We start from the raw sequence: 57,671 nt of genomic DNA on the forward strand, positions 1-57,671 counted from the left end.
CCGTGGTCTGTGTGGTGGCTTGAACACCAACCTGTTCAAGGCCCTGGTCAAGGACATGGCGGTAAACCGCGAAAACGGTGTCGAGATCGATCTGTGTGTTGTTGGTAGCAAGGGTGCGGCTTTCTTCCGCAACTTCGGCGGTAACGTCGTTGCAGCTATCAGCCACCTGGGTGAAGAGCCGTCGATCAATGATTTGATCGGCAGCGTCAAGGTGATGCTGGACGCCTACCTGGACGGCCGTATTGACCGCCTGTCCGTGGTGTCCAACAAGTTCGTCAACACCATGACGCAGCTGCCTACGGTGGAGCAATTGATTCCACTGGTGGCGACCCCGGAAAAGGAACTCAAGCACCACTGGGATTATCTGTACGAACCGGATGCCAAAGAGCTGCTTGACGGCTTGATGGTCCGCTACGTGGAGTCGCAGGTCTACCAGGCGGTGGTCGAGAACAACGCGGCTGAACAAGCTGCGCGGATGATCGCGATGAAGAACGCTACCGACAACGCCGGTGATTTGATCAGCGATTTGCAGCTGGTCTACAACAAGGCGCGTCAGGCTGCGATCACCCAAGAGATCTCGGAAATCGTCGGCGGCGCTGCCGCGGTTTAACGGTTCAAATATTCAGAGGATCCAGCTATGAGTAGCGGACGTATCGTTCAAATCATCGGCGCCGTTATCGACGTGGAATTTCCACGCGACAGCGTACCGAGCATCTACAACGCGCTGACTGTACAAAGCGCGGCCGGGACCACCCTGGAAGTTCAGCAACAGCTGGGCGACGGCGTGGTTCGTACCATTGCGATGGGTTCCACCGAAGGCTTGAAGCGCGGTCTGGACGTCATCGACTCCGGCGCAGCCATCTCCGTACCAGTCGGTAAAGCGACCCTGGGCCGGATCATGGACGTTCTGGGTAACCCGATCGACGAAGCTGGCCCGATCGACACCGAAGAGCGCTGGGGCATTCACCGTCCTGCGCCATCCTTCGCTGAACAAGCGGGCGGCAACGACCTGCTGGAAACCGGCATCAAGGTTATCGACCTGGTTTGCCCGTTCGCCAAGGGTGGTAAAGTCGGTCTGTTCGGTGGTGCCGGTGTAGGCAAAACCGTAAACATGATGGAACTGATCCGTAACATCGCCATCGAGCACAGCGGTTATTCCGTGTTCGCCGGTGTGGGTGAGCGTACTCGTGAGGGTAACGACTTCTACCACGAGATGAAGGATTCCAACGTTCTGGACAAAGTGGCACTGGTTTACGGTCAGATGAACGAGCCGCCGGGTAACCGTCTGCGCGTAGCACTGACCGGCCTGACCATGGCCGAGAAGTTCCGTGACGAAGGTAACGACGTTCTGCTGTTCGTCGACAACATCTATCGTTACACCCTGGCCGGTACTGAAGTATCCGCACTGCTGGGCCGTATGCCTTCGGCAGTAGGTTACCAGCCGACCCTGGCTGAAGAGATGGGCGTTCTGCAAGAACGTATCACTTCGACCAAGGAAGGTTCGATCACGTCGATCCAAGCGGTATACGTACCTGCGGATGACTTGACTGACCCGTCGCCAGCGACCACCTTCGCCCACTTGGACGCCACCGTCGTTCTGTCCCGTGACATCGCTTCCCTGGGTATCTACCCGGCGGTCGATCCACTCGACTCGACTTCGCGCCAGCTGGACCCGAACGTGATCGGCCAGGACCACTACGACACCGCTCGCGGCGTTCAGTACGTTCTGCAGCGTTACAAAGAACTGAAGGACATCATTGCGATCCTGGGTATGGACGAGCTGTCGGAAGCCGACAAGCAGTTGGTAAACCGTGCTCGTAAGATCCAGCGTTTCTTGTCGCAGCCGTTCTTCGTGGCTGAAGTCTTCACCGGTGCATCGGGTAAATACGTTTCCCTGAAAGACACCATTGCTGGCTTCAAAGGCATCCTCAACGGTGACTACGACCACCTGCCAGAACAAGCGTTCTACATGGTTGGCGGCATCGAAGAAGCGATCGAAAAAGCCAAGAAACTGTAATCCCGGCGCCCGGCAACGGGCGCTCATTTAGGTTGAGGCAATCAGATGGCTATGACAGTCCATTGCGATATCGTCAGCGCGGAAGGAGAAATCTTTTCCGGTCTGGTCGAGATGGTGATTGCGCACGGTGCACTGGGTGATCTTGGTATCGCCCTGGGTCACGCGCCGCTGATCACTAATCTGAAGCCAGGTCCGATCCGCCTGGTCAAGCAGGGCGGGGAAGAGGAGGTGTATTACATCTCCGGTGGTTTCCTCGAGGTTCAGCCGAACATGGTCAAGGTTCTTGCCGACACCGTGCAACGGGCTGCCGACCTGGATGAAGCCTCCGCTCAGGAAGCCGTCAAGGCTGCCGAGAAGGCCTTGCATGAGCGGGGCGCGGAATTCGATTACGGTTCTGCTGCCGCACGCCTGGCCGAGGCTGCAGCTCAGCTGCGCACCGTCCAGCAGATCCGCAAGAAGTTCGGCCACTAAAAGGCCATCGCTTGTTGCGCGATTGATTAAAAAGGGTAGCCTCGGCTACCCTTTTTTCTTTTCCGACATTCATCATTTGGTCGCATCCGCTGACCACCCAGGATTGGTAGCCAGTCATGTCTCTAGAAATCGTTATCCTCGCTGCCGGTCAAGGCACTCGCATGCGTTCGGCGTTGCCTAAAGTCCTGCATCCGATTGCCGGCAATTCGATGCTCGGCCACGTTATCCACAGCGCCCGGCAACTTGATCCCCAGCGCATCCACGTCGTGATCGGCCATGGCGCCGAAGCAGTGCGTGAACGGCTTGCCGCCGATGATCTGAATTTTGTCCTTCAGGACAAGCAGCTCGGCACCGGCCATGCCGTGGCACAGGCCGTACCCTTCATCGAATCCGACACTGTTCTGATTCTTTACGGTGACGTGCCGCTCATTGAAGTCGAAACACTTCAGCGCCTGCTCACAAAAGTAGCGCCTCAACAGTTGGGCTTGCTAACCGTTGAACTGGACGATCCTACCGGTTACGGCCGTATTGTCCGCGATGCCGCTGGCAAGGTGACGGCCATCGTCGAGCAGAAAGACGCCAACGAAGCCGAGCGATCGATCACCGAAGGCAACACCGGCATCCTGGCCCTGCCTTTTGCAAGACTGGGCGACTGGATGAGCCGTCTCTCGAATAACAATGCCCAGGGCGAGTACTACCTGACCGACGTGATCGCCATGGCGGTCAGCGATGGTCTCGTGGTGGCTACCGAGCAGCCTCACGATGCAATGGAAGTGCAGGGTGCCAACGATCGCAAGCAACTCTCCGAGCTTGAGCGCCATTATCAATTGCGCGCGGGTCGCCGCTTGATGGCTCAGGGTGTGACGCTGCGAGACCCGGCACGTTTCGATGTGCGTGGTGAAGTGACCGTCGGTCGCGACGTACTGATTGATATCAACGTGATCCTCGAAGGCAAGGTCGTCATCGAAGACGACGTCGTGATCGGTCCGAACTGCGTGATCAAGGACAGCACCCTGCGCAAAGGCGTGGTGATCAAGGCCAACAGCCATATCGAAGGCGCGATGCTCGGTGAAGGCAGCGATGCCGGTCCGTTCGCCCGTATTCGTCCAGGTACGGTACTGGAGGCCCGGGCACATGTGGGTAACTTTGTTGAGCTGAAAAATGCTCATCTGGGCGAAGGCGCCAAGGCAGGTCATTTGACTTACCTGGGTGATGCCGAGGTCGGTGCACGCACCAATATCGGCGCCGGCACCATTACCTGCAACTATGACGGCGCCAATAAGTGGAAGACCGTGTTGGGCGAGGATGTGTTCATCGGTTCCAATAACTCGTTGGTGGCGCCTGTGGATATCTCTTCCGGAGCAACCACAGCGGCCGGTTCGACCATTACGCAGGATGTGGATAACTCTCAGCTGGCTGTGGGTAGAGCGCGGCAGAAGAATATTGCGGGCTGGAAGCGGCCGGAGAAGATTAAGAAGAGCTAAGTTATCCCCAGCCCAAAAAATCGCCTTCGCGAGCAACCCTCGCTGCTACGGGGTCATAGTTATCCACATTGAGGTTATCCACATGTGTATGACTTGAACTGTAGGAGCGAGCGGTGCGACCATCCGTGTTGCCTGCGATGGATTTTTATCCACAGACCTTTTATCCACAGGTCTTTTATCGTTTCCCGCTTGACGAAGTTTCGACAATAGGTTTTGATTGCTTCCGATATCTTTCGAATCGAAACTTACCTAATCATGTCGAAACGCAATACTCCTCAACGCCGTCACAATATCCTCGCCTTGCTCAATGAGCAGGGCGAAGTCAGTGTGGATGAGCTGGCCAAGCGCTTCGAAACCTCGGAAGTTACGATTCGCAAGGATCTGGCAGCGCTTGAAAGCAACGGCTTGCTTCTGCGCCGTTATGGCGGCGCCGTCACCATGCCTCAGGAGTTGGTGGCCGATATCGGTCAACCGATTTCCAGATACAAGCAGGCAATCGCTCGCGCCGCCGTTGTGCGGATTCGCGAGCATGCGCGAATCATCATCGACAGCGGCAGCACGACGGCGGCGATGATCCCGGAGATCGGCCAACAACCGGGCCTGGTGGTGATGACCAACTCGCTGCATGTCGCCAATGCCTTGAGCGAACTCGAACACGAGCCGGTGCTGTTGATGACCGGTGGTACCTGGGACCCGCATTCCGAATCCTTTCAGGGGCAGGTTGCCGAACAGGTACTACGCTCTTACGACTTCGACCAGTTATTCATCGGGGCCGATGGCATTGACCTGGTGCGCGGCACGACCACCTTCAACGAGTTGCTGGGACTGAGCCGGGTCATGGCCGAGGTCGCCCGCGAAGTGGTGGTGATGGTGGAAGCCGACAAAATAGGCCGCAAAATTCCGAACCTGGAGCTGCCATGGAGCAGCATCCATACCCTAATTACCGATGATCGCTTGCCGCTCGAGGCAAGGGATCAGATTCAGGCCCGCGGCATCGCGTTGATTTGCGCGGCTGTCAGTCAGGAGAAATAGCATGTGTGGAATTGTTGGCGCAGTCGCAGAACGTAACATTACCGCCATTTTGCTCGAAGGCCTCAAACGCCTGGAATACCGCGGCTATGACAGCGCGGGCGTAGCGGTCTTCACTAACGACGAGACGCTTGAGCGTACGCGTCGTCCGGGTAAGGTCAGTGAGTTGGAACAGGCCCTGGAAAGCGAACCTCTGGTTGGCCGGCTGGGGATCGCCCACACTCGCTGGGCGACTCACGGTGCGCCTTGCGAACGTAACGCCCACCCGCATTTCTCCGGTGATCTGGCGGTGGTGCACAACGGCATCATCGAGAACCACGAAGCCCTGCGCGAACAACTCAAGGACTTGGGTTACGTCTTCACCTCGGACACCGACACCGAAGTCATCGCCCACCTGCTGGAACACAAGCTCAAGGATTTTGGCGATCTGACCGTGGCCCTCAAGGCGACTGTCAAAGAGCTGCACGGCGCTTATGGCCTGGCGGTGATCAGTGCCCGGCAACCGGATCGTCTGGTCGCAGCCCGTAGCGGCAGCCCATTGGTGATCGGTCTGGGCATGGGGGAAAACTTCCTGGCCTCCGACCAATTGGCGCTGCGTCAGGTCACAGATCGTTTCATGTACCTCGAAGAAGGTGATATCGCCGAAATTCGTCGCGAAACCGTGCAGATCTGGGACGTTGACGGCCAGCCCGTCGAGCGCGAATCCGTGCAATATCGTGACGGCGCGGAAGCCGCCGACAAGGGCGAATTCCGTCATTACATGCTCAAGGAAATCCATGAGCAACCGGCCGTGGTGCAACGCACCCTGGAAGGTCGCCTGAGCCAGAACCAGGTGTTGGTCCAAGCGTTTGGCCCACAGGCTGCCGAACTGTTCGCCAAAGTGCGTAACGTGCAGATCGTCGCGTGCGGCACCAGCTACCACGCCGGCATGGTTGCCCGTTACTGGCTCGAAGAACTGGCGGGTATCCCTTGCCAGGTCGAAGTCGCCAGCGAATTCCGCTATCGCAAGGTAGTGGTGCAGGCCGACACCCTGTTTGTGACCATTTCCCAGTCCGGTGAAACCGCCGACACGCTGGCCGCCCTGCGTAACGCCAAAGAGCTGGGCTATCTGGCAAGCCTGGCAATCTGCAACGTCGGTATCAGCTCGCTGGTACGTGAATCGGACCTGACGCTGTTGACCCAGGCCGGTCGCGAAATCGGCGTGGCCTCGACCAAGGCCTTCACCACTCAGTTGGTCGGCTTGCTGTTGCTGACGCTGTCCCTGGGCCAGGTTCGCGGCACGCTGGCCAGCGGTGTTGAAGCCACCCTGGTCGAAGAACTGCGTCGCCTGCCGAGTCGCCTGGGTGAAGCCCTGGCCATGGACAGCACTGTGGAAAAAATCGCCGAGCTGTTCGCGGAGAAGAATCACACGCTGTTCCTCGGTCGTGGCGCGCAGTTCCCGGTCGCGATGGAAGGCGCCCTCAAGCTCAAGGAAATTTCCTATATCCACGCCGAAGCCTATCCCGCTGGCGAACTGAAACACGGCCCGTTGGCGCTGGTGGATAACGACATGCCAGTGGTGACCGTGGCGCCAAACAACGAACTGCTGGAGAAGCTCAAGTCCAACCTCCAGGAAGTCCGCGCCCGTGGTGGCGAGCTGATCGTCTTCGCAGACGAGCAGGCAGGCATGACCAATGGCGAAGGCACTCACGTGGTGCAGATGCCGCACATTCACGACATCCTGTCGCCGATCCTCTACACCATTCCGCTGCAGTTGCTCTCCTACTACGTGGCTGTGTTGAAAGGCACTGACGTCGACCAGCCGCGCAACCTGGCGAAGTCGGTGACGGTGGAATAAGTTATCCACAGGTCACGCTAGCGCCAAAAAAATCGCACCCTTCGCAGCGCCCACAGGAAACATACTGTAGGCGCTGCCGAAGGCTGCGATTTTTTGATTTTGAAAAGGACATGCCCCTATGGACCGATTCCAGGAAATGCAGGTCTTCGCCGCCGTCGCCCAGGACCAGGGCTTCTCCGCGGCGGCGCGGCGTTTGGGCATGTCGGCCGCCAGCGTCACCCGAGCGGTGGCGGCGCTGGAGAAGCGCATTGGCACGTTGTTGCTCACCCGCACGACTCGCAGCGTGCATTTGAGCGAGGCCGGTCAGCGATATCTGGAAGACTGTCGCAGGATTCTCGCCGAGGTGCAGGAAGCCGAGGACTCGGCTGCAGGCAGCCACGCCCAGCCCCGCGGGCAATTGACGATCACCGCGCCCGTGTTGTTTGGCGAGCTGTTTGTCACGCCAGTGATGGTGCAATACCTCACCCGCTTTCCTGAAGTCAGCATCAATGGTTTGCTGGTCGACCGGGTGGTGAGCATGGTCGAGGAGGGCGTTGATATCGCCGTGCGCATCGGTGAGTTGCCCGACAGTAATCAGCACGCGATTCGCGTGGGTGAAGTGCGGCGGGTGATTTGCGGATCGCCAGGGTTTCTGAAGGCCCAGGGTCGACCTCGACATCCTCAGGATCTGGCCCAAGCGCCGGTCATTGGCACGTCCGCGATCGGTCAGGTGAGAAGCTGGCCTTTTCTTGACACAGGTGAACCGCTGAGTGTTCGTCCTGAACCCCGATTGGTGGTGACGGCGAATCAGGCGGCCATCACTGCGGCGTGCCTGGGGCTGGGGTTCACCCGGGTCCTGTCTTATCAGGTTGCAAACAAAGTCGCCGCTGGTGAGTTGGAAATCGTGTTGGCCGACTTCGAATTGCCGCCATTGCCCATCCATGTGGTGTATCAGGGCGGGCGCAACGCCCCCGCGCGAGTTCGAAGTTTTGTCGATTTTGCCGTGGAAGCGCTTCGGGAGCACCCGGCTTTGCAGGGATGAGCGACTATTGCTCTGGCTGAAACAATGGATTGCGTTTGCTGGTGATTCTATTGTTTTGGTTGCGGGTGGAAGATAGCGGACATCGGTGCTGATCTCTCCCGAACAGCGCCACCCACCCTGCGGAGTCGACCATGCAAGCGATCAAACTCTACAACTTCCCCCGTTCCGGCCATGCTCACCGTGTGGAGTTGATGCTATCCCTGCTGCAACTGCCGACCGAGTTGATCTTCGTCGACCTGGCCAGGGGCGCGCACAAGCAGCCGGAGTTCCTGGCGCTCAATGCTTTCGGTCAGGTTCCGGTCATTGATGACCAGGGTGTGGTCCTGGCTGACTCCAACGCAATTCTGGTTTATCTGGCGCAAAAGTACGGCAACGGTCGCTGGCTGCCCGCCGACCCGGTCGGTGCCGCCAAGGTACAGCGCTGGTTGTCGGTGGCAGCCGGGCCGATCGCGTTCGGCCCTGCCAGGGCGAGGTTGATCACAGTATTTGGTGCGCCTCACAACGCTGAAGAAGCGATTGCCCGTTCCCATGACGTGCTCAAAGTGATCGATCAGGAACTGGGTCGTACGACTTTTCTGGCGGGTAACGAGCCCACCATTGCCGACGTCGCGGCGTATAGCTACATCGCCCATGCCCCCGAAGGCAATGTTTCCCTTGAAGACTACGCCAACGTGCGGGCCTGGCTCACGCGCATCGAAGCCTTGCCCGGTTTTGTCGGCATGCCGCGTACCGTCGCCGGCCTGCAAAAAATCGCCTGATGCTGGCGGCCCGATACGAAAGGGTCGTTCATGCTGCGTCGATGGCGCAGGGGAGAAGCCGTTATGGACCGTTCGCCTTGGCACGCTGGCGAGAAACAGTTGCAGGCTCACGTGGGTATTGCCGAGCGAATGGAGGCGTTCGGTCGTAGGGTCATTCGCACCGAGATGCCGGACCAGCACCGCACGTTTTATCAGCAATTGCCGTTCATGCTGTACGGCGCGGTGGATGCCGATGGCAAACCATGGGCCAGCATTATCGAGGGTGAGCCGGGCTTCGCTTACTCGCCCGAGCCGGGTGTGCTGCACTTTCGCAGCCTGCCCAGTGCCGATGATCCTGCGCAATTGAGCGATGGCGCGGCAATTGGCCTGTTGGGGATCGAGCTGCATACACGGCGGCGCAATCGTATCAACGGTCGCATCAACACATTATCGGCGAGCGGCTTCGGGGTGACTGTGGAACAGTCCTTCGGCAATTGCCCGCAATACATTCAATTGCGGCAGTTTCGCTCGGTGCCGCTGGCGGCCCCGTCGACTCGTATTGCCCAGCATCTCGATGCACTGGATGATGCGGCCCGAGCCATGATCACCGGTGCCGATACCTTTTTCGTCGCCAGTTATGTGGAGGTCGATGGTCAGCGTTCGGTGGATGTTTCGCACCGCGGCGGTCAGTCCGGGTTCGTACAGGTGGAAGGTAATCGCCTGACCATTCCCGATTTCGCCGGCAATCTGTTCTTCAACACCTTGGGCAACCTGCTGCTCAACCCTCGTGCCGGTTTGCTGTTTATCGATTTCAATTCCGGTGATCTGCTGCAGCTCAGCGGGCGCACCGAAATCATCCTTGAAGGGCCGCAAGTCGAAGCCTTTCAAGGAGCCGAGCGGCTCTGGACATTCGACGTGGAAAACCTCGTCCGTCGCCCGGCAGCACTGGCTTTGCGCTGGCGCTTCGATGGCGTTTCACCCACCAGTTTGCTGACTGGCACCTGGGAACAAGCCCGGGCTCGTCTGCAAGCCCGCGCTCTGGGCGATCAATGGCGGCCGCTGCGGGTGGTGCGGATCGAAGCGGAAAGTCACACCATTCGCTCGATCTATCTGCAGCCCGCCGATGACGCCGGATTCCCGATATTCCAGGCCGGGCAGCATTTGCCGCTGCGATTCACTATTGCTGGCGAGGTGCATATCCGCACCTACAGTCTGTCGAGCGCGCCGTCCGATGATTTTTTGCGCATCAGCGTGAAGCGCGAAGGCTTGGTTTCGTCGTTTTTGCATGACCAGGTTCATGTGGGTGATCTGCTGGAGGCCCGCGCGCCTCAAGGGCATTTCACCGTGGCGCCCCATGAACGCCGGCCGCTGGTGTTGCTGGCGGCGGGGGTCGGTATCACACCGCTGCTGTCGATGCTGCGCGAGGTGGTTTACCAAGGCCTGCGCACCCGTCACATTCGACCGACCTGGTTTTTCCAGAGTTCGCGCACCTTGGCAAATCAACCGTTTCGGCCGGAGCTGGATCACTTGCTCGACGGTGCAGGTGACGCAGTGAGGGTATTGCGCCTGCTCAGTCAGCCCGAACCCGAGGCGCGTGAGGGCAGGGACTTTGATCTGAGCGGACGAATCGACACCGCGTTGCTCAAGACGATCCTGGAAGTGGAGGACTACGATCAGCTGGATTTCGTTCTCTGCGGTCCGGGCAGTTTTACCCAAGGGCTGTACGACAGCCTGCGGGAACTGGACATCCGTGATGCCAGGATTCACGCGGAAACCTTCGGTCCCTCGACCTTGCGTCGCAAGCCGGATCCTGACGCGGTGGTCATCGATCAGCCACCAGCGGCCACTACGTCGGTACCGGTGGTGTTCCAGCGCTCGGCCAAAGAAGCCCGTTGGCACCCCGATGGCGGCAGTTTGCTGGAGCTGGCGGAAAGCCGTGGGCTGCGTCCGGAATTCAGTTGTCGCGGCGGGTCCTGCGGAACGTGCAAGACTCGCTTGATCAGCGGCCAGGTCCATTATCCACAGGCGCCGGCAGACGTGCCGGACGAAGGGCAGGTACTGATTTGTTGCGCAATTCCTGCCCAGGGTTCGCAACCTTTGGTGTTAGATATCTGATGAGCCCCTGTCAGTGAACATTTGCCCATCAGCCGGGGCCTCAGTAGGGTAGGGGGCAAGAACGACAAGGGGCCATGAACGGCCCTTTTCGCATTTCAGAGATAAGGCTGTTAATGGTTTTTTTGACTCGGTTGATCGTGTTGCTGGCGGCGATGGGATTGCTCAACGGTTGCGAACGACAGGACGCACCGCCACTGGACCAGCAACTCTACGTCTGGCAACGACAATGGACCCCGGCACATGAAGCCGCCCTCAAGGAGAGCCGTGCTGACTTTTCGACCCTGCGGGTGCTGGCCTTGCAAGCGTTCCCGCAGGCGGGTTGGAGCCGGGCGCGCATTGATCCGGCGTTGCTCAAAGATGACGGCAGACCATTGATAGCGGTGGTTCGTCTCGATGGTCAGCTCAAGTCGCTGGATCAGCACGAAGTTAGCGAGCAGATTCTGCGGGTGCTCGACGAGTGGCAAGGGAAGGGACTGAACCTCTCCGGCGTTGAAATCGACCACGATGCAGGCAATGCCCGATTACCGGCCTATCGGGAGTTTCTTCTGCATTTACGCTCGGTTCTGCCAGCGTCACTGCCATTGAGCATCACTGCCTTACCTTCCTGGCTCGACAGTTCCGAGTTGCCGGCGCTCTTATCCACAGTCGACAGCAGCGTGTTGCAGGTGCACGCGGTCAGCGATCCACGCAGTGGCTTGTTTGACCCGGACCAGGCCAAAAAATGGGCCAAGGCCTGGAGCCGCATCACATCGAAACCTTTTTATCTGGCGCTGCCGGCCTATGGCGTAGCGTTGTTGCCGGGGGACAACGGCACACCGCTCGTGGAAAGCGAAGTGGCCCTCGAGCGAGGCGGAACGCGTCGGGAATTGTTGGCCGAGCCGCAGCAACTGAACCAGCTCGGCAGACAACTACGCCACGATCCTCCGGCTCATCTGGCGGGCCTGGTCTGGTTTCGCCTGCCGCTGGCCAACGACCGCAGGGCATGGAGCCTGACCACCTTGCGCGCGGTGGCGCGCGGCGATGCGCTCGACAGTCGCCTGACGCTGAAGCTCTCGGCGAAAGAAGGCCTTTATGACATCAGCCTCGGTAATCAGGGCAACCTCGACACCGCCTGGCCCGAACGCCTGACACTGGCGGTACAGGGCTGTGACGGCGCCGACGCCCTGTCCGGCTATGCATTGCAACAGAGCCCGGATCTGCTTACCTTCACGCGCCTGCATGACGGTCGAATAGCGGCCGGCGGACAGCGCGCCATCGGTTGGGCGCGCTGCGCAAACATTGATCAAGGAGCTTCGAATGTTCACCCGTAACTGGCCCCGTCACTTGCTGTGCCTGAGTCTCGGCTTGCCGCTGGGTTCGGCGCTGGCCTGCGGGCCGGACTTCCCGATGCGCCTGCTGGACGACCGTGGCCAGTCGCTGGCGGAGCTGCCGGAAGGTAACTTCAACTTCGAGATCAATCGCCTCGGGCATGCGCTCGCCAGGCTCAAGAACGTCACGGCTGCCACTTACAATCCGAATGTTGGCTATGGTGATGTGCCCGATCATGCCGAACAGCGGGACAATGCCGAGCAGGCTGGTTTGACGGCAGAGCAGCAGGCACGGGTGAAACAGCTGCGCAGCCTGACCGATGCCCGTCAGGTCGAGATACAAGGCGCGGATCTGCCGGCCGAGCTCAAGCTCTATCTGGCAGGTGCCGTAGCGTTCAATGCGAACGACCCTGGGTTGGCGGTCGAGTATTTCCGCAAGGTCCTGGCATTGCCGGCTGACCACAGAACGATGCGTAGCACTTGGGCGGCTTATTCATCCGGCAGGGCGCTGTTTGCCATGAGCGCCGAAGCGGATGCTGGTCCTGAGCTGCTGGATCAGTCGCGAAAGGCTTTCGAGCACACTCGTCAGCTCAGCATCGAAGGCTTCAGCGACCCGCTGGAACTGGGTGTCGCCAGCCTCGGTGAAGAAGCCCGCGTAGCCCGCAGCGCTGGTGACTGGAATCGCGCCATCGAACTCTATGCCACGCAAAACCTCCACGGTTCGGCGGTGGGTTACACCTCGCTGAAACTGTTGATGAACGATCTGGCGGCGATGCCTGAAGATCAGCTGGCTCCGTTGCTCAAGGGCAAAGCGGTGCAGCAACTGGTAACGGCATCGCTGATCAGTCGGATGGGCTGGTCATTCGGCGAACAGCCACCGAACGAATTGAAGCTGATCAAGCTGTTGCAAAACAGCACTCGGGGTAGCCTGGAAAACGCTGATCGTCTGGCGGCGGTCAACTATCGGCAGGGTGACTACGCCAGTGCCAAGGCATTTCTTGAACACGCGGGCGATGGCGGTCTAGCCTGGTGGCTGCGGGCGAAACTGGCCATGCGCGATGGCGATAAAACTGCGGCCGCTGCGGCCTATGCCAAGGCTGCCCAAGCCTTCCCACAGAATGAGTCCTGGGGCGAACGACGCACCCCGGATTGGGATTACGAAACCCTGCAGCCAAAATGCCGGGTCGAGGGCGAAAGCGCGATCCTGGCGCTGCAACGCGGGGATTACCTGCAAGCATTCGATCAGCTCTATCGCAGCCAAGACATTTATTGGTTCGACGCGGCAACGGTTGCCGAGCGGGTGTTGACCCTCGATGAGCTCAAGCAATACGTCGATACCCAAGTGCCGGCGCCACCTGCGCTGACCCGGCAGGAGCGCGACAACTATGTGCCGTTGCCGGTGGCGGCCAAATTGCGCAATGTGCTGGGGCGGCGGTTGCTGCGTGAAGAGCGCTACGACGAAGCGCCAGCGTACTTTGATAACGCCGAGTTGCAGGCCAAGGCAAAGTGGTATGGGGCATTGCGCCACGATGCTGAATCGAAATGGTGGCCTGGCAAACGGGCATTCGCGTACTACCATGCCGCGACACTGGCCCGCTTCGATGGCATGGCGCTGCTGGGTTACGAAATGGCACCGGATTATGCGACCTTCGGTGGCAACTACCGTCTCGAAAGCAGCGAACTCAAGGTCGGTCCGTTAGTGGCTGAAGAGGAAGTCAGACGCCAGCAGGCCAGCGCTGCCCAACCCGATCAGCGTTATCACTATCGTTATGTCGCCAATGAATTTGCCAGTCGCGCCGCCGATAACTTGCCCCATACCAGCCAGGCATTTGCCGCGGTGCTGTGCGCGGTGGCGGGCTGGAATACCGGTGCCGAAGAAAAATCTGCCTTCTATCAACGCTACGTCAAAGAAGGCCCCTATGTGCCCTGGGCCATATTCTTTGGTGAAAACTGCCCTTACCCGGATTTTCAGAACGCCGACAAACGCTACGTGACCCAGGCTGTGGCGCCCGTCCGTTCGGCTCTACGGCCCTATAAAAAATGGCTGCAAGTGGGCGGTGTGGTGATGTTTACAGCGATCGCCCTGGTGCTGATCAATCGTCGCAAGCGCAAAGCGCTGACCTGATCAGGCCTGTTGCACGAACGTCAACCGCACTGCGAATCCGATCAGCAGGCTCCCGAATAGCCACTGCTGTAAACGCTGGGCCGATGGACTGCGTTGCAGCCAGCGACCCAGCGCGGCGCCCGTCAGAGCGTAAGCGCTGTCGAACAATAAGCCGACGCCGACCAGTACTACGCCCAAGGTCGCAAACTGTGCGAGTACCGGGCCTGCATCAGGATTGATGAATTGCGGCAACAGGACCGAGCAGAACAGCAGCGCTTTGGGATTAAGCAGATTGGTGAGCAAGCCGCGCTGGATAGCTGCGCGCCAACGAGGTTTTTCGCAGGTGTGGTCTGTATCGTTCGGGTCGGGCAGCATGGTGGTTCGCAGGCACTGAATGCCGAGCCATAGCAAATACGCAGCACCGGCCAGACGGACGATATCGAACGTCCAGGGTGCCGCTTTAAACAGCGTCGCCAGCCCGAGCGCCGCCAATGCCACATGGCAACCCCGGGCAATGCCCAAGCCGACCGCCGTTGCCAGCGCGGCACCTTTACCCTGACGGGCACCCGTCTGCAGAAGCAGGATCATGTCCGGGCCCGGCAACAGGTAGACCACCGTCAGTGCCATGAAAAACAGCCAGAGTCCTGCCACCTTGCACCGCCTTTTGTCGTTGATTCGGAACGCTCAGTCTAGGGCGGAGGAGCAGGGCAGGTGGTTGCGTAGTTTGCTTCTAAATCGTATTCCGCTGGCATAACCTGCTACTAAATCAAGAGCGAACCATCGGGATCTGCCAAACATGAAACTTGACGCCTACGACCGCAAGATTCTCGCCGCGCTGCAACGGGATGGTCGCCTGAGCAATGTGCAACTGGCTGACGAGATCGGACTGTCCGCATCGCCCTGTTTGCGCCGGGTGCGAATGCTCGAAGAAGCCGGGGTGATTCGCAGCTACCAGGCCAATCTTGATCGCGATGAAGTCGGGCTGGGGCTGACGGTATTTGTCGGGGTCAAGGTCGAACGCCACAACGATGAACAGGCGGAGTCCTTTCGCCTGGCGGTGACGGCATTGCCCGAGGTGATTTCGGCATTTCTGGTATCAGGTGAATCGGACTTTCTGCTGCAAGTGGTAGTGCCGGATTTGCGCGCCTATGACCGGTTTCTCACCGGGCGGTTATTGAAGTTGCCAGGCGTAAGTGACATCCGCAGTAACTTTGCTATTCACACGGTGAAGACCCCGGGTGCGTTACCGCTGGGCCATTTACCTGACTGAACTGTTACAGATCGTCGCGTGCCGCAGTTCCAGCGTCACCCGTATGTCGAAACAATACAAAAAATTCACCCATTTCGTTATATCGTAACGTACTGATGTGAGCAAAGTTGAACACTGGGGTGGTATGCAAGTCGATCTGGATGATGATGGAGCTGAGGTAGCCGGGCTGTCGCGCTTTCAGCAGGCAGTGTTTCAAGGCCGGCGCTTGCGACAGCTCGCCATCGGCCTGGGAGCATTGGCGACTATAGGGCTGGTACTGGCGTTTTTTGTCGGGCTGTTCGCGCCGCAGTCTCTTTGGGCGGCAGTACTGACCCATCAAAGCGCCGGTTTGCTGGTGCTGGTTGCCGGGCTTCAGTCGGCCTGGTGGGTGACGCAGTGGCGCGCCCAAGCGATGAGTCCGTCTGTGCCGGCGGCGGTTATTGAACAAGCGATTTGCCCAAACGGATGGTACGAACGGCTGCTGGATCGTATTCATCAGCATTGGCTGAAAATGCTGATGCAGATTGGCGCGCCGACGTTGTGGCTGGGCGGGTGGGCGCTGTTGACACTGTTGAGCATTGAACAGGCTTGGAACCTTGCGTTGCCACCAGCCGCTCTCGGCTTCTCGGCCAGTGTCGGTGCTGCACTGTCATTATTGCTGGCCTTCGGTTTGCTGGTGCTGGAGCGTCAACTGGCTCAGGAAAACCTGGCCCAGTGGCCCGAAGCAGGGTCATTGGCTCAGCTGACGCGTGTAGCAATCATCTGTCTGGTGCTGAGTGCCCTGTGCCTGTTGTTCGCCAGCGAGACTTCGGTCTGGCCGTTGCGGCTGGCCGTCCTGATCGGCCTGTTGCCGGGCCTGGTCGCGCTGGAAATGCTGTTACGCGCCGTATTGTCGTTATTCAGCCCCCGGCGTGAACGACTCGAACCGGCGATGCTGGCGCGAAGCTTCATTGCCGACATGCTGCGTTGGCCACCACAGCCGTTGCTGGCGTTACAACACGAACTGCACAACCGCTTTGGTATAGACCTGCGGCAAATCTGGGCTTTCACCTACATGCGCCGGGCATTTTTGCCGGTGGTGGCAGTGGTCTCGATTGTGGGGTGGTCGCTCACCGGTGTTCACGAAATTCCCCTGCAAGGGCGAGGCATCTACGAGCGATTCGGCAAACCTGTGGAGGTATTCGGTCCTGGTTTGCACGCGGGTTTACCTTGGCCGTTAGGGCGAGTGCTGAACGTTGAAAACGGCGTGGTCCACGAGTTGGCGACCAGTATTGGCGAAGCAGCATCAGCCATCATCGCCGAACCCGCCGAAGGTCCGGCGCCGGCGATCGCCAATCGCTTGTGGGATGCGAGCCATGTGAATGATAAATCCCAGGTCATCGCCAGCAGCCGAGCCGACAAACAGAGCTTCCAGATCGTCAACATGGACGTGCGTTTCGTCTACCGCATCGGCCTGAGCGATCAGGCGGCGTTGGCTGCGACCTACAACAGTGCCGATGTACCCACTCTGATCCGCAGCACCGCCAGCCGGATTCTGGTTCACGACTTCGCGTCACGCACCCTCGACGGTTTGCTCGGCGAGGACCGGGTAGGGCTCGCCGAAGAGATTGGCCGGGCGGTGCAGGCTGATTTGCAGAAACTCAACAGTGGCGTGGAAATTCTCGCCACCGTGGTCGAGGCGATTCATCCGCCGGCGGGGGCAGCGAATGCCTATCACGGGGTGCAAGCGGCGCAAATTGCCGCTCAAGCATTGATCGCCCGTGAACGCGGTGCAGCGGCGCAGGCTACCCATCAGGCGCAGTTGCAGGCCAGCATGGCTCGCGACCAAGCGACGGCCAGTGCAAGTGAAATCAACGCCGCCGCGCAAGCGGCAGATTTGAAATTCGGCGCCGAACAAAAGGCTTATGCCAGCGCCGGCCAGGCCTTTGTGCTGGAACAGTACTTCAGCCAGCTCTCCCAGGGCTTGGCCCACGCCAGACTACTGGTGCTCGATCATCGTCTTGGCAGCAGCAATGCGCCGACCATCGACCTGCGTACTTTTGCCCCGCCGGCTGACCCTGCGCCGCCGAGTAAATCCGCTCAACCAGGAGTTGCCAATTGAGCCAGTCCCACTCTCACGATGACCATAGCGACCATGGTCACGATCACGGCCATGGCGGACATCACCACGGACATCACCATCATCACCACGGTGAGCAGCAGGAAACTGGCCCGTTTCCGTGGCGCCGCATGGGTTGGGCGGCGCTGCTAGTGGCGTTCGCCATCGCCGCCGCGAGCCTGGTGCAGGTGCGATCGGGGGAGGCTACGGTGATCACGCGTTTTGGTAATCCGTCGCGCGTGTTGCTGGAGCCGGGTCTGGGTTGGCGATGGCCGGCGCCCTTCGAAGCGGCAATCCCGGTCGATCTGCGGTTACGTACGACCTCCAGCGGTTTGCAGGATGTGGGCACGCGCGATGGTTTGCGCATTATCGTTCAGGCTTACGTGGCGTGGCAGGTGCAAGGCGATCCGGACAATGTTCAACGCTTCATGCGCGCCGTGCAGAATCAGCCGGACGAGGCGGCGCGGCAGATTCGCACCTTTGTCGGCTCGGCGCTGGAAACCACGGCCAGCAGTTTTGATCTGGCCAACCTGGTGAACACCGATGCGAACCAAGTGCGCATTGCTGACTTTGAAGCGCAGCTGCGTCAGCAAATCGATCAACAATTGCTGACGACGTATGGCGTGCGGGTTGTGCAAGTTGGCATTGAGCGTCTGACTTTACCATCGGTAACCCTCACTGCCACGGTCGATCGGATGCGCGCCGAGCGTGAAACTATTGCCACCGAACGCACAGCCATCGGTAAACGCGAAGCGGCGCAAATCCGTTCCGCTGCCGAACGTGATGCGCGAATCGTCCAGGCCGATGCCACAGTCAAGGCGGCTGAAATCGAAGCTCAATCCCGCGTCGAAGCTGCGCAGATTTACGGCCGTGCATACGCCGGTTCGCCGCAGCTCTATAACTTGCTGCGCTCCCTGGACACCCTGGGCACTATCGTCACACCCAATACCAAAATGATTTTGCGCACCGACGCCGCGCCATTTCGGGTACTGGTTGATGGTCCGCCGACGCTAGATAACAAGACCGGGTCGCAGCCATGAGTTTGGTTCCACGTGGAACAAATGAACTTAACAGCCCCTGGATTCAAGCTGGGCGAGTGGCCTTTCTTGCGCTGTATGCGGTAACGATACTCGCCGCACTGGCTTGGACGTTTTCCAACGTGCGCCAGATCGATCCGCAAAATCGGGCAGTGGTATTGCACTTCGGTGCGCTGGATCGCATCCAGAACGGCGGTTTGTTGTTGGCCTGGCCGCGGCCATTTGAGCAGGTGATTTTGTTGCCGGCTGCGGATCGAGTGATCGAGCGTCGAGTTGAAAATCTATTGCGCAGTGATGTCGCCATGCAGGCCGATCGAGTAGCCACGTTCGCCACACCGCTAAGTGATGCGCTGGCCGGCTCTGGTTATCTTTTGACCGGTGACGCAGGCGTGGTGCAACTGGATGTGCGGGTGTTCTATAAGGTCACCGAACCTTATGGCTTCGTCCTTCAGGGCGAGCATGTGATACCGGCATTGGACCGACTGGTCACTCGCAGCGCCGTGGCACTCACTGCCGCCCGAGACCTGGACACCATTCTGGTCGCGAGACCGGAACTGATCGGTGCCGACAACAAAGCAGCCGAAAGACGCGAGCGACTGCGTGGCGATCTGGTACAAGGCATCAATCAGCGCTTGGCGCAATTGACCACGACAGGACAGGGGCTTGGGATCGAAGTGACGCGCGTCGACGTGCAATCCAGTCTGCCAGGCCCGGCGGTCAATGCTTTCAACGCAGTGCTGACGGCCAGCCAGCAGGCCGACAAAGCGGTGGCGAATGCGCGCACGGAGGCCGAGAAATTGACCCAGACTGCAAACCAACAAGCCGATCGCACGCTTCAGGTGGCCCACGCTCAAGCCAGCGAGCGGTTGGCTAAAGCCTCCGCCGACACGGCGACTGTATTGAGTCTGGCCTCGGCACAACAGCGGGGCAGCGATCCACAAATGCTGCTGCGCATCTACCGCGAGCGGATGCCGAAAATTCTTGAGCAAGCTGGCTCAGTGACCACGGTCAATCCGAAAGACGATTCACACCTGATCATTCAGGGAGCCGCACAATGACCACTACAACAGCCGCAGCACCGAGCCTGTTGTCCTCGAATGAACAACGCAGCGCCGCCCGCCAATTGACCCTGGCGATGCTTGCTCTTGGCTTGTTGGCTCTCGGACTGATCTGGCGCTGGTTAATGCCGGAGCAGACTGGCGTCAGTCAATTGCTGTTGGGTTTTGCTTCGCTACTGGTAGCCGTGCCGGTGATGCGCTCGGCATGGTACAGCCTGCGTTACCCCAGTCTGCATGGGATCACCGATCAACTGATCGCCTTGGCCATGCTCGGTGCCTGGGCCACCGGCGATCTGCTCACTGCCGCATTGCTGCCGATCATCATGATCTTTGGCCATGTCCTGGAAGAGCGCAGCGTGATCGGTTCACAGGAGGCGATTCACGCGCTTGGCAAACTGACTCGCAGCCATGCGCGCAAGGTTCAGGCGGATGGCTCCATCGTCGAAGTCGACAACGCAACGCTCAAGAGCGCTGACATTGTCGAGGTTCGCGCCGGTGACAGGGTGCCGGCGGACGGTCGGGTGTTATCCGGTCAGGCAAGTCTCGATACGGCGTCCATCACCGGTGAGTCGGTGCCGATGGAAGCAGCGGTCGGCATGCTGGTGTTCGGTGGTGCAATCAACCTCGATGGTTTGTTACGCATCGAAGTGACCCGCACCGGCAATGAATCGACCCTTGGCAAAGTCATCGCGCTCATGCAAAACGCCGAGCGATCCAAGCCGCCGATCACCCGTTTGCTGGAGCGCTACGCCGGCAGCTACATGGTACTGGTGTTGCTGCTGGCCGCAGTGACATGGTTCGTCACCAACGATGCTCAGGCGATGCTCGCCGTGTTGGTGGCGGCCTGTCCTTGTGCGCTGGTGCTATCGGCGCCAGCCACGGCGATTGCCGGGGTGGCGGTAGCGGCTCGTCACGGGATTTTGATCCGCAGCTCGGCGTTTCTTGAAGAGTTGGCTGACCTGACTTCGCTGGTGGTCGACAAGACCGGAACCCTGACTTTTGGCACTTTGCGTTTGCAATCCATCGACAGCCCGCTCGAGGATCGCAGCCATGTTCTGAAACTTGCCGCCAGTCTTGGTTCCGCCAGCAGTCATCCGGTCAGCCGGGCGCTCGCCGGGTTGGTCACGCAGGAGCATTTTCTTTTGCTCTCGGACATTCGCGAACGTCAGGGCTTGGGTGTCGTGGCGATGACCGGGCAAGGCGAGGCGGCATTGGGTCGTCCGGAGCTGTTCGCCCAATTGGGCATCCCCACGTCAATGGTTCCCGACCACGATGGCCCGATCGCCGGTCTGGCACTTGACGGTGAATTCCTGGCCTGGCTGTTGCTGGCCGACAGCGTCAAACCCGAAGCGCGTTTTGCCTTGAGTGAATTGCGCGAACTCGGACTGGGACGCCAGTTATTGCTCACCGGTGATCGGCAGAGCGTCGCACACACGCTGGCTCGTGATGTTGGCATCAGTGATGTCGAAGCGCAGGCCTTGCCCGAGGACAAACTCAATCGTGTGTTGAAAGAAATCGGTGACGGTTTCAGGCCAATGGTGGTGGGCGACGGAATCAATGATTCGCTGGCGCTCAAGGCGGGTGTCGTCGGTGTTGCCATGGGCGCAGGCGGAGCGGACATTGCGCTGGCCTCGGCCGACATCGTGCTGATCGGCAGCGACTTGCGTCGGCTTGGCACTTGCGTGCGCTTGAGCCGCCAATGCCGGCAGACCCTGCAGGTCAATGTGATCATCGGTCTGGGCTGGACGCTCGCGATTGTCGTCTTCGCCGCATTCGGCTGGCTTGGCGCGGCGGGGGCGATGATTGCCGCGTTGTTGCACAACCTCAGCACCTTATTGGTGTTGGGTAATGCCGGTCGGCTCCTGCGATTTCAAGAGCCTTTGCTCAAGCTGAAGGACGAGATTTGAATGTACCGTTATGCAGGGCTATAAATAGGGAACGAACGGTGTTAGCAACTTTTAGAACTGTGTACCGAATTCGTAGTCATTTAGGTTGAGGGCATAGCACTTTATGTACTCTGGGCGGCTGGTTGGAGCGCCGTGAGTTATAGGAAACGGCTATTAAATCGATAGCCAGCTATTTTTCAAGGATGGTCTACCCTCTCATCAGACGTCTGAAACAAGGGGGATTATCCATGCTCGCGCAACTTCCACCGGCCTTACAGAATCTGCAGTTACCCTTACGCCTGCGACTCTGGGACGGCCATGAATTCAACCTGGGGCCGACGCCCAGCGTCACTATTGTGGTCAAGGACCCACAAATGGTTACCCAGTTCACCCACCCCAGTCTCGACGCGCTTGGAGCGGCGTTTGTCGAAGGCAAACTGGAGCTCGAAGGTTCCATCAGTGACGTGATCCGCATCTGCGATGAGTGGAGTCAGGCGTTATTGGATGAGGACGAAGACAGTCAGCCGGTTCGCACCGTTCACGACAAGGAAACCGACGCCAAGGCGATTTCCTACCATTACGACCTTTCCAATGCGTTTTATCAGCTGTGGCTCGACAGCGACATGGCGTATTCCTGCGCCTATTTCGAGACCGGTAGCGAGACCCTCGAACAAGCCCAGCAAGCCAAATTCCGCCACTTGTGTCGCAAATTGCGGCTGCAACCCGGGGAGTATCTGCTGGATGTCGGTTGCGGTTGGGGCGGGTTGGCGCGGTATGCGGCCCGGGAGTTCGGTGCGAAGGTGTTTGGCATTACGCTCAGTACGGAACAGTTGGCCCTGGCCCGTGAGCGGGTGAGTGCCGAAGGCCTGGATGATCTGATCGAATTGCAGCTGCTGGACTACCGCGATCTGCCTCAGGACGGGCGCTTCGACAAAGTGGTCAGCGTGGGCATGTTCGAGCATGTCGGTCACGCCAACCTGACCCAATACTGCAAAACCTTGTTCGGCGCGGTGAAGGAGGGCGGCCTGGTGATGAACCACGGGATCACCGCCAAGTACACCGATGGCCGTCCAGTGGGGCGCGGTGCCGGTGATTTCATTGGGAAGTACGTGTTCCCCAACGGAGAGCTGCCGCACTTGTCGATGATTTCTGCCGAGATCAGCGAAGCCGGGCTGGAGATCGTCGATGTCGAGAGTCTGCGCCTGCATTACGCGCGTACTCTTGACCATTGGAGCGAACGGCTCGAAGACAATCTGGAAGCCGCGGGCAAATTGGTACCTGAGCAGGCACTACGGATCTGGCGACTGTACCTGGCGGGATGCGCCTACGCGTTCGCCAGGGGCTGGATTAACTTGCACCAGATCCTGGCGGTGAAAGCCCACGCCGATGGCAGCCATGAACTGCCATGGACCCGCGATGACATTTACAACCCCTAGGGGGCGTTCTCAATTAGTTGAGAACGGCCCCCTAGAGTATGGGTGAGATCAGCCGGGCGATCCGCATGCCGACCTGTTGCAAGCGGTGGGTCTCCCGGCTTTCTTCTTTGGCGATTTCGTGGGCCAGGGCAAAGTCATCGTTGAGCATGTGTTCCACTTCCAGGGCAAAGGCGCTGTCCACCGTCAGCAGCATCACTTCAAAATTTAACCGGAAGGAACGGTTGTCCATATTCGCGCTGCCGACGGCGCTGATTTCACTGTCGATCAACACCACTTTCTGATGCAGGAAACCAGGCTCGTAGCGGAACACCCGCACACCGGCACGCACTGCTTCGAAGGCATAAAGGCTGGAGGCGGCGTAGACGATCCGGTGATCCGGACGCGACGGCAGCAGAATGCGCACATCCACGCCACGCAGCACCGCCAGACGCAATGCGGCGAATACTGCCTCGTCCGGGATGAAATAGGGACTGGTGATCCAGACCCGTTCCGTGGCCGCATGGATAGCTTCGACGAAGAATAACGAACAGGTTTCGTAGGCATCGGCCGGGCCGCTGGCGAGCAATTGGCAGAGCACGCCATCGTCCGGATAAACGTCGGGCAAGATCAGCGGTGGCAGGGAGCGGGCCGCCCAGAACCAGTCTTCAGCGAAGGATTCCTGCATGCAGGCCACCACGGGGCCGCGCACTTGCACATGGGTATCGCGCCACGGTGCCAGAGGCGGTTTTTCTCCCATGTATTCATCACCAACGTTGTGCCCGCCGACGAAGCCCAGAATGCCGTCAACGACTACTATCTTGCGGTGGTTGCGGAAGTTGACCTGGAAGCGGTTGAGCCAGCCACTGCGAGTCGCAAACGCTTTGACCTCGACCCCGGCATCGCGCAATGGCTGCACGTAGCTGTGGGGCAGGGAGTGGCTGCCAATTCGATCGTACAGCAGATAGACCGCCACGCCTTCGGCAGCTTTTTTCAGCAGCAAGGCGTGCAGGCGTTGGCCGAGGCGGTCGTCGTGGATGATGAAAAACTGGATCAGCACGGCTTGCCGGGCGTGGCTGATGGCTTGAAAAACCGCGTCGAAGGTGACCTGTCCGTTGATCAGCAAGCGCACTTCATTGTTGGCCAGGCATGGCATGCGTCCCAGCTTCGGCATCGCCCTGAGTGACGCGTAGGCTTTGGAAGCGCGTGCGGTCAGCGCCTCTTCGACCCAGGGTCGCCAGTTCATCTCGGCAATGGCTTTGCGCATTTCCTCGTTGGCCTGACGCCGGGCCTTGATGTAGCCATCGAAGGTGCTACGGCCAAAGACCAGATACGGGACGAGCGTCAGGTAGGGAATGAACAGCAATGACAAGGCCCAGGCGATCGAGCCCTGGGCGGTCCGAACGGTCAATACGGCATGGATGGCGGCGATCATGCCTAACGAGTGCAGAAGGGCGATCAGATAACCGAAAACATGCGGTCCAAAATAATCCATGGGGCAGCCTTGCTCCTGAAGATTCAATACTTAAAAGACCATGTTCCGTGCAAAATGTCGCTAATTAATTGGCCCATGAACCGAAGCCCGTGGCTGACGTCTAATGGCCACTACTGATCAGGAGTTACTCGATGAACGTTCGTCTGCTGGGTTTGGCCGTAGCTTTTGGTTTGGCTCTTCCTGTGGCCGCTCAGGCGCAGATGCTGCAGCCGGGTTTGTGGGAATTAACCTCGAGCAACATGAAAGTCGATAACCAGAACCTGCCCGACCTGCAATTGATCCTTGGGCAGATACAGAGCCAGATGACCCCTGAACAGCGCGCGCAGCTGGAGAAGCAGGGCATTACCATGGGTGGAAAAGGGATACGGTCTTGTCTGACGCCTGAGCAGGTCAAGACAGACAACATCCCGCTGACGGATCCGCAATCGGGCTGCAAACAGGAAATTACCGAGCGTACGGGCAACCAGTGGAAATTCCGCTTCAGCTGTCCGAAAGCACAAGGTGCGGGTGTCGCTACATTCCTCAGTGATCGTGAGTTCACCACCAAGGTCAACGGCACGTTCAACGCCACCGGTATTCAGCAGCAGGGTAGTCTCGATACCCGCGCCGTGTGGTTGGGGCAGGATTGCGGAACGGTTAAACCCAGAGCCTAAAAGCTTCGCGAGCAGGCTCGCTCCCCCAAGGATCGGGTGGGAGTCTGCTCGCGGCGGCGTTCGCTCAGGCTCTGCCAAGCCCGGTAGACATCAACCATTCACAGACCCCCTCGACCGCCATCCTGCCGAAATCCTCCCCGGTACGGCTACGTACACTGACAAATCCGCCTTGCTTTTCTTTCTCGCCAATCACGACCAGATACGGCACGTGCTGACTGTGCTCGCGAATCTTGTGGCGTACCTTCTCATTGCGCAGATCCGCCCTGGCACGCACCCCACTTCGGCGCAATGCTTCGGTCACTGACTGGGCATAATCCAATTGGCGATCATCCATGCTGACGACAATCACATGCGGCGGTGTGCGCCAATGTTCAAGTTCCTGTTGGCACGACCAGCAGGTGCCGTATATCCGTTGTGGCGAAGTGCCGCTGATGTGGTCCAGGGCGAACGCCTGCAGCACCTTGGTTGCAGGAACATGCGGGCCCACAGTCACACATTCGAAATCCCCCAGCAGGTACGGCGATGGTGTTTCGACAGGTGTTGATTGCAATGATGGATTACGACGGCGGATCGGATGGTTGGTCGCCGCCAGCGTCTTCATGCGCGCTTCGATGTTGGCCAGGTCAACCAGGGATAAGGGGCGCTCGTAAAAAAACTCATAAAAGAAGCCATCGCCCAGCGCCGATCCAGTCTGTAACTGGGCACTCGGATAGAGCTGCTTGACCGCCATCGACAACATAAGCGCGCAGGAGCGGCGCAGGATCTCCAGTCCATCGGGCTCCTGCGGTGTGACAATACCGACTCGGGCATCCACTTCGATCATGAATGCACAGTCCACCAGAACACCGTCTACCCTACCCGCGACAGCGGCTTTGGCCAACCCACCGCCAATGCTCGCAGCAACCTCAGACACAGACAAAGGCTGGTCGTATTCACGCATTGAACCATCAGTCAAAGTGATCCGGATCATGGTCAGTGTCTCGAAGGTTTCGATCACATGCACTAGCGCATAAACGCTAGGCGCAAACCTGTGAACTGTCATTAAGACGTTGGTCGTGCCAGGCGATTTGCTTATCTAGGGGGCGTGCATTTTTCGCTGATAACCGCATTGCCAAAAATAATAGCGGTTTTATCAACGCAGGTAGATTTCGCGATTAGCGGTATCAAAAGGTCTCGTCCGGGTCATTCGGCGTCCCAGTTCCACCGGGTTTCGGCGACGGCGTCATGGGCGTGCAGGCTTTCAGCGTGGATGACCTGGATGTGAAACGCGTTAATGCCAGGCGAGCGTTTCAATGCCACATTCAAGCGTCGGGCGGCATCTTCACAGAACATCAGGTTCTGACCGTTGGCCAAAGCGAAGGCTTGTTCGTCGGCCCGTTTCACAGCGGTTTGTACGGCGGTGCCGAGCGCCGCTTCCACGTCATTGATGGCCGCGATCAGCGGTAGCTCGTCCAAATGGTCATCCAGACGAAGGCCCAATTTCGCAGAGCTGCGCTGGCTATGGGGTGTGGCAACGATGCCTTTGGTGGAGCCAAGCCATGCCAAAACATCGGCGTGTTGCAGTGTGTTGTTGGCGAAGTCATCAACGAATTGCTGCTGAATCAGCTGACGGGACAGGGCCGCCGAGCACGGGCAGGTCGAGGAATAGGCGACGTCGATTTTAAGTTCCACGTGGAACATCGCGTTTTTCAATCGTGCTTCAATACTGACCGGGTAGCTTTTCCAGCCCGACAGTGGGCTGACCAGAGCCGACCTCTTCAACAGCAAGTCAGTGTGAATCTTCAGATAGGCGCTGGTGGACAGTCCTTCATGACTGTTCAGAAAGCGCTGCAAGACTTGCCGCAGCAACCCAGGGGTAAGGTTCTCTCGTTCAAGCATTTCGAGCGCAAGGTACAGCCGCGACATATGGATGCCACGCGCCTCGCCATCATCGAGGCTCACGCCGGCATCGGCCTTTGCGCTAAGGCGTTGGCCATCGAATGAAACAGGAAGAGCTATGCCATGCATGCCCACCCATTCCAGGGGCAGGGCTTGGCGTGAGGCTTGCGCGGCAATATCCGGCAGAGTGAGCGCGTTCATGAGCGGGTCCATCGTGGAAGTCGATTCGCATGCTATGTTATGTTATTACATCAAGTGCGACCACGCCTTTTTCAAGCCCGGCGATTTGATCGGGTACGTCCTGTGAGGAATTCCAAATGCCCAACCGACTCCCCGTAACCGTCCTGTCCGGCTTTCTCGGTGCCGGCAAAAGTACATTGCTCAACTATGTGCTACGTAACCGCGACAACCTGCGGGTCGCCGTGATCGTCAACGACATGAGTGAAATCAACATCGATGGCAGCGAAGTCCAGCGCGACGTCATGCTCAATCGCGCTGAAGAAAAGCTCGTGGAAATGAGCAACGGCTGCATCTGCTGCACGTTGCGTGAGGACTTGTTGGTAGAGGTCGGCAAACTCGCCAGGGAGGGCCGGTTTGATTACTTGCTGATCGAGTCCACCGGTATTTCCGAGCCATTGCCAGTGGCGGAGACCTTCACTTTCCGCGACGAAGACGGGCAGAGCCTGGCTGACATCGCCCGGCTCGACACCATGGTCACGGTGGTCGATGGCATGAATTTCCTGCTCGACTTCCAGGCCGCCGAAAGCCTCGCTTCCCGTGGTGAAACATTGGGCGATGAGGACGAACGCTCGATCACTGATCTGTTGATCGAGCAGATCGAATTCGCCGACGTGATCCTGATCAGCAAGATCGACCTGATCAGCAGCCGCGAGCGCCAGGAGCTGATCGCGATCCTTGAGCGGCTCAACGCCCAGGCGCAAATCATCCCGATGGTGATGGGTGAAATCCCCTTGGAGAAGATACTCAACACCGGTCGCTTCGACTTCGAAAAGGCCGCCCAGGCGCCTGGCTGGTTGCAGGAACTGCGCGGCGAACACGTACCGGAAACCCAGGCCTACGGTATAGCCTCCAGCGTCTATCGAGCGCGTAGGCCCTTTCATCCACAGCGTTTCTTCAGCTTCATCGACCGGCCCTGGGTAAACGGCAAACTGCTGCGCTCCAAGGGCTTCTTCTGGCTGGCCAGCAAGCACATGGATGCCGGGAGCTGGTCCCAGGCCGGGGGCTTGATGCGCCACGGTTTCGCCGGACGCTGGTGGCGTTTCGTGCCGAAAACCCAGTGGCCGCAAGACACGCAAAGTACAGCCGCAATCATGGAAAACTGGACAGCCGCCGTCGGCGATTGCCGGCAGGAACTGGTGTTTATCGGCCAGAACATCGACTTCGCACAACTCACCGCTGATCTCGATGAATGCTTGCTGAACGATGATGAAATGGCGTTGGGCGTCGAGGGCTGGAGGCTGCTGGCCGATCCGTTCGGCCCTTGGCATGAAGAGGAGGCTGCGTGATGTTGGCGCTGAACCCTGTGGGAGCGAGCTTGCTCGCGAAGACGTCCTGTCGAACCCTGCATCAGCATCAGGGTGCCACCCCGCAGACCTTGATCAGAATCCTTGAAGACGATGTAAACCTCGCCGTATGGAATCGCCAGCTCCCGGCGCACATCGCCGATTTCGGCAACTTGCTGTTGTCCCTGAACGAACCGCTGGCGCAATCGCTTTCGTTTGAACTGGCTGACGATGACGCGCAACCGAGCCTTCAAGGATTGGCGTCGGGCTTCAGCGATCTTGAAGGCTACGAAGGCTTCATTGCCGACGTTTCGTGGCTGGTCAGCGCCTTTGCCTGCCTGTTGGGCGCCAAACGCATTGGTCTGCGCCTCAGAACCCTGGACAAGGCCATGTGCCCGCGTTTCCACGTGGATCATGTGCCGGTGCGGCTGATCACCACCTATGCTGGTATTGGCAGCCAGTGGCTGAAGGAAGGGGTGATGGATCGCCGCAAACTGGGCCAGCCTGAAGCCGAGCTTGACGTCGACTCGCAGATTCAGCAGATCGACTGCGGCGACGTGGCGCTGCTCAAGGGCGAGAAGTGGCATGGCAACGAAGGCTTCGGCCTGATTCATCGCTCACCACTGCCCCTGGCGGGTGAACGACGCTTGATCCTCACCCTCGACTGGCTGAGCTAGCGGCTTACGGCTTGAGCCAGGTCCCCTGGCTCTGGGCTTCGCAAAACGGCTGCAAGTACGCCGCATCGGTGGCCACGCCGTAATAGTGAATGTCCTGGCGGTAAGGCATATTGGCTACTTGGGCGTTGCTGCATACGCCGAAGGCACCGGTTGGGCATTGGTCGACGTACTGCACCTCGACTTTCTGTCCGGGCAGGTTTGGTTGACAGAATCCGTCGGCGAACAGTTGCTTGGGGATGGTGCGGTTCTGCTGGCAGACTTTGACGTCCAGGTGTTCAGCCGTACTATGTACCACACATGCTTGAGCCAACACTTCGCCTGAAGTGAGTACCAACAGCAACGACAATCCCATCAACCGCATTCTTTACCTCCCAGAAAATACCGACCATGTTGCAGAACATCCCGACCCACGTCATTGCCGGCCCATTGGGCGCCGGCAAGACCAGCCTGATCAAGCATCTGCTGGCGCAGCGGCCGCCGAACGAGCGTTGGGCGGTGCTGATCAACGAGTTCGGCCAGATCGGCCTCGACGCTGCACTGCTGACCAGCGACATCGAAGGTATAGCACTGGGTGAAGTGGCCGGGGGCTGTTTGTGTTGCGTGAATGGTGCACCGTTTCAGATCGGTCTCGGACGCTTGCTGCGCAAGGCACGGCCGGATCGGTTGTTCATCGAACCATCGGGGCTGGGGCACCCGGCGCAGTTGCTCAGGCAGTTGGGTGAAGCGCCATGGCAAGGGGTGCTGGCAGTTCAGCCTTGTGTACTGGTACTGGATGCCCAGGCGCTTGCGGTCGGTACACCGCTGCCCGCGACGCAACAGGAGACCCTGAACAGGGCCGGGTTGCTGCTGTTGAACAAGTCAGAAGATCTCGACGCCGGTGATCGGCAGCGTATCGCCGCGCAACTGCCGACGCGTCGGTTGTACTGGACGCAGCAAGCGGTGTTGCCATTGAGCGAATTACCCGGACTTGAAACCCAGGCAGTGGCGGGTGTGGATAACTTCAGCATACCCCAGGGACTGGCGCAGATGCCGGCGGTCTGGAGCGATCCTGCGTTACCGATTTGCCTGAGTCAGGAGCAGGAGGGCGGCTGGAGCATTGGCTGGCGTTGGCATCCGAGTCAGGCATTCGATGCGGCGCTTGTTGGCCGCTGGCTGGACAGCCTTGCCTGGCGGCGGGCGAAGCTGGTTATCCACAGCGTCGGTGGTTGGGTTTCAGCGAATGCGCTGGATCACTCGGTGCTGCAATGGCGGACTAGCGAATGGCGACGGGATTCGCGGATCGAGCTGATTTTCAGTGAGCCGCAGGATGTTGATTCGCTGCAGAGGGCTTTGGCGGGGTGCCGTACGAGTTGAAAATCAAAAGATCTTAAAATCAAAAGATCGCAGCCTGCGGTGATTGCATTTCAACATGCAGGAGCAGGCTGCGATTTTTTGATTTATGGGCGCCACTTGGTGTGTTCCTGTCGCCACTGGCTCAACTCGATGACCTCGGCACGCCGCTTCACTACGTCGACCACCTCAGGCGTATCGTCGAATGGCATGGGATAGGGTGCCAGTTCGATCTGTGCGCTGTGGGCCCCGAATTGAGTGATCGTACCGTTATGACGGGTTTCGCCGGTCACGGTGAATTCGAAGTTATACACACGGGCCAGACGCCGCCGACCGTTGGCGTCTTTGATGAAGGCGATTTTTTTCAACGCCACGTTGCCGTCCAGCAACTCGATTCCGAGCTTGCTGCAATGCTGCATGACCCGCTCCAGCGCGCGCTCACGCAAGCCATGGTTGTGCCATAGCCACGCGCCGCCGGCGGCGAGCAACATCAGCACGAAGATATTTCCGAGGGTCAGCATCAAAGGGGCTCCAACAAGATAGTGTCAGCTTAACTGCGTCGCCGGTCTGTCGTACAGGCTGTGTTTCGTCGCATACTGCGCGGCTTGAATTTCAATCGTTTTACGGAACTCACCGCATGAAACGTACGCCCCATCTGCTCGCCATCCAGTCCCACGTGGTGTTCGGCCATGCTGGCAACAGCGCCGCTGTGTTCCCTATGCAGCGGGTCGGGGTGAATGTCTGGCCGCTCAATACCGTGCAGTTCTCCAACCACACCCAATATGGCCAGTGGACCGGCGATGTGCTGGCCCCCCATCAGATTCCCGAGTTGGTGGAAGGGATCGCAGCGATTGGCGAACTGGGCAATTGCGATGCGGTGTTGTCGGGTTACCTCGGCAGCGCGGCCCAGGGCCGGGCCATCCTGACGGGAGTGGCGCGAATCAAATCGATGAATCCCAAGGCGCTGTATCTGTGCGATCCGGTGATGGGCCACCCGGAGAAGGGGTGCAGTGTGCCGGCGGAAGTGAGCGATTTCCTGCTGGAAGAAGCGGCCGCCGTGGCGGATTTCATGTGCCCGAACCAACTGGAACTGGACAGCTTCTCGGGGCGCAGGCCGCAATCGCTGTTCGATTGTCTGGCCATGGCGCGAGCGCTGCTGGCGCGTGGTCCGAAGGCGGTGCTGGTCAAGCATCTGGCCTATCCCGGCAAGCCGGCGGACGTTTTCGAGATGCTGCTGGTGACGGGAGAGGGTAGTTGGCACCTGCGTCGTCCCATGTTGGCGTTTCCTCGTCAGCCAGTGGGTGTTGGCGACCTGACCTCCGGGCTGTTTCTGGCGCGCGTCCTGTTGGGCGACAGCCTGGTGGCGGCGTTTGAATTCGCGGCGTCGGCCGTGCATGAAGTGCTGCTGGAAACCCAGGCCTGCGCCAGCTACGAGCTGGAACTGGTGCGCGCGCAAGATCGCATTGCTCATCCGCGGGTGCGGTTCGAGGCGATAGCGATCAATCTCTGAATTTGGCGTTGAGCCATTCGCGAGCAGGCTCGCTCCCACATTGATCTACAGCGGACACGGAATAAGTGAACGACGTAGATCCCCTGTGGGAGCGAGCCTGCTCGCGAAAGCTTATTGAAGCTGATAACAGACTTCAGGCGTCGTCCTTGATTTCCTGATAACGCTTTTCCAGTTCCTGGCGGATCTGCCGACGCTGCTGGGCCTGCATGAAACGGCGCTTGTCTTCGCTGTTCTGCGGTTGCAGCGGCGGGACTGCGGCCGGTTTGCGCTGGTCATCCACCGCCACCATGGTGAAGAAACAGCTATTGGTGTGGCGCACGGAGCGCTCGCGGATGTTCTCGGTCACCACCTTGATGCCCACCTCCATCGAGGTGTTGCCGGTGAAGTTGACCGAGGCCAGGAAGGTTACCAGTTCGCCGACATGAATCGGCTCGCGAAAAATCACCTGATCCACCGACAAAGTCACCACATAGCGACCGGCATATCGGCTGGCGCAGGCGTAGGCCACTTCGTCCAGGTACTTGAGCAGGGTACCGCCGTGAACATTGCCAGAAAAATTGGCCATGTCGGGGGTCATCAATACCGTCATCGACAGCTGGGCGTTTCCGGGTTCCATAGCGTTCTCACGGGTCAAGGCAGGTTTTCGGAAAGGCGCACCTCTGCGGGTGCGTGGTCGGTTTTTTCAAACCACAGTTATCGGGACGCCGGACGGATGATCGCCGTCACGCCTCAACGATCTGTTTCCATATATTGCACCGCCTTTCTGCCGGAAGTCGCGGTGTTACCCTTCAAATGCCCACACTGAAGGCAATTCCTACATCTAAATCGGATTTTTCCTCTGCTCAATCAGACCTTTCTCGCGTCCGGCGATTGAGCAATCGCTACCCAAGGAGCCTACACCATGCATGCCATCAGTTTTATTCAGGACCTGGCGGTGATCATGTTGGTCGCGGGTGTGGTGACTGTGTTGTTCCATCGATTCAAACAGCCCGTGGTCCTCGGTTATATCGTCGCCGGCTTCATCATCGGCCCGCACACGCCGCCGTTCGGCCTGATCCACGACGAAGAAACCATCAAGACCCTCGCCGAGCTCGGGGTGATTTTCCTGATGTTCTGCCTGGGGCTGGAGTTCAGCCTGCGCAAGCTGTTCAAGGTGGGCGCCACGGCGTTCATCGCGGCCTTCCTGGAAATCGTGCTGATGATCTGGATCGGCTACGAGATTGGCCGCTGGTTCGACTGGAACACCATGGACTCGCTGTTCCTCGGCGCGATCCTGGCGATTTCCTCGACCACCATCATCGTCAAGGCCCTCAATGACCTGAAGATGAAGAACGAGCGCTTTGCCCAGCTGATCTTCGGCGTATTGATCGTCGAAGATATTCTCGGTATCGGCATCATCGCCTTGTTGTCGAGCATCGCCGTCAGCGGTACGGTCAGCTCCGGTGAAGTCTTTTCCACGGTCGGCAAGCTCTCGCTGTTCATGATCGTCGCGCTGGTCATCGGCATCCTTCTGGTCCCGCGACTGCTGGCCTATGTGGCCAAGTTCGACAGCAACGAGATGCTGCTGATCACCGTGCTGGGTCTGTGCTTCGGCTTCTGCCTGCTGGTGGTCAAACTTGAATACAGCATGGTGCTCGGGGCATTCCTGATCGGCGCAATCATGGCTGAATCCCGGCAGTTGCTGAAGATCGAACGCCTGATCGAGCCGGTACGCGACCTGTTCAGCGCGATCTTCTTTGTCGCGATCGGCTTGATGCTGGATCCGATGATCCTGCTGCAATACGCCTGGCCGATCGCGGTCATCACCGTTGCCGTGGTGTTGGGCAAGATGCTGTCCTGCGGCCTCGGCGCTTTTATCGCCGGCAACGACGGACGCACCTCACTGCGGGTCGGGATGGGGCTTTCGCAAATTGGCGAATTTTCCTTCATCATCGCGTCGCTGGGCATGACCTTGCAGGTCACCAGCAACTTCCTCTATCCAGTGGCTGTAGCGGTTTCGGTGCTCACTACGCTGATGACGCCGTACTTGATCCGCGCGGCAGACCCCTTGTCGATCAAGCTGGCGACGGTGATGCCGCAACGCCTGAGTCGGGTGTTGGGCATGTACGGCGAATGGTTGCGCAGCATCCAGCCTCAGGGCGAGGGCGCGCTGCTGGCGTCGATGATTCGGCGGATCCTGTTGCAGGTGGGGGTCAATCTGGCGTTGGTGATTGCGATCTTCTTCGCGGGTGCGTACTTCGCCGAGCGCATTTCCGCTTACCTGCAAGACTGGATCAGTGACCCGAGCTGGCAAAAAGCGTTGATCTGGGGTGGGGCGCTGCTGTTGTCGCTGCCGTTTCTGATCGCCGCCTATCGCAAGCTCAAGGCGCTGTCGATGCTGTTGGCGGAGATGGGGGTGAAGCCGGAAATGGCCGGGCGCCACACACAGCGAGTGCGTCGGGTGATCGCCGAAGTGATCCCGATTCTCTCGCTGCTGGTGATCTTCCTGCTGTTGGCAGCCTTGTCGGCCAGTATTCTGCCGACCAACAAGTTGCTGGTACTGATAGTCGTCGTCGCGGCCGCCGTGGCGGCGCTACTCTGGCGCTGGTTCATCCGCGTGCATACGCGCATGCAGGTGGCCTTGCTGGAAACCCTGGACAACCACAAGGATTCGCCGGGGCATTGACCACCGGGGGCGCGTCGGACGGCTCAGCTTTCCAGCCAGACGTCCCGCGCCCAGTGCCATACCGATTCCCAGGTTTCTTCGGCAATCAACTCTTCCTCGGCCAGCCACAGCACCACGGTGCCGTCTTCTTCGACCAGGTAGTAGTTGTCGCCGTCCTGGCAGATCGGGATCATGCTGCGATCGACGCCGGCATCCCAGGCGTTGGCGGCAACATCCGGCAGGTAGGTGTGGGATTGCGGGTCGGTGACAGTCACCGGCTCGAGGCTGCCGTAGACCACGTCGCTGACGGTCAGTAAAAATTCTCTGAAGACAAACGGAATGTCGATGAACAGTTGTTCCTCGATTTCCACCAGTTGATCTTCGTCGGGCAACTCCAAGGGGACCGGTACCGGTTCGTTGGCTTCACGCAGTTGTTCGATGATTTCTTCCACGTCCGGGATCCTCTTGCTGTTGGCGCGGTTTATATGGGGCGGTTTATACAGTAGCTCGCTATAGATGCAACCGCGAAATAGAAAAACCCCGGCCGAGGCCGGGGCTTTTTTACAGGGACAGCATTGCGACAGGTTTAACGCGCGTCGGTTCAGCCGTTCTGGCGGATACCTGCGACCAGCCAAGGCTGGTTCTCGCCCTGCGGACGCTCCATGTTCCAGCTTTCGCTGAACACTTCGCCCTGGTCGAAGCGCGAGTTCTTCGACACACCGCTGAAGGTCAGGGTGGCAATGGTCTTGTCGGCGCGATCATCCACGCCATCCAGCTGCACATTGAGGTTATCGATGTAAGTGGACTGGAAACCTTCGCCCAGCTCGGCACGTTCGCGCTTGAGGAACTCGAGCAGTTGCGGGGTCACGAACTCGGAGATCTTGTCCATTTCGTTGGCGTCCCAGTGCTGTTGCAGGGACTGGAAGTGGTTGCGCGCGGCTTCGATGAAGTTCTTTTCATTGAACCAGGCCGGGGCATTGATCACCGGACGAGCGGCGACAGGGGCTGCCGAGCCGCCGAAGATCGAGCCCATGGCTGCTGGCTTCTGCTCGAACGCTTCACGCTGCATCGGCGCGCCAGCCGGAGCCAGGTGCTCCTGCTGCTTGCGGCGACGGGCGGCGATGAAACGGAAGACCAGGAAGGCGATGACCGCCATGATCAGGATGTCGAAGATCTGCATGCCTTCGAAACCGCCACCCATGAACATGGAGGCCAGCAGGCCACCGGCAGCGATGCCGGCCAGAGGACCGAGCCAGCGCGAAGCACCGCCGGCCTTGGCGGCAGCGCCAGCGGCACCGGCGGCACCCGCAGTGGCGGCAGCACCGCCCGCGGCAGAAGAAGGAGCCATTTGGCTGGTCTGGTGAGTCGGCGCAGCGCCGGAGCTCTTGCCGCCACCAAAGCGCTTGGCGTTGGCGTCGAGGCTCATCGTCAGGCCGATGCACAACGCCATGGCGATGCTAAGAAAACGTTTCATAAAGGGAATTCCCATTTGTGGAAGGCACGCGCGCCATGTTGCACAGGTGAAGTGTTGCTGGCTAGCGGCAGATTGTTTCGGGCTTTTGCCTGGCAGAGTTTGTTCAGCTTCAATCAGCGCAATAAGACCTGTTCACTTTGGTCTGTAGGATTTGTGATTTGGTTCGGTAGGAATGAATTCTGTAGGAGCGAGCTTGCTCGCGAAAAACGTCAGGACAATGCATCCATCCAGAATGAACGCGTCACCGTTGACGACCTTCGCGAGCAAGCTCGCTCCTACAGTAAGCCGAGTGCGGGTGTCAGATCGCTTCCAGCTTGGCGTAGCCGAGCATCAGCCACTTGCTGCCTTCGCTGAAATTCACCTGGACCCGGGCCTGAGCCCCGGCACCTTCGAAGTTCAGGATCACGCCGTCGCCGAATACTGAATGGCGTACCGCCTGGCCCAGACTGAACCCGGTGTCCGGGATCTCGCTGCCGCCAAACAGGCTGCTGGCGCTCTGCTGCTGGCCGCCACCGAACGGACGGCTGACGCTGTTGGACAGGCGCACTTCCTGGATCAGACCTTTCGGTACTTCCCGTACGAAACGCGACACTTTGTTGTAGGTCTCGCTGCCGTACAGGCGGCGGGTTTCGGCATAGGTCATCACCAGGTTCTGCATCGCCCGGGTGATGCCGACATAGGCCAGGCGGCGCTCTTCCTCGAGACGGCCGGGTTCTTCCAGGCTCATCTTGTGCGGGAACAGACCTTCTTCCATGCCCACCAGGAACACGTAAGGAAATTCCAGGCCTTTGGCGCTGTGCAGGGTCATCAGTTGAATGCTGTCTTCGTGCTCGTCGGCCTGAGTATCCCCGGCCTCCAGCGACGCATGACCGAGGAACGCCGCCAGTGGCGACAGGTCTTCGTCTTCTTCCGCGTTTTCGAAGTTGCGCGCGGCGCTGACCAGTTCCTCAAGGTTTTCTACCCGAGCCTGGCCTTTCTCGCCTTTTTCCGCTTCGTGGTAAGCGATCAGCCCCGACTGCTCGATGACGGTCTGGGTCATCAGGTGCAGGGGCATCTCCATGCATTTGGCCGCGAGGTTCTCGATCAGCTCGATAAAAGCCCCGAGAGCGCCGGCAGCGCGCCCGGTCAGGCCTTTATTGGCGACCAGCAGTCGCATGGCTTCCCACATCGACACGTCGCTGTGACGGGCATGGTCGCGGATGGCTTCGACGGTTTTCTCGCCGATGCCACGGGCCGGAACGTTGATCACCCGCTCCAGCGCCGCATCGTTGCCACGGCCTTCCAGCAGGCGCAGGTAAGCCATGGCGTTCTTGATTTCAGCCCGTTCGAAGAAGCGCTGGCCGCCATAGATGCGATAGGGAATGCGCTCGCGCAACAAGGCTTCTTCCAAAACGCGCGATTGGGCGTTGGAGCGGTACAGAATTGCGATATCGCTGCGCGCCAGGCCGGTTTTCAGCGCACTTTCGATGGTTTCCACCACATAACGCGCTTCATCATGCTCGTTGAACGCGGCATACAGATTGATCGCTTCGCCTTCGCCGCCGTCGGTCCACAATTCCTTGCCCATGCGCCCTGTGTTATTGGCGATCAGCGCGTTGGCAGCCTTGAGGATCCCGGCGGTAGAGCGGTAGTTCTGCTCAAGACGAATGGTCTCGGCATCCGGAAAATCGTCCGAATACTGATAAATGTTCTCGATTTTCGCGCCGCGCCAGCCGTAGATGGACTGATCGTCGTCGCCGACCACCATCAGGCTGTCGCCGCCCTTGGCCAGCAGACGCAACCAGGCGTACTGCACGGCGTTGGTGTCCTGGAACTCGTCCACCAGAATGTGTCGGAAGCGCTTTTGATAATGCGCGAGCAAGCCCGGGTGATCGCGCCACAGGTCGAGGGCGCGCAGCAACAGTTCGGAAAAGTCGATGACGCCAGCGCGCAGGCACGCGGCCTCATAGGCTTCATAAATGCTGCGCATGGTGGCCAGGAACAAGTCGCCGCTGGCCTGAATGTGTTGCGGGCGCAGACCTTCGTCTTTCTGCCCGTTGATGAACCACTGGGCCTGGCGGGCCGGCCAGCGTTGCTCGTCCAGGCCCAGCTCGCGGATCACCCGCTTGACCAGCCGCTGCTGGTCGTCGCTGTCGAGTATCTGGAAAGTCTGGCTCAGGCCGGCTTCCTGCCAATGCGCCCGCAGCAAGCGGTGCGCCAGGCCGTGGAAGGTGCCGACCCACATGCCGGCCGGGTTGATACCCATCAGCTGCTCGATGCGATGGCGCATCTCGGCAGCGGCCTTGTTGGTGAAGGTTACCGACAGGATCGAGTGGGGCGAGGCGTTTTCGACCTGGATCAACCAGGCGATACGGTGCACCAGCACTCGGGTTTTACCGGAACCAGCACCGGCCAGGACCAACTGACGACCCACGCGGGCAGCTACGGCCTGGCGTTGGGCATCGTTGAGGGAGTTCAGCAGAAGGGAGAGATCATCGCGCATGGGGGGCATTCTAGGGGGCGGCGCCACACCGGGCAAACCCCGCTTTGCTTCAGGCGATGAAAGTCATGCCCGGGACGACCGGTCGGTCAGCGGCTGCAAGCGTTGGCGGGACTCGCCCGGGCGCTTTTACCGCGGGAAAAGCAGCGGATATTTTTACCTGTTTTATGATCCGGGGCAGTGTGGTCCGGGCAGTTGCTTGTGTATGCTCCATCCACGTTTCGGGCTCATGCTCATCATTATAAGAACAAGAATTTTACCTATGACCCTCAGCTCCGACCTGTCGGGCCCCGCGGTGGAGCCTCGGGTTATCCGCAAACAGTACGCCATGGAAATGGCGGTCGAGCGCACGCGCCTGCTGTATCAAGGCTCATTACTGCCCACGCTGTTCATGTTGATCAATGGCCTGGTCTGCGCCTGGTTGCTCTGGAGTCCGCAGCGCTACTTCCTGGTCAGCGTCTGGCTGGTGTGGTTGTTGTCGTTGGTGGCGTTGCGGGTGATTCAGGTCGCGGCCTTCGATTCAGCGATACCCAACCGCCAGGCCCACCCGATCTGGCGCCGCATGTTTTTGCTGGGTTCGGCCCTGACCGGCCTGACCCTGGCCGGTGCCGGCATTGCGCTGGTCCCCGCCGACAACTTCATACAGCAAGCCTGGGTGTTCGGCCTGATCGGCGCTGCTGCGCTCTCGGCCAGCGTTGCCTACGCGGTCAGCCTGCCCGCCTTCCTGTCCTTTACCTTGCCTTGCCTGTTGCCGGCCATCGGCTATCTGTTCTGGGGCGGCGACGAGCAGGGACAGGGGTGGGGCTGGTTCGGCCTGATTCTGCTGGGCGCATTGAGCGTGGTCGCCTGGCAGGTCAACCGGCTGATCGATAGCGGACTGTTGCGGCGCTTCCAGAATCAGGCACTGATCGAGCACTTGCAGCAGGCTCGAAGCGGCAGCGACCGGCTCAATCACCAGCTCGCAAAGGAAATCGACCAGCGCCGTCGAGCCGAAGAGGAACTGCGTGCGATTCAGACCGGGCTGGAAAGCCGCGTCGCCCAGCGCAGCCTGGAGCTGGACGCCGCCAACCAGGCCTTGAGCAAGAGTGAAGCGCGACTGGCGCTGGCGTTGAAGGCCAGTGAGCTGGGTTTGTGGGACTGGAACCTGCATACCGATGAAGTCCACCACACCCAGCTCCAGGAGCTGTTCGGCCTGGAGCCGGAGTTTGTCACGGCGATGCTGCGCCACCTCAAGCCGCGCCTTCATCCCGATGACTTGCCGTCGCTCAAGCGCGCGCTGGTCGAGCATTTGAAAGGCCGCAGCGAGGATTATCAGGTTGAGTACCGTGTGCGCCATGTCGATGGCCATTGGGTGTGGATCGAGGACCGTGGTCGAGCGGTCGAGCGCAGTGCCAACGGCCGGGTAATCCGCATGGTCGGCACCCGCCGCGACATCAGCGTCAGCAAAAGCCTGGAAGTGCAGCGGCAATTGGCCGCGACCGTGTTCGAGGCGGCCAGCGAAGGCATCGTGATTTTCGACCCGAACTACGCGCTGATCGCCGTCAATCAGGCGTTCAGTCGAGTCACCGGCTATGCCATCGAGGACATGCTCGGGCGCAACGTGGTCGACTTGCCTTGCAGTCGTGATGCCCGCCGGCATTATGCGACGATCCATCAGGCGCTGGAGCAACACGGTACCTGGCAAGGCGAGCTGGTGGAAACCCGCAAGAACGGCGAGCTGTATCCGCAATGGCTGCAACTGAATGCTGTACGCGATGCTCGGGGAAATGTAAGTCATATCGTGGGCTTCTTCGCCGATCTGTCGGCGCGCCGCGAATCCGAAGAGCGCATGCGCTTCCTGACTCATCACGACGAGCTCACAGGCCTGGCGAACCGTTCGTTGTTCCATGAGCGGCTGAGCGAGGCTCAGCAACGGGTGCGTCAGGGCGGCTACCGCAGTCTGGCGTTGCTGCACATCAACCTGGATCGTTTCAAACTGCTCAACGACAGCCTGGGTCATGAAATCGCCGATCAGCTATTGCAGAAGATGGCCCGGCGCCTGGTCAACGCGCTGCCGGAGGCGGACACCATCGCGCGTTTGTCCGGCGATGAGTTCGCCGTGTTGTTCAATGCCTACGGCAACCTGTCGAGCCTGGCGCGAGTGGCGACGCGCTTGTCGGCCAAGTTGCGTTTGCCGCTGACCGTCGAGGGGCACGAATTGGTGGTGAGCGCTTCAATGGGCATCAGTATGTTGCCGGACAATGCCAGGGAAATTTCCGCGCTGGTCAGTCAGGCGAACATCGCCATGCAGCATGCCAAGCACTTGGGCGGCAATAATTTCCAGTTCTACACCGACAGTCTGCAAGCCAGCACGCTGGAGCGCTTGCAGCTGGAAAATCAGCTGCGCAAGGCCATCGAAGAACGGCAATTGAAGGTGTTCTACCAACCCAAGCTGTGCCTCGCCACGGGCCGGTTGAACGCTGCCGAGGCGCTGGTGCGCTGGGATCATCCGACCATGGGTAGCGTGCCGCCGGGGGATTTCATTGGCCTGGCCGAGGAAACGGGCCTGATTGGCCCTATTGGCGAATTCGTGTTGCGACAGGCCTGCTGGCAAGCCTGCGAGTGGCAACGTCAGGGGCTTGCGCCGATTCGAGTGTCGGTCAACCTGTCGGTGCATCAACTGCGTCATGGCAAATTGGTCAGTCTGGTGCGTCAGGTGCTGGAAGAAACCGGCCTGGCGCCGCACAACCTGGAACTGGAGCTCACCGAAAGTCATTTGCTGGACAGTGTCGAGCACATCATCGCCACTTTCCGGCAGCTGCGAAATCTTGGGGTAAAACTGGCGATTGACGATTTTGGTACCGGTTATTCGTCCCTGAGCTACCTCAAACGCATCCCGGTGGATTACGTGAAGATCGATCAAGCGTTTATCCGCGGTCTGGGGGAGGGCACAGTGGATGCGGCGATTACCCGGGCAATCATCGCCATGGCTCATGGATTGTCACTAAAAGTAGTGGCCGAAGGGGTGGAGCGGCCGGAGCAGCTAGAGTTCTTGAAGGCCGAGCGCTGCGATGAAGTGCAGGGCTATCTGGTCAGTCGGCCCGTCGAGGCCGATGCCTTGTTGCAACTGCTGCGTGCGGACGCGAAACACTTGTAAGGGCTACATGGAGCGCACAGGGCGTGAAATGGGGACATCGAGTTACGCATTGAGCAGGCAAAAGGCCGATTCTTGTAGTATAACTACAAGCTTGCTACATCCCCGGCATCTGCCGATAACAAAGAGTCGACCCTTTTGAATCTGCTGCAACATATTGCCCAGTCACGCCACCTGTTACGCAAGTCGGAGCTCAAGGTCGCCGACCACGTCCTGCTTGACCCGGCGGCGGTGATGCACAGTTCCATGGCCGACCTGGCCCACAGCGTGGGTATCAGCGAGCCGACGATCGTGCGGTTCTGCCGCGCCATCGGGTGCTCCGGGTTCCAGGATCTGAAACTGAAGCTGGCGCAGAGCCTTGCGGCGGGTGCGAGCTTCGGGCAATTCGCGATCCATGAAGACGATTCGGTTGCTGACTACAGCCTGAAGATCTTCGACACCACCCTGCACACCCTGATGGAGGTTCGCGAGCGGCTTGACCCGGTGGAGTTGCAGCGGGCCGTGACGTTCATGTCTCAGGCCCAGCGGGTGGAGTTCTACGGCTTTGGGGCATCGGGTGCGGTGGCGGCGGATGCCCAGCACAAGTTTTTCCGCCTGCTGCTGACCGCTGCGGCGTATTCCGACCCGCACATGCAGGCGATGTCGGCAGTCACCCTGAAGCCCACCGACGTGGCGATCTGCATTTCCCAGTCCGGGCGCTCCAAGGACCTGTTGATCACTGCCAACCTGGTGCGCGAAAGCGGCGCCTCGCTGATCACCCTGTGCCCGAGCCAGACACCCTTGGCTGAGCTGTCGACGGTCAATCTGGCGATCGATGTGCACGAAGACACTGAAATCTATACACCGCTGACGTCGCGTATTGCCCACCTGGTGGTGATCGACGTATTGGCGATGGGTGTGGCCATGGCGCGTGGGCCGAGCCTGGTCAACCATCTCAAGAGCGTCAAGCGCAGCCTGCGCAGCCTGCGGTTGTCGCCCAAGTCGGTGAAAGCCCTCGACGATTGATGCTGGTCTGAAACCGCTGAAGGTCGTTCCGACCTTATTCGCGAGCAGGCTCGCTCCCACAATTGATTTCCGGTGATGCTCAAAGAGGTGCGCCACGGAACCTGTGGGAGCGGGCTTGCCCGCGAAGGCGTCCCCAAAAGCGACAACTTTCATCTGCCTGTAACCGACTCGCCGCCAAACCGTCATCCCCCAAGCCCATCCTGTAACTCCCGTCATCGCCTTGGGAGACTCGAAATGGCCCAGCCCTACGAAGAACGCAACAGCGCCGTCAGAACCCGTCGCCAGCAAGAAGACCAGCGCCGCATGGAATTTCGCCGCGCCATCGAAGATCGCTGCGAACGCCGCCAACTGCTGGCCGAGATCGGCGACTTTCCCCACGAACTGGAGCTCAACTTCTGGCAGGCAGCTCCCGCAGCTTCCCGTCGAAACGCTCAACCAGGGCGCTGATCTGCAGCCGCTCGCTACGTATAAACGCAAGGAATGCGTGCGCCACCGGCGACAGCCGTTTGGCCTTGGCCTGTACCAGGCACCAGCTGCGATACAGCGGCAGCTCTTCGACCGGCAATTCGATCAGGCCGCCGGTCGCCAACTCAAGGTTCAGGGCGTGGCGCGTCAACAGCGCTACGCCCAGACCCGCCAATACACATTCGCGTTGTGCTTCGGCGGACGAGACTTCCTGGGTCTGGTTGAAGTGCACACGTTTCTCCTTGAAATACTCTTCGCAGGCCAGCCGCGTCCCGGAGCCATTCTCGCGCAGCAATAGTGTGTAAGGCTCGAGATCCTGCAAGCGTAAAGGGCCCATGTGACAAAGCGGATGATCCGGTGGCGCCACGGCGACGATCGGGTTGTTGAGGAACGGCAGGAATTCCAGTCCCATATCCTGCGGGACCATGGACATGATCACCAGGTCATCGCGATTATCGGAAAGACGTCGAATCACCTGCCCACGGTTGACCACTGTCAGTTGCAGGTTCACCTCGGGATGCTGGTGTTTGAACGCAGCAAACAGATGAGGCACGAAATACTTGGCGCTGGATTCCACCGCCAGTTTCAGCTGGCCCTGCAGCGAACCCTGCATGTCCGAGAGTTGCATATCGAGGTTTTCCAGGCGGCCGAAAATGTCCCGGCTGGCGCGCTGAAGCGCTTCAGCGGCTTCGGTCATGTAGAGTTTTTTGCCGACGTAATCAAACAAAGGTTGACCGATCAGCTCCTCGAGTTGACGAATCTGCAGGCTGACGGCAGGTTGCGTGAGCGACATTTCCTCGGCTGCGCGGCTATAGGACCTCAAATCACAGACTTCGTTGAAAATCTGTAATTGACGCAATGTCAAACGCATCAATGACTTACGCATAATTTAAGGTCTCTGTCGGAGGCTGGTACGCCAACTATAAGTCTTTACTTATGCATGACCCAATAATTAATCATTTTTGTTTATCCCTTGTGGGGGCTAGTGTGGGGCTGCGACTAAATTGAAACATTTGGTCACGCGTCGACCTGGTCTAGCAGGTCGTGGGTACCACCGGCTCAAGGGAACCTCCAAGTGATAAAAAAGATCCTGATCGCCAACCGTGGTGAGATTGCCGTACGAATCGTGCGTGCCTGCGCCGAGATGGGCATTCGCTCGGTCGCGGTCTATTCCGACGCCGACCGTCATGCCTTGCATGTAAAGCGCGCGGATGAGGCTCACAGCATCGGTGCCGATCCGCTGGCCGGCTACCTGAACCCGCGCAAGCTGGTGAACCTGGCTGTGGAAACCGGCTGCGATGCCCTGCACCCAGGCTACGGTTTCCTTTCGGAAAATGCCGAGCTGGCGGACATCTGCGCCGAACGCGGCATCAAATTCATTGGCCCCTCGGCAGAAGTGATTCGCCGCATGGGCGACAAGACCGAAGCTCGCCGCAGCATGATCAAGGCCGGCGTGCCGGTCACCCCGGGCACTGAAGGCAACGTTTCGGGCATCGAAGAAGCCCTTGTCGAAGGCGATCGCATCGGTTACCCGGTGATGCTCAAAGCCACTTCCGGTGGTGGCGGTCGCGGCATTCGTCGCTGCAACAGCCGCGAAGAACTCGAACAGGCGTTCCCCCGCGTGATTTCCGAAGCCACCAAGGCGTTCGGTTCGGCGGAAGTGTTCCTGGAAAAATGCATCGTCAATCCGAAACACATCGAAGCGCAGATCCTTGGCGACAGCTTTGGCAACGTGGTGCATCTGTTCGAGCGTGACTGCTCGATCCAGCGCCGCAACCAGAAGCTCATCGAAATCGCCCCGAGCCCGCAGCTGACCCCGGAACAGCGTGCCTACATCGGCGACCTGTCGGTGCGTGCAGCCAAGGCCGTGGGTTACGAGAACGCCGGCACCGTGGAGTTCCTGCTCGCCGAAGGCGAGGTGTACTTCATGGAGATGAACACCCGGGTGCAGGTGGAACACACCATCACCGAAGAAATCACCGGCATCGACATCGTCCGCGAGCAGATCCGCATCGCCTCAGGTCTGCCGCTTTCGGTGAAACAGGAAGACATCCAGCACCGCGGTTTCGCGCTGCAATTCCGGATCAACGCCGAAGACCCGAAAAACAACTTCCTGCCCAGCTTCGGCAAGATCACCCGGTACTACGCCCCCGGCGGTCCCGGCGTGCGCACCGACACGGCGATCTACACCGGCTACACCATTCCACCGTTCTACGACTCCATGTGCCTGAAACTGGTGGTCTGGGCGCTGACGTGGGAAGAGGCGATGGACCGTGGCTTGCGTGCCCTCGACGACATGCGTCTGCAAGGGGTCAAGACCACCGCCGCGTACTACCAGGAAATCCTGCGTAACCCGGAATTCCGTAGCGGTCAGTTCAACACCAGCTTCGTTGAAAGCCACCCTGAACTGACCAACTACTCGATCAAGCGCAAACCCGAAGAGCTGGCCCTGGCCATCGCCGCCGCCATCGCCGCCCACGCAGGCCTGTGAGGAATATTCCAATGACCAAGAAAATCTACGTTACCGACACAATCCTGCGCGACGCCCACCAATCGCTGCTCGCCACCCGCATGCGCACCGAAGACATGCTGCCGATCTGCGACAAGCTCGACAAAGTCGGCTACTGGTCGCTCGAGTGCTGGGGCGGCGCGACGTTCGACGCCTGCGTGCGCTTCCTCAAGGAAGATCCGTGGGAGCGCCTGCGCCAACTGCGCGCCGCATTGCCTAACACTCGCCTGCAGATGCTCCTGCGTGGCCAGAACCTGCTGGGCTACCGCCACTACAGCGACGACGTGGTCAAAGCCTTCGTCGCCAAGGCGGCGGTCAACGGCATCGACGTGTTCCGCATCTTCGATGCCATGAACGACGTACGTAACCTGCGTACCGCCATCGAAGCGGTAAAAGCGGCTGGCAAACACGCCCAGGGCACCATCGCCTACACCACCAGCCCGGTGCACACCATCGACGCGTTCGTGGCCCAGGCCAGGCAAATGGAAGCCATGGGTTGCGACTCGGTGGCAATCAAGGACATGGCCGGTCTGCTGACCCCGTACGCCACTGGCGAATTGGTCAAGGCGCTGAAAAGCGAACAGTCGCTGCCCGTGTTTATTCACTCCCACGATACGGCTGGCCTGGCAACGATGTGCCAACTCAAGGCCATCGAAAACGGTGCCGACCACATCGACACCGCGATCTCCAGCTTTGCCTCGGGCACCAGCCACCCAGGCACCGAGTCGATGGTCGCCGCCCTTAAAGGCAGCGAGTTCGACACCGGCCTGAACCTTGAGCTGTTGCAAGAGATCGGTCTGTACTTCTATGCCGTGCGCAAGAAGTACCACCAGTTCGAAAGCGAGTTCACCGCTGTCGACACCCGCGTTCAAGTCAACCAGGTACCGGGCGGGATGATCTCCAACCTGGCCAACCAGTTGAAAGAGCAGGGTGCCTTGAACCGCATGAGCGAAGTGCTGGCGGAGATCCCGCGGGTTCGCGAAGACCTCGGCTTCCCGCCGCTGGTGACCCCGACTTCGCAGATCGTCGGTACCCAGGCGTTCTTCAACGTGCTGGCCGGCGAGCGCTACAAGACCATCACCAACGAAGTGAAGCTTTACCTGCAAGGCGGCTACGGCAAAGCGCCGGGCACCGTGAACGAACAACTGCGTCGCCAGGCGATCGGCAGCGAAGAGGTGATCGACGTCCGTCCAGCCGACCTGCTCAAGCCGGAAATGACCAAGCTGCGTGCCGAAATCGGCGCCGTGGCCAAGTCTGAAGAAGACGTGCTGACCTACGCCATGTTCCCGGACATCGGCCGCAAATTCCTCGAAGAACGCGCTGCCGGGACCCTGACGCCTGAAGTGCTGTTGCCGATTCCGGAAGCGGGCGGCGTGACCTCGGCCGGTGGCGAAGGCGTACCGACTGAGTTCGTCATCGACGTCCACGGCGAAACCTACCGCGTAGATATCACCGGCGTTGGCGTCAAGGCGGAAGGCAAGCGTCACTTCTACCTGTCCATCGACGGCATGCCGGAAGAAGTGGTGTTCGAACCGCTCAACGAATTCGTCAGCGGCGGCAGCAGCAAGCGCAAGCAAGCCACTGCACCGGGCCACGTCAGCACCACCATGCCGGGCAACATCGTCGACGTGCTGGTCAAGGAAGGCGATACCGTCAAAGCCGGTCAGGCCGTATTGATCACCGAAGCGATGAAGATGGAAACCGAAGTCCAGGCAGCCATCGCCGGTAAAGTCACCGCCATCCATGTGGTCAAGGGCGACCGGGTGAACCCGGGCGAAATCCTGATCGAGATCGAAGGCTGAGTTAACAGCCTCGATTCAACGCTTTAAACCTCGGGGGGGCATGTGCTCCCCTTTTTTTTGGAGCATAGCGCCAGAGCAACCTGCACCGCTGTGCTCTCCTCGCCACTCACAATCTTTTTCCGCTGATCATCTGCATTATTTTGCAGGTTTAGTTGGAAGATAAGCTTTAATCTGCATTTTATTGCGTGAATGGGCAGGCAACGGCGATAACAAATGCACTATATTGCATCCACCACTTGAGATAACCTCTCCTAAATGCATTTAGATGCAGGTGAGATGGCATGTATAACCTGACTTTACAGGTCTTCACGGCAGGGAACTGGCAAGACGCCATGATCTTTAGCTTCGACAGTCCTGAAAAAGGATTCGAGAGTCGATGCAACTTCGGCTACGAAACCCCCTATCTCATCGAAAACATTGAGGGTATTGGGACGCCTTTTGCCAAAGCAGTGAGTGCCAGGTTTCCATTGGACTGGGAGGGTAGGCGATCCAGTGCCCCCGCGTTTCTTCATGACATTGCACCTGCCGGCGCTGCCAAGAAATTTCTTCTGGCACACATAGGGCGTGACAAGCCCGATGACGTTAGTGTCGACCTCTACCTACTGTCCAGAAGCACTCCTGCACCCATTGGCAACATGCGGATAAGAGAGTCTGCCGAGGCAGTGGACCAACGTAAGCCGATGGGTTTTAAGCGACTCGACGTCATTGCTCGCGACAATAGATTTCTCGAGTATGCCTATGAGCAGGGTGCTGCAATTGGCGGTGCAACAGGGGCAGGTGGCGAGGCGCCAAAGCTCTTGCTGGCTGAGGCCAAGGACGGACTTCTATACCCCGATGCGGTATTGGATGACGCAGACGTCACCCAGCACTGGTTTGTAAAATTCGCTCGCAATAAAGGGAATAAGACTGATCAGGACATTCTTAGAAGCGAATACCACTACTACAAGGCGCTACAAGCGCTAGGGATCGAGACGGTGGGGGCACGAGGTTTGGCATTGGAAGAAGCGACCAAGCCTAGCTTATGGATGCAGCGTTTCGATCGTCAGGTGACTTCACATGGCGTCGAGCGTTTTGCCGTTGAGTCAATGTACTCGCTAGCGGACATAACCACGCCCGGTAGCCGGATGAACCATATGGACGTTATTCGAATGCTTGCCGGACTCTGGCGGGATGCAGGGCAAGCGAATCAGATCCCGGACCTGGTTGCTGACTACCTGCGTCGGGATTTGCTCAACAAAATCCTTGGCAACTCGGATAACCATGGACGCAATACCGCAATCATTCGTGAAGCTTCATCGTTCCGTCTGGCACCGATCTATGACTTGGCGCCGATGGTAATGGACGATGAAGGTGTGACACGCACCACCAAGTGGCCAATAGATCTGGAACGAGCGGGTGAAGTTGATTGGCATGGGGTGTGCCGTGCGTTGGCCGATATTAGTGATCCGGATGATCCACTGGCAGCATTGAACGATTCGCAAGATTCTTTTGAGCGACTGCGAGAGGATGCGAAGCGTTTCTTGGCACTCCCCGACATTCTCGCTACCAGCGGCTTGCCCGAGGTGACGATGAATCACCCGCAAATCGCATTGAAAAACCTGGAACATCGTTTGAAAGAGTGGAACCTGCAATGAGCATGACCGTCGCCGAGCGTACTGTGCTCATCGAAAGCATCCAGGAAGCGCTGGCTCAAGGCACTCTTGAGATTAGCGACGCGGTACGTCAATTACGAGTAGAAGTCACCGGCCTGCATCAGACCCAGTTCGCGAAGATGTGCAAGATTTCAGTACGCACACTGGTGCACATCGAGCATGGAGAAGGGAACCAGACGCTGAAATCGCTGAATGCAGTATTCAGACCGTTTGGTCTGAAGATGGGAGTGGTGCGGATTCGTCGCGTTAGAGCTGATACTGCACCGTCCCTTGCTCGCGATGGCGGTAAGCTGGATGCAGCAGTGCGTTGAAGATCTTTTGCTGTTTAATCCTTAATCGCGGCACTCGGCCAGGGTTTTCACCTGCCCCGACTCCGTCTGGTTCTCATCGGACAGCCACCGCTCAAACCCCGCAGCAATCGCGGGCCATTCCGAGTCCAGAATCGAATACCACGCGGTATCCCGGTTCTGCCCCTTGACTACCATGTGCTGGCGGAACACCCCTTCAAAACTGAATCCCAACCGCTCAGCCGCGTACTTGGAGCGGGCGTTGCCGTTGTTGCATTTCCACTCCAGGCGCCGGTAGCCCAGGTCAAAGGAGGCCTTGGCCAGCAAATAAACCGCCTCGGTGCTTTTTGGCGAACGCTGCATCGGCGCACCGAACGTCACGTGGCCGATCTCGATACGGCCTTGGGAAGGGACGATCGACATCAGGCTGAGGATGCCTTGCACCTCGCCGCTGGCGCGGTCGATCACGCTGAAGAAGTATGGGTCGCTGTTGGCCGCATGATTATTCAGCCAGTCATTGAAAGTGCTGCGCTGCGCGAACGGCCCGTAAGGCAAATAGTCCCAAAGCTTCGGATCGGCGCCCGGGCCTTCCAGGGCATTCCACAAACCGTCGCCGTGGCGTGCCGGGTCAAGTTTTTCCAAGCGGATGAAGCGCCCTTCGATCGTTTGAACCGTCGGTGCCGGGACGCCTTTCCAGTCCGCGAGTGAAGTCGTCATGCTGTGCTCCTGAACCTTAAATGGCTTTGCGAAACTGGATGAAACCAGGCCGTTCGGCGATGCGCTCGTAAAGCTGGATCGCGGTGGCGTTGGTTTCGTGGGTCAGCCAGTGGACCTTGCAGCAACCGTCCTCCCTGGCTGTGGCGTACACGTATTCGATCAGCTTGCGGCCGACGCCGGTGCCGCGGGTTTGCGGCGTTACCAGCAAGTCCTGCAGGTAGCAGGAATTTTCGATGCTCCAGTTCGAACGATGGTAGATGAAATTCACCATCCCTACCGCTTGACCACCGGTCCAGGCCAGCGCCGAGTGGGTCGGTTCGCCAGGGTCGAGCAGGCGCTGCCAGGTGCTGTGGGTGACGGCCTCGGGCAGTTCGGTGTTATAGAAACGCAGATAGGCCTGCCACAACGGCAACCAGGCAGCATGGTCGTCGGCGCTGACCTGGCGAATCTCGATCTGACTCATGTTCATTCCTTAACGCATCAAGTGGGCGAGGGCCTGGTCATGCACATCGGGGCTGGCGGCGAGCCCCTCGCGCACACCGGCGATATCTGCGGTGCTGCGGTTCTGGCTGAGTTTGCGCTGACCTTCCAGGCGCTGGATCGGCAAGGCAAAACCGACGATGGCCTTGAGCATTGCGTCAATGTACTCCGCGGGCGCATCCGCGACCTTCCACGGATTGTTGCGACCTGCTTCATGACGATCCGTCAGAGCGCTGACCAGGTTATGCAGGCGATCGGCGTCGGTGAAAACCTCGGCCGTTCCATAAGCGTGCACGGCGACGTAGTTCCAGGTCGGCACGACCTTGCCGTGTTCCGCTTTGCTCGGGTAGAACCCCGGGCTGACGTAAGCCTCGGCACCGGCAAAAACCACCAGCGCTTGAGCGCCGTCCTGCAATGCTTTCCATTGCGGATTGGCCCGGGCGAAGTGGCCGTAGAGGGTGCCGTTCGAGCCTTGGTCGGGGCGAAGCAGCAGTGGCAGATGACTGGCTTGCAGGCCTTGCTCCCCATGGGTCACCAGCACGGCAAGGCGGGTGCCGAGTATCTGCTGCTGCAATTCATGCAAATCGTTGATGGCAAAGTTGCTTGGCGTGTACATGGTGATTTTCCTTGGCGAATGTGTTCATCCTAGGCAGGCTATTGGTCTGTTGTAAGAGCCATTAATGACCAATTTAATAGGTCCATTACCATGACCAGCGAATCACTGTCCTTGTCGTTCAATCCTGCGGGTATCGAACTCGATCGCCGTCAGGGCTTGAGCCGGCAGTTGTATCAGGCACTACGGGTGCGCGTGCTCGACGGCAGACTGGCCAGTGGCACGCGATTACCGGCCAGTCGCGATCTGGCGGCGGCACTGGCGATTTCCCGCAACAGCGTGGTGCGGGCCTATGATCAGCTCTACGCCGAGGGCTTTATCGAAGGGCGTGTTGGCGACGGAACTTATGTTGCACAACTGCCTCAAGCGATGCTGCCGACGAAAAAACTATCCACAAAAGTATCCACAGGGTTGTCAACAGGCTTACCCACAGCCTTATCCACAAATCGTCTGGATTTACCTGTGGTTTCATCCAGTAAAGTTATCCACAGTGGTGCTTTGGAGAGGGTAGAAAGGAATCATTTACCAACGCCGCCGAGCGGTCCGCCACGGGCTTTTCGGGTCGGCGTTCCGGCCTTTGATCTGTTTCCGTTCGAGGTGTGGGCCAAGCTGAACGCGGCTTTCTGGCGTAAACCGGACTTGCAGCAACTCTGTTACGGGGACCCGGCAGGCGATGGGCGCTTGCGCGGCCTGATTTCGGCGTACCTGCGCAGTTCGCGGGGCATGCAATGCACGGCTGAGCAAATAGTGATCACCAGTGGCGCGCAGCAGGGGATCAGCCTTTGTGCACAGCTGCTGGTAGAGCCGGGCGACGGGGTGGCGATCGAGAATCCGGGGTATCGCGCGGCGGGGCATGCATTCGCAGTGGCCGGTGCGCATTTGCACGGTGTAGCGGTGGACAGTGATGGTATCAATTGTCGCGAATTGGCGAGGCTCGGCAATTGTCGTCTGGCTTACGTCACGCCGTCGCACCAGTACCCGACCGGTGTGGTCATGAGTCTGGCGCGGCGCCTGGAGCTGTTGGCCTGGGCCGAGCGAACGGAGGGTTGGATCGTGGAGGATGACTACGATGGCGAGTACCGTTACAGCGGCGCGCCATTGTCCCCCTTGGCGGCACTCGATCGGCAGGGGCGGGTGCTGTACGTCGGGACCTTCGGCAAGGTCGCCTTCCCGGCATTGCGCCTGGGTTATCTGGTGTTGCCACCCGCATTGGTGGACGCGTTCTCCCAGCGTCGTGCGGTGGATGTACGGCATTCCGAGGTCAGTACTCAGGCAGTGATGGCCGAGTTCATGGCCGCCGGGCATTTCCAGCGACACATTCGGCGTATGCGGCGTGCTGCGCTGAGCCGACGCAATACATTGCTGTCCGGTTGGCCTCAGGGTATCCCCGGTATCGGCAGTCTGCCGAGTGTCGCGGCAGGGCTGCACTTGACGGTTGCGGTCGAGTCTGCAGCCCGCGAGCAAGCGCTGATTGAAAAGGCGGCCAGCGTCGATGTCGAGATCAATGCCCTGAGCAGCTACTGGTTACCGGACTCGCAACAACCGCAGGACCAGCGCGCCGGGCTGGTCCTGGGTTTTGCGGCGGTGCCGGAAGTCGCCATCATCGAAGCACTTCGGCGTCTGGACAGGATCTGGCGCACCTGAGTCTTGTACCGCCCATCAGGGTTGCAGTCAGTTTTCGGCTGCAGGCTCCAAGTCAAAAAACAGCTTTCGTAACGCCGGGTCGTCGATCTTGCGTAAAACCCCATCAATGGGCTCGACTGTGGCGAATGTTTTTTGTTGCTCCTCGGTAAGCGTTTTCAAATAGGTTTCCGAGATCTTCAGGTGCGCGGCAGTGGGAAAATCTTGAGGACTTTTCAGGGTCGGGTAATGGAAATGAGCGACCCAGAGTTCCCGATCCTTATTGGTCCTGTCGAGAATCCGGTACTCCTGAAAATAGTCGCCCAGCTGTTTAGTCTTGATTCGGCCTTGGTCTCGACGCAAATCGATCTGAGCATTGTCATGCATCCATTTGAATATGGACTGAGTGGGCTTCCTCAATTTGTAGAGGCTGGCGCGCACGCTTTTGCCCGACTCGCGCAGAGTCTCTGCTGCTGTAAGCAAATCCCGAGGTAAACCGGCCACCGGATATTGCTTCGTGCGCGTCAAAACTTCCTTCACGCTGTCCGCGCTTTGCTTAAGTTTGCTGGCTTGTTGATCGAATATCTCCTGCATGTCCGCAGGGATACGCGAAGGTCGATAGGCGTCTTTTCGGGTGTGTTCGATAAAACGAGGCACGTCATCTACCAGGTCGAAACCGTTCGAGACGATGTCCGCGTCGTCCGATAGCGAAGATGACTTTGCAGTATGTTCCAGAGTCAGTACCCCAAGAGATTCTTCGATACTGGATGGCGTTTCACTGCTGGTCTGTTGACGTGGTCTGGTCTTTTTTACCTTGATCTGGGTCTTTGAGCGCATCGCTGCCTGCTTCGACGGTCCGGCAGATTCTTTCGACTTGGCCTGTTGTTCTTTTTCCAGCAAGGACGAGCGCAGCTTTTCAGCGTTTTTCGCGAATCCGTCAATGAGCTCAAGCAGGTGGTCAACACTCGCTTGCTTTAAATGGCCCGGGTATATTTCTGGCAGTTCCCGAAACCGCTGAGCGACATCGGCAAAGGTTTCGATTAACTGACTCAATTCCTCAATCTGCTGTTGTGGGTTGAGATCGTCTGGTGTTTTCTTCAGGTACTTTGAAATCCGGTGAGCGGCAGTGGCCCCCCTCACGGTCAGATTGCCGACGTCATCACGAGCCTGCGTCATAGTCGCGCTAGCCTGTTCTTCCAGGCAAAGCTCCTGAGCGATGCCGATTTCGTTGGCTCTGATTTCCCATTCGGTGAAAGAAGGCGCCAGCTTTCGAAGGAGAATCGCTTGCTTAACGCCTGGCATTCCGAGCGCATCCATTGTGTCGAGTTCTTCTCGTGAAAGCACAAGTCTTTCAACCATCGCCTGGCTCAAATCTGTCGCTTGCTGTACTTGGTTTACATGGGCTTCCCTTGACGATTTAGCTATCGTGACTTCAGACCGCCAAGCGCGGGTCAACCGGACATACTCTCTTTTTTTTACGAAGAACCAGAGCGAATGATATTTCTCTAACTCAGTATGCATGCGCAACGATTCGGAGATGTAGCTCGACCCGCCACCCAGTGCATGCCATTCCCTTAGTTGCTCCAAAGCTTGGCGGTAAGCTGCGATCATCTCATCCGTTTTTTCCACGAACACGGCTGACAATCGATCACGGGTCTCTGCCGTGGCCGCGGAAAATTCTGCCTGAGCCTTGGCGACGGCGTTCTTTTTCTGCTCTTCGCTGCCTTCGATGTCCGGATCCTGCGGCCCGGCCTTCTTTTTCTGAAACAGGTCTCGTGCTTCTTTCAGTTCTATTCTGCGACGTTGATTCGAATCTTGTAGCGTTTTACGTCGATGTTTCGGCCCGCCGCCTTTCAATCGCCAGCGCAGATCAAGCACCCATCGTCCGTCATTATCACTGGCAAGCAATGGGCCATATTTTGCCGGGTTATCGGGATCGACGATTTGCACCTGGTCATCCCCGGTAACACTGACGATGAACCAGCGTTTGCCGACTTTGGCATAGGTTTTATGATCAAAATGATGTAAATGCCTTGGAATAGCGCTGTCCTTGCTCGCATCCTCGGTATCAAGGCCGGGCGGAGTGACGTTGAAAGCGTCCAGATAGGCCTCAAGTTCTGCTGGTGAGCGCCGGGGGACTGACCCGGGTGCGGCCACTTGAGAATCATGTGTCGAGGGGAGCTCGCCTGAATGGACGGTCATGTCGAGCGTGACAGCAATGGTCGCAGGGGCTGGGGCCTCATGCTCTGTCAGCGACTCGCGGGCGATACCGGGCTTGCTCAATAGCGTCTTGCGCCGCATCACCGCGTGATGGCTGAGCATTATGCCCAGCGATAACAGGATGTCCGCCTCGGATCGCCACTGGTTGAAGCTGTCGCCTTTTTCATGGGCATCAAGGGCTTGTTGGATTTGTTCGATAACCTGCCAGGCCCACACCGCGGTGCCGACGGCACCACTGAGGAAGTTGGTCGCGACGCTGAATAATGCCCAGCTGCTGTCTTTGAGCAGTGTCCAGCGCCGTTCGGCATTCGATTGTGATTGGCGGTCCGCAAGGGTGACCAGCGCCTGGGCATTTTTTCTGAACAGTGCGGTGTGGGTATCCCCGGTCATTTCCCGGGTTTCCAATACCACTCGCCCGAACTGCTCGGCCCTGAGGAAAGGGTTGACCAGCTGTTCAGCTGCCAACCATGGAGACGGCAGCCCCACCGGAAAAACGTACTGGGAGTATTCAAAGCTCAGGGTTTTGGTTGCAAGCCAGGCAAGTACCGAGTCGCGCAGATCTCCGGGCTGGTGCAAGGCGTAGAGCAGATTCTGCCGCGAGGGAAACTGCATCAACGGTACATCCTGCATCGGCCGATAAAGCAGACAGGCCCCCTTGGTATCGTCCCGAGGGCTGATAATGAACATATTGGTCACGGTGTCGCTGGCGCTGATCAAACGGTGTTGCGGCTTCAGCGTCAGGGGGTAGATAGCGATGGGGTTGGCAGGGCCAGGGGCGGTATTCATCCATTTGCAAATGTATTGATAGCCTTGCTCGGTCACTCCAGACTCTTGTTTGATCTTCTCTTCCAGTGCCTTGAGCGGTAACAGCCAGCGTAGTTGATCACGATAGAAGTGGGCCTGACGTCGGGATGTGACCGGGTCATCGATCAGCGTTTTCTTGACCAGTGCCGGGTAGGCACCGCCGACGTCCACCTTGGCCGCTATGCGGGTGAGCAATTGCGGCGTCAGCCAGTCAGGAACCTGCGCACCATTTTTGAACGATAGTGTCGCCCTGTAAGGCGCGTCGTTCTCCAGTGCGAACTCGGCCATGGTTTCAATGTGCTGGTCGAGAGGGTTGGGCAAGGTGAAATTATCGACGGTAAAGCTATTGGTTATATTGATTTGCAAGTCGTCCCACGGCGGCGCTGCGGTACCCACTGCGCTTTTATCGGCGATGATCGCGTCACGCATCGATTGGTGAGCAAATTGACTGATGGAGGGTATTTCGGTTCTGGCGATCCTGTACTTGGCCTTGCGGTACAGTTTCCCAAGGGCGGTGATGTAACGACGATAGTCATCCATGTCGTTGGCGGGTGCATTGCGCAACCAGTCAGGAATTGCCGCGTCCAGTTGTTTGAAACGTGATTGATCGAGGGTATCCAGCCCCTTTCCGGGCTTTGGTACTTCAATGTACGCCTCGGCCTGTCTGAGTTGATCGATGCTGTCTATTTGCGATGATACCAATGCCCAGGCCATATGATCGAAAACGTTGCCATCGGGCTCGAATAATCGCCATTCCAGTGCGGCCCCTGTCGGCAACTGGTCGAGCCGCCCCGGTAGGGTGCTTCCGAGGTTTTCCAACGAATCGAACGACTCGTAGCCTCGCTCGATCGTGTACAGGACGATAAGCTGGCGCTGGCGGTAAGTTGCCTTGATCACCAGTGCTCCGCCGACCAGAAGATGCCTGGGTATTTCATTTTCAACGACGTCGATATCGATCAGACACGCCTGAATGTCCGAAAAGTCGGTATTGGTACTTTTGCGCGAAGTTCTGGCCGGGGCGGCGAAGACTTCCCGGGCCATGGTGCACTCGTCCGCATCCCAACCTTTCACCCGGTTTACATTGAGCGCTTTTCGCAGTGAGTTGGAAAGTGTTTGCCAGCGTGGAAGTTCATGCACTTTTTGATTCCAGAAACTCAGCTGGCGGTCCTGGAATTCTATGAACAACAAGGCGATCGCTTCATTGAGCGTCAGGGCGACTTCCTCAATGCTGACCGCGAGTTGGACCGGGTCGTCTGCCTGCGGCTCAAGCGTCAGGAAGTGTTCCCCTTCGATACAGTCTACAGTCGTTCCGTTGAGCCCGTGACTAACCAGCGCATGCGTCAGCGATTCGTAACGGATCGGCCCGCTCTGAACCTCATCGTCGATCACTTGCCATTGCGGGCTGCCGACGACTGCTTTGTCGGGGTCGATGTCCAGGTCGGGGTATTGTTCTTTCAGCATTTGGCGCAGCAAGTGCGAGGCGACCTCATTCAGTGTGGGGCCATGGCTGGTCTGATTGACCAGGTCGCTTTTTTCCACCAGAGGTTCGGTTTTGCCGCTGTCGATAGCGTCTGTCATGGTTGTTTCCTTCGATTCAGGGATCAGGACGAACGCGTCAATCCTGACGATGGCATCGAAGGTAGAGGGTTGCGATTGAAGGGGGGCGGTAACTAATTACCGCAGGCGAAAAAATTGCTGAAGCGCAGTCTTCATATAGCAAGGTTACAACCAGATAATTTTTCAACATGCCTCCTGCCGGCAACGGCAGGAGGTGTTCAATTATCAAGTCCCGGACTTTATCTTGGTCCAGGCCCGGGTCCGCGCACGTTCGGCATCGCGG

The 57,671-nt window shown here is 58.9% G+C and carries 47 protein-coding genes (2 of these 47 running past the window's edge); 31 read left to right on the forward strand and 16 right to left on the reverse strand.

All coding sequences use genetic code 11. The features are described 5' to 3' along the window. From atpG to F8N96_RS24345, 11 genes are all read left to right on the forward strand, one after another. On the forward strand, positions 1–610 hold the 3' portion of the coding sequence (gene atpG, locus F8N96_RS24295; protein WP_150799964.1) for a F0F1 ATP synthase subunit gamma. It extends 251 nt beyond the left edge of the window; only the last 610 of its 861 coding nucleotides appear in the window; its start codon lies off the left edge, out of view; its stop codon occupies positions 608–610. 27 nt (positions 611–637) lie between these two features. After that, positions 638–2,017 carry a F0F1 ATP synthase subunit beta gene (atpD, locus tag F8N96_RS24300; RefSeq protein ID WP_038980433.1) on the forward strand — a complete coding sequence of 460 codons (1,380 nt, stop codon included), beginning with the start codon at positions 638–640 and terminating at the stop codon, positions 2,015–2,017. A gap of 45 nt (positions 2,018–2,062) precedes the next feature. After that, entirely contained in the window at positions 2,063–2,488 is a 426-nt protein-coding gene (locus F8N96_RS24305) for a F0F1 ATP synthase subunit epsilon (RefSeq protein WP_007969909.1), read from the forward strand. 116 nt (positions 2,489–2,604) lie between these two features. Further along, positions 2,605–3,972 (forward strand): bifunctional UDP-N-acetylglucosamine diphosphorylase/glucosamine-1-phosphate N-acetyltransferase GlmU, encoded by a 1,368-nt coding sequence (gene glmU / locus F8N96_RS24310; RefSeq protein WP_150799965.1) that lies wholly within the window; start codon positions 2,605–2,607, stop codon positions 3,970–3,972. 252 nt (positions 3,973–4,224) lie between these two features. Next, complete coding sequence (locus F8N96_RS24315; RefSeq protein ID WP_191630679.1) at positions 4,225–5,004, forward strand: DeoR/GlpR family DNA-binding transcription regulator; 780 nt, start codon at positions 4,225–4,227, stop codon at positions 5,002–5,004. A 1-nt stretch (position 5,005) separates the two neighbouring features. Further along, a complete protein-coding gene (gene glmS, locus F8N96_RS24320) occupies positions 5,006–6,838 on the forward strand; it encodes a glutamine--fructose-6-phosphate transaminase (isomerizing) (RefSeq protein ID WP_150799967.1) in 1,833 nt (610 codons plus the stop codon). Positions 6,839–6,956: 118 nt separating this feature from the next. After that, complete coding sequence (locus F8N96_RS24325) at positions 6,957–7,859, forward strand: LysR family transcriptional regulator (RefSeq protein ID WP_150799968.1); 903 nt, start codon at positions 6,957–6,959, stop codon at positions 7,857–7,859. A 131-nt stretch (positions 7,860–7,990) separates the two neighbouring features. After that, positions 7,991–8,617 carry a glutathione S-transferase family protein gene (locus tag F8N96_RS24330; protein WP_150799969.1) on the forward strand — a complete coding sequence of 209 codons (627 nt, stop codon included), beginning with the start codon at positions 7,991–7,993 and terminating at the stop codon, positions 8,615–8,617. 63 nt (positions 8,618–8,680) lie between these two features. After that, on the forward strand, positions 8,681–10,711 hold the full coding sequence (locus tag F8N96_RS24335) for a pyridoxamine 5'-phosphate oxidase family protein (RefSeq protein ID WP_150799970.1): 2,031 nt from the start codon (positions 8,681–8,683) through the stop codon (positions 10,709–10,711). A gap of 113 nt (positions 10,712–10,824) precedes the next feature. Further along, the gene (locus F8N96_RS24340) at positions 10,825–12,021 is read left to right on the forward strand and encodes a DUF3142 domain-containing protein (protein WP_150799971.1); all 1,197 of its coding nucleotides are present in this window, start codon (positions 10,825–10,827) and stop codon (positions 12,019–12,021) included. Then, complete coding sequence (locus tag F8N96_RS24345) at positions 12,008–14,143, forward strand: hypothetical protein (protein WP_150799972.1); 2,136 nt, start codon at positions 12,008–12,010, stop codon at positions 14,141–14,143. The genes F8N96_RS24340 and F8N96_RS24345 overlap by 14 nt, the downstream gene beginning before the upstream one ends. On the opposite strand, the gene F8N96_RS24350 is transcribed toward F8N96_RS24345, so the two are convergent. Then, positions 14,144–14,773, reverse strand: a complete 630-nt coding sequence (locus F8N96_RS24350; protein WP_150799973.1) for a LysE family translocator — start codon at positions 14,771–14,773, stop codon at positions 14,144–14,146. A 145-nt stretch (positions 14,774–14,918) separates the two neighbouring features. On the opposite strand from F8N96_RS24350, the gene F8N96_RS24355 reads away from it, so the two are divergent. The 6 genes from F8N96_RS24355 to cfaB all read left to right on the forward strand — a co-directional run bounded on the left by F8N96_RS24355 (position 14,919) and on the right by cfaB (position 22,886). Further along, positions 14,919–15,392: an Lrp/AsnC family transcriptional regulator gene (locus F8N96_RS24355; RefSeq protein ID WP_150799974.1), complete on the forward strand. Its 474-nt coding sequence runs from the start codon at positions 14,919–14,921 to the stop codon at positions 15,390–15,392. Between the two features lie 124 nt (positions 15,393–15,516). Further along, positions 15,517–17,472, forward strand: coding sequence for an SPFH domain-containing protein (locus tag F8N96_RS24360; RefSeq protein ID WP_150800034.1), 1,956 nt, complete (start codon positions 15,517–15,519; stop codon positions 17,470–17,472). Then, on the forward strand, positions 17,469–18,509 hold the full coding sequence (hflC, locus tag F8N96_RS24365; RefSeq protein WP_150799975.1) for a protease modulator HflC: 1,041 nt from the start codon (positions 17,469–17,471) through the stop codon (positions 18,507–18,509). The genes F8N96_RS24360 and hflC overlap by 4 nt, the downstream gene beginning before the upstream one ends. Continuing rightward, entirely contained in the window at positions 18,506–19,564 is a 1,059-nt protein-coding gene (hflK, locus tag F8N96_RS24370; protein ID WP_150799976.1) for a protease modulator HflK, read from the forward strand. Before hflC ends, hflK begins: the two co-directional genes overlap by 4 nt. Then, the gene (locus F8N96_RS24375) at positions 19,561–21,471 is read left to right on the forward strand and encodes a cation-translocating P-type ATPase (protein ID WP_150799977.1); all 1,911 of its coding nucleotides are present in this window, start codon (positions 19,561–19,563) and stop codon (positions 21,469–21,471) included. Before hflK ends, F8N96_RS24375 begins: the two co-directional genes overlap by 4 nt. A gap of 227 nt (positions 21,472–21,698) precedes the next feature. Then, positions 21,699–22,886 carry a C17 cyclopropane fatty acid synthase CfaB gene (gene cfaB, locus F8N96_RS24380; RefSeq protein WP_150799978.1) on the forward strand — a complete coding sequence of 396 codons (1,188 nt, stop codon included), beginning with the start codon at positions 21,699–21,701 and terminating at the stop codon, positions 22,884–22,886. A gap of 31 nt (positions 22,887–22,917) precedes the next feature. Here the strand turns inward: cfaB and cls are convergent, their stop codons facing one another. After that, positions 22,918–24,357: a cardiolipin synthase gene (gene cls, locus F8N96_RS24385; protein ID WP_150799979.1), complete on the reverse strand. Its 1,440-nt coding sequence runs from the start codon at positions 24,355–24,357 to the stop codon at positions 22,918–22,920. 131 nt (positions 24,358–24,488) lie between these two features. On the opposite strand from cls, the gene F8N96_RS24395 reads away from it, so the two are divergent. Then, entirely contained in the window at positions 24,489–25,010 is a 522-nt protein-coding gene (locus F8N96_RS24395; protein ID WP_150765336.1) for a DUF3617 domain-containing protein, read from the forward strand. Positions 25,011–25,074: 64 nt separating this feature from the next. On the opposite strand, the gene F8N96_RS24400 is transcribed toward F8N96_RS24395, so the two are convergent. After that, positions 25,075–25,980, reverse strand: a complete 906-nt coding sequence (locus F8N96_RS24400) for a His/Gly/Thr/Pro-type tRNA ligase C-terminal domain-containing protein (RefSeq protein WP_150799980.1) — start codon at positions 25,978–25,980, stop codon at positions 25,075–25,077. A gap of 212 nt (positions 25,981–26,192) precedes the next feature. Next, positions 26,193–27,089, reverse strand: coding sequence for a GTP cyclohydrolase FolE2 (gene folE2, locus F8N96_RS24405; RefSeq protein ID WP_150800035.1), 897 nt, complete (start codon positions 27,087–27,089; stop codon positions 26,193–26,195). A gap of 116 nt (positions 27,090–27,205) precedes the next feature. Between folE2 and zigA the strand changes: the two genes are divergently transcribed. Continuing rightward, entirely contained in the window at positions 27,206–28,414 is a 1,209-nt protein-coding gene (zigA, locus tag F8N96_RS24410; RefSeq protein ID WP_150799981.1) for a zinc metallochaperone GTPase ZigA, read from the forward strand. After that, a complete protein-coding gene (locus F8N96_RS24415) occupies positions 28,414–29,088 on the forward strand; it encodes a DUF1826 domain-containing protein (RefSeq protein WP_150799982.1) in 675 nt (224 codons plus the stop codon). Before zigA ends, F8N96_RS24415 begins: the two co-directional genes overlap by 1 nt. Before the next feature lie 4 nt (positions 29,089–29,092). On the opposite strand, the gene F8N96_RS24420 is transcribed toward F8N96_RS24415, so the two are convergent. Beyond that, complete coding sequence (locus F8N96_RS24420; protein ID WP_150799983.1) at positions 29,093–29,449, reverse strand: NADH:ubiquinone oxidoreductase; 357 nt, start codon at positions 29,447–29,449, stop codon at positions 29,093–29,095. 26 nt (positions 29,450–29,475) lie between these two features. Here F8N96_RS24420 and F8N96_RS24425 point away from each other — a divergent pair, with 26 nt between their 5' ends. After that, a complete protein-coding gene (locus F8N96_RS24425) occupies positions 29,476–30,441 on the forward strand; it encodes a CobW family GTP-binding protein (protein ID WP_150799984.1) in 966 nt (321 codons plus the stop codon). Between the two features lie 83 nt (positions 30,442–30,524). Here the strand turns inward: F8N96_RS24425 and F8N96_RS24430 are convergent, their stop codons facing one another. Next, positions 30,525–30,938, reverse strand: coding sequence for a DUF3301 domain-containing protein (locus tag F8N96_RS24430; protein WP_150765331.1), 414 nt, complete (start codon positions 30,936–30,938; stop codon positions 30,525–30,527). Positions 30,939–31,054: 116 nt separating this feature from the next. Here F8N96_RS24430 and pdxY point away from each other — a divergent pair, with 116 nt between their 5' ends. Further along, on the forward strand, positions 31,055–31,927 hold the full coding sequence (gene pdxY / locus F8N96_RS24435; RefSeq protein ID WP_150799985.1) for a pyridoxal kinase PdxY: 873 nt from the start codon (positions 31,055–31,057) through the stop codon (positions 31,925–31,927). 133 nt (positions 31,928–32,060) lie between these two features. Here pdxY and F8N96_RS24440 read toward each other — a convergent pair whose 3' ends face one another. Next, entirely contained in the window at positions 32,061–32,543 is a 483-nt protein-coding gene (locus F8N96_RS24440; protein WP_150765329.1) for an acyl-CoA thioesterase, read from the reverse strand. A 285-nt stretch (positions 32,544–32,828) separates the two neighbouring features. Here F8N96_RS24440 and F8N96_RS24445 point away from each other — a divergent pair, with 285 nt between their 5' ends. Beyond that, positions 32,829–34,592, forward strand: a complete 1,764-nt coding sequence (locus F8N96_RS24445; protein ID WP_150799986.1) for a cation:proton antiporter — start codon at positions 32,829–32,831, stop codon at positions 34,590–34,592. A 23-nt stretch (positions 34,593–34,615) separates the two neighbouring features. Here the strand turns inward: F8N96_RS24445 and F8N96_RS24450 are convergent, their stop codons facing one another. The 3 genes from F8N96_RS24450 to uvrD all read right to left on the reverse strand — a co-directional run bounded on the left by F8N96_RS24450 (position 34,616) and on the right by uvrD (position 38,527). Beyond that, complete coding sequence (locus F8N96_RS24450; RefSeq protein ID WP_008156656.1) at positions 34,616–35,023, reverse strand: SMI1/KNR4 family protein; 408 nt, start codon at positions 35,021–35,023, stop codon at positions 34,616–34,618. Positions 35,024–35,172: 149 nt separating this feature from the next. Beyond that, complete coding sequence (locus tag F8N96_RS24455) at positions 35,173–36,045, reverse strand: Tim44 domain-containing protein (RefSeq protein ID WP_064680494.1); 873 nt, start codon at positions 36,043–36,045, stop codon at positions 35,173–35,175. A gap of 298 nt (positions 36,046–36,343) precedes the next feature. Then, positions 36,344–38,527 (reverse strand): DNA helicase II, encoded by a 2,184-nt coding sequence (gene uvrD, locus F8N96_RS24460; RefSeq protein ID WP_150799987.1) that lies wholly within the window; start codon positions 38,525–38,527, stop codon positions 36,344–36,346. A 259-nt stretch (positions 38,528–38,786) separates the two neighbouring features. Between uvrD and F8N96_RS24465 the strand changes: the two genes are divergently transcribed. The 3 genes from F8N96_RS24465 (at position 38,787) to F8N96_RS24475 (ending at position 43,109) form a co-directional block, all read left to right on the forward strand. Continuing rightward, a complete protein-coding gene (locus tag F8N96_RS24465; protein WP_150799988.1) occupies positions 38,787–41,660 on the forward strand; it encodes an EAL domain-containing protein in 2,874 nt (957 codons plus the stop codon). Positions 41,661–41,795: 135 nt separating this feature from the next. Further along, the gene (gene hexR / locus F8N96_RS24470) at positions 41,796–42,662 is read left to right on the forward strand and encodes a transcriptional regulator HexR (RefSeq protein ID WP_150799989.1); all 867 of its coding nucleotides are present in this window, start codon (positions 41,796–41,798) and stop codon (positions 42,660–42,662) included. A 234-nt stretch (positions 42,663–42,896) separates the two neighbouring features. Further along, on the forward strand, positions 42,897–43,109 hold the full coding sequence (locus F8N96_RS24475; protein WP_150799990.1) for a PA3496 family putative envelope integrity protein: 213 nt from the start codon (positions 42,897–42,899) through the stop codon (positions 43,107–43,109). On the opposite strand, the gene F8N96_RS24480 is transcribed toward F8N96_RS24475, so the two are convergent. Next, positions 43,051–44,013 (reverse strand): LysR family transcriptional regulator, encoded by a 963-nt coding sequence (locus F8N96_RS24480; RefSeq protein ID WP_150799991.1) that lies wholly within the window; start codon positions 44,011–44,013, stop codon positions 43,051–43,053. The two genes, F8N96_RS24475 and F8N96_RS24480, sit on opposite strands and share 59 nt — an antisense overlap. Positions 44,014–44,202: 189 nt before the next feature. Here F8N96_RS24480 and F8N96_RS24485 point away from each other — a divergent pair, with 189 nt between their 5' ends. The 4 genes from F8N96_RS24485 (at position 44,203) to F8N96_RS24500 (ending at position 49,401) form a co-directional block, all read left to right on the forward strand. Next, complete coding sequence (locus tag F8N96_RS24485; RefSeq protein WP_150799992.1) at positions 44,203–45,618, forward strand: acetyl-CoA carboxylase biotin carboxylase subunit; 1,416 nt, start codon at positions 44,203–44,205, stop codon at positions 45,616–45,618. A gap of 11 nt (positions 45,619–45,629) precedes the next feature. After that, complete coding sequence (gene oadA, locus F8N96_RS24490) at positions 45,630–47,438, forward strand: sodium-extruding oxaloacetate decarboxylase subunit alpha (protein ID WP_150799993.1); 1,809 nt, start codon at positions 45,630–45,632, stop codon at positions 47,436–47,438. Positions 47,439–47,719: 281 nt separating this feature from the next. After that, complete coding sequence (locus F8N96_RS24495) at positions 47,720–49,072, forward strand: HipA domain-containing protein (RefSeq protein ID WP_150799994.1); 1,353 nt, start codon at positions 47,720–47,722, stop codon at positions 49,070–49,072. Beyond that, positions 49,069–49,401 carry a helix-turn-helix domain-containing protein gene (locus tag F8N96_RS24500; RefSeq protein WP_150799995.1) on the forward strand — a complete coding sequence of 111 codons (333 nt, stop codon included), beginning with the start codon at positions 49,069–49,071 and terminating at the stop codon, positions 49,399–49,401. The genes F8N96_RS24495 and F8N96_RS24500 overlap by 4 nt, the downstream gene beginning before the upstream one ends. Positions 49,402–49,422: 21 nt before the next feature. Here F8N96_RS24500 and F8N96_RS24505 read toward each other — a convergent pair whose 3' ends face one another. From F8N96_RS24505 to F8N96_RS24515, 3 genes are read right to left on the reverse strand one after another with little or no spacing between them, the layout of a single operon-like run. Continuing rightward, positions 49,423–50,094, reverse strand: coding sequence for a GNAT family N-acetyltransferase (locus F8N96_RS24505; protein WP_150799996.1), 672 nt, complete (start codon positions 50,092–50,094; stop codon positions 49,423–49,425). A 16-nt stretch (positions 50,095–50,110) separates the two neighbouring features. Continuing rightward, entirely contained in the window at positions 50,111–50,557 is a 447-nt protein-coding gene (locus tag F8N96_RS24510; protein WP_150799997.1) for a GNAT family N-acetyltransferase, read from the reverse strand. 9 nt (positions 50,558–50,566) lie between these two features. Next, positions 50,567–51,190, reverse strand: a complete 624-nt coding sequence (locus F8N96_RS24515; protein WP_150799998.1) for an FMN-binding negative transcriptional regulator — start codon at positions 51,188–51,190, stop codon at positions 50,567–50,569. Between the two features lie 90 nt (positions 51,191–51,280). Between F8N96_RS24515 and F8N96_RS24520 the strand changes: the two genes are divergently transcribed. Next, on the forward strand, positions 51,281–52,831 hold the full coding sequence (locus F8N96_RS24520) for a PLP-dependent aminotransferase family protein (RefSeq protein WP_150799999.1): 1,551 nt from the start codon (positions 51,281–51,283) through the stop codon (positions 52,829–52,831). Between the two features lie 27 nt (positions 52,832–52,858). On the opposite strand, the gene F8N96_RS24525 is transcribed toward F8N96_RS24520, so the two are convergent. Then, positions 52,859–57,409: a dermonecrotic toxin domain-containing protein gene (locus F8N96_RS24525; protein ID WP_150800000.1), complete on the reverse strand. Its 4,551-nt coding sequence runs from the start codon at positions 57,407–57,409 to the stop codon at positions 52,859–52,861. A gap of 204 nt (positions 57,410–57,613) precedes the next feature. Beyond that, positions 57,614–57,671: the final stretch of a polyamine ABC transporter substrate-binding protein gene (locus F8N96_RS24530; protein ID WP_150800001.1), read on the reverse strand. It continues 1,058 nt past the right edge of the window; the window shows 58 of its 1,116 coding nt (coding positions 1,059–1,116); its start codon lies beyond the right edge, outside the window; its stop codon occupies positions 57,614–57,616.

This window comes from Pseudomonas fluorescens (genome assembly GCF_902497855.1).
Classification (GTDB): Bacteria; Pseudomonadota; Gammaproteobacteria; order Pseudomonadales; family Pseudomonadaceae; genus Aquipseudomonas; species Aquipseudomonas fluorescens_BI.

Bases quoted from the DNA above. Each gene is read 5' to 3' on its own strand.
- F8N96_RS24505 (WP_150799996.1), bottom strand. From the start codon at position 50,094: ATGACGACTTCACTCGCGGACTGGAAAGGCGTCCCGGCACCGACGGTT.
- glmU (WP_150799965.1), top strand. From the start codon at position 2,605: ATGTCTCTAGAAATCGTTATCCTCGCTGCCGGTCAAGGCACTCGCATG.
- F8N96_RS24340 (WP_150799971.1), top strand. From the start codon at position 10,825: ATGGTTTTTTTGACTCGGTTGATCGTGTTGCTGGCGGCGATGGGATTG.
- F8N96_RS24415 (WP_150799982.1), top strand. From the start codon at position 28,414: ATGTTGGCGCTGAACCCTGTGGGAGCGAGCTTGCTCGCGAAGACGTCC.
- atpD (WP_038980433.1), top strand. From the start codon at position 638: ATGAGTAGCGGACGTATCGTTCAAATCATCGGCGCCGTTATCGACGTG.
- F8N96_RS24455 (WP_064680494.1), bottom strand. From the start codon at position 36,045: ATGAAACGTTTTCTTAGCATCGCCATGGCGTTGTGCATCGGCCTGACG.
- F8N96_RS24420 (WP_150799983.1), bottom strand. From the start codon at position 29,449: ATGCGGTTGATGGGATTGTCGTTGCTGTTGGTACTCACTTCAGGCGAA.
- F8N96_RS24510 (WP_150799997.1), bottom strand. From the start codon at position 50,557: ATGAGTCAGATCGAGATTCGCCAGGTCAGCGCCGACGACCATGCTGCC.
- F8N96_RS24430 (WP_150765331.1), bottom strand. From the start codon at position 30,938: ATGCTGACCCTCGGAAATATCTTCGTGCTGATGTTGCTCGCCGCCGGC.
- F8N96_RS24475 (WP_150799990.1), top strand. From the start codon at position 42,897: ATGGCCCAGCCCTACGAAGAACGCAACAGCGCCGTCAGAACCCGTCGC.
- F8N96_RS24335 (WP_150799970.1), top strand. From the start codon at position 8,681: ATGGACCGTTCGCCTTGGCACGCTGGCGAGAAACAGTTGCAGGCTCAC.
- uvrD (WP_150799987.1), bottom strand. From the start codon at position 38,527: ATGCGCGATGATCTCTCCCTTCTGCTGAACTCCCTCAACGATGCCCAA.
- folE2 (WP_150800035.1), bottom strand. From the start codon at position 27,089: ATGAACGCGCTCACTCTGCCGGATATTGCCGCGCAAGCCTCACGCCAA.
- F8N96_RS24305 (WP_007969909.1), top strand. From the start codon at position 2,063: ATGGCTATGACAGTCCATTGCGATATCGTCAGCGCGGAAGGAGAAATC.
- F8N96_RS24330 (WP_150799969.1), top strand. From the start codon at position 7,991: ATGCAAGCGATCAAACTCTACAACTTCCCCCGTTCCGGCCATGCTCAC.
- F8N96_RS24355 (WP_150799974.1), top strand. From the start codon at position 14,919: ATGAAACTTGACGCCTACGACCGCAAGATTCTCGCCGCGCTGCAACGG.
- F8N96_RS24400 (WP_150799980.1), bottom strand. From the start codon at position 25,980: ATGATCCGGATCACTTTGACTGATGGTTCAATGCGTGAATACGACCAG.
- F8N96_RS24495 (WP_150799994.1), top strand. From the start codon at position 47,720: ATGTATAACCTGACTTTACAGGTCTTCACGGCAGGGAACTGGCAAGAC.
- F8N96_RS24465 (WP_150799988.1), top strand. From the start codon at position 38,787: ATGACCCTCAGCTCCGACCTGTCGGGCCCCGCGGTGGAGCCTCGGGTT.
- zigA (WP_150799981.1), top strand. From the start codon at position 27,206: ATGCCCAACCGACTCCCCGTAACCGTCCTGTCCGGCTTTCTCGGTGCC.
- F8N96_RS24360 (WP_150800034.1), top strand. From the start codon at position 15,517: ATGCAAGTCGATCTGGATGATGATGGAGCTGAGGTAGCCGGGCTGTCG.
- F8N96_RS24500 (WP_150799995.1), top strand. From the start codon at position 49,069: ATGAGCATGACCGTCGCCGAGCGTACTGTGCTCATCGAAAGCATCCAG.
- F8N96_RS24425 (WP_150799984.1), top strand. From the start codon at position 29,476: ATGTTGCAGAACATCCCGACCCACGTCATTGCCGGCCCATTGGGCGCC.
- F8N96_RS24515 (WP_150799998.1), bottom strand. From the start codon at position 51,190: ATGTACACGCCAAGCAACTTTGCCATCAACGATTTGCATGAATTGCAG.
- F8N96_RS24325 (WP_150799968.1), top strand. From the start codon at position 6,957: ATGGACCGATTCCAGGAAATGCAGGTCTTCGCCGCCGTCGCCCAGGAC.
- F8N96_RS24520 (WP_150799999.1), top strand. From the start codon at position 51,281: ATGACCAGCGAATCACTGTCCTTGTCGTTCAATCCTGCGGGTATCGAA.
- pdxY (WP_150799985.1), top strand. From the start codon at position 31,055: ATGAAACGTACGCCCCATCTGCTCGCCATCCAGTCCCACGTGGTGTTC.
- F8N96_RS24395 (WP_150765336.1), top strand. From the start codon at position 24,489: ATGAACGTTCGTCTGCTGGGTTTGGCCGTAGCTTTTGGTTTGGCTCTT.
- oadA (WP_150799993.1), top strand. From the start codon at position 45,630: ATGACCAAGAAAATCTACGTTACCGACACAATCCTGCGCGACGCCCAC.
- F8N96_RS24525 (WP_150800000.1), bottom strand. From the start codon at position 57,409: ATGACAGACGCTATCGACAGCGGCAAAACCGAACCTCTGGTGGAAAAA.
- cfaB (WP_150799978.1), top strand. From the start codon at position 21,699: ATGCTCGCGCAACTTCCACCGGCCTTACAGAATCTGCAGTTACCCTTA.
- hflK (WP_150799976.1), top strand. From the start codon at position 18,506: ATGAGTTTGGTTCCACGTGGAACAAATGAACTTAACAGCCCCTGGATT.
- F8N96_RS24345 (WP_150799972.1), top strand. From the start codon at position 12,008: ATGTTCACCCGTAACTGGCCCCGTCACTTGCTGTGCCTGAGTCTCGGC.
- F8N96_RS24480 (WP_150799991.1), bottom strand. From the start codon at position 44,013: ATGCGTAAGTCATTGATGCGTTTGACATTGCGTCAATTACAGATTTTC.
- glmS (WP_150799967.1), top strand. From the start codon at position 5,006: ATGTGTGGAATTGTTGGCGCAGTCGCAGAACGTAACATTACCGCCATT.
- cls (WP_150799979.1), bottom strand. From the start codon at position 24,357: ATGGATTATTTTGGACCGCATGTTTTCGGTTATCTGATCGCCCTTCTG.
- F8N96_RS24375 (WP_150799977.1), top strand. From the start codon at position 19,561: ATGACCACTACAACAGCCGCAGCACCGAGCCTGTTGTCCTCGAATGAA.
- F8N96_RS24445 (WP_150799986.1), top strand. From the start codon at position 32,829: ATGCATGCCATCAGTTTTATTCAGGACCTGGCGGTGATCATGTTGGTC.
- F8N96_RS24440 (WP_150765329.1), bottom strand. From the start codon at position 32,543: ATGGAACCCGGAAACGCCCAGCTGTCGATGACGGTATTGATGACCCCC.